Source organism: Virgibacillus oceani (assembly GCF_041521345.1).
Lineage (GTDB): Bacteria > Bacillota > Bacilli > Bacillales > Amphibacillaceae > Virgibacillus_N > Virgibacillus_N oceani_A.
In genome coordinates, this window is record NZ_JBGOHB010000027.1 from 1 (window position 1) to 57,671 (window position 57,671).

Annotated in this window: 54 protein-coding genes (1 of these 54 running past the window's edge); 19 read left to right on the forward strand and 35 right to left on the reverse strand. The window is 41.5% G+C overall.

All coding sequences use genetic code 11. The features are described 5' to 3' along the window. Positions 1 to 454: 454 nt before the first annotated feature. Positions 455 to 1,351, reverse strand: a complete 897-nt coding sequence (locus tag ACDX78_RS17310) for an AEC family transporter (protein WP_486029415.1) — start codon at positions 1,349 to 1,351, stop codon at positions 455 to 457. A gap of 178 nt (positions 1,352 to 1,529) precedes the next feature. Between ACDX78_RS17310 and ACDX78_RS17315 the strand changes: the two genes are divergently transcribed. Next, on the forward strand, positions 1,530 to 2,429 hold the full coding sequence (locus ACDX78_RS17315; protein ID WP_486029416.1) for a nuclease-related domain-containing protein: 900 nt from the start codon (positions 1,530 to 1,532) through the stop codon (positions 2,427 to 2,429). A gap of 812 nt (positions 2,430 to 3,241) precedes the next feature. Here the strand turns inward: ACDX78_RS17315 and ACDX78_RS17320 are convergent. From ACDX78_RS17320 to ACDX78_RS17350, 7 genes are all read right to left on the reverse strand, one after another. After that, positions 3,242 to 4,198 (reverse strand): 5-oxoprolinase subunit C family protein, encoded by a 957-nt coding sequence (locus ACDX78_RS17320; protein WP_486029417.1) that lies wholly within the window; start codon positions 4,196 to 4,198, stop codon positions 3,242 to 3,244. Beyond that, entirely contained in the window at positions 4,195 to 4,962 is a 768-nt protein-coding gene (locus tag ACDX78_RS17325; protein WP_486029418.1) for a LamB/YcsF family protein, read from the reverse strand. The genes ACDX78_RS17320 and ACDX78_RS17325 overlap by 4 nt, the downstream gene beginning before the upstream one ends. Beyond that, positions 4,946 to 5,686 (reverse strand): 5-oxoprolinase subunit PxpB, encoded by a 741-nt coding sequence (gene pxpB, locus ACDX78_RS17330; RefSeq protein WP_486029472.1) that lies wholly within the window; start codon positions 5,684 to 5,686, stop codon positions 4,946 to 4,948. Before pxpB ends, ACDX78_RS17325 begins: the two co-directional genes overlap by 17 nt. Positions 5,687 to 5,801: 115 nt before the next feature. Then, positions 5,802 to 6,353 (reverse strand): signal peptidase I, encoded by a 552-nt coding sequence (gene lepB, locus ACDX78_RS17335; protein WP_486029419.1) that lies wholly within the window; start codon positions 6,351 to 6,353, stop codon positions 5,802 to 5,804. Further along, positions 6,346 to 6,870 (reverse strand): hypothetical protein, encoded by a 525-nt coding sequence (locus tag ACDX78_RS17340; protein ID WP_486029420.1) that lies wholly within the window; start codon positions 6,868 to 6,870, stop codon positions 6,346 to 6,348. The genes lepB and ACDX78_RS17340 overlap by 8 nt, the downstream gene beginning before the upstream one ends. 77 nt (positions 6,871 to 6,947) lie before the next feature. Continuing rightward, the gene (locus tag ACDX78_RS17345) at positions 6,948 to 7,730 is read right to left on the reverse strand and encodes a hypothetical protein (RefSeq protein WP_486029421.1); all 783 of its coding nucleotides are present in this window, start codon (positions 7,728 to 7,730) and stop codon (positions 6,948 to 6,950) included. Between the two features lie 24 nt (positions 7,731 to 7,754). Next, positions 7,755 to 8,165: a hypothetical protein gene (locus ACDX78_RS17350; RefSeq protein WP_486029422.1), complete on the reverse strand. Its 411-nt coding sequence runs from the start codon at positions 8,163 to 8,165 to the stop codon at positions 7,755 to 7,757. A 464-nt stretch (positions 8,166 to 8,629) separates the two neighbouring features. Here ACDX78_RS17350 and ACDX78_RS17355 point away from each other — a divergent pair, with 464 nt between their 5' ends. Beyond that, positions 8,630 to 9,490 carry a CvfB family protein gene (locus ACDX78_RS17355; RefSeq protein WP_486029423.1) on the forward strand — a complete coding sequence of 287 codons (861 nt, stop codon included), beginning with the start codon at positions 8,630 to 8,632 and terminating at the stop codon, positions 9,488 to 9,490. Between the two features lie 135 nt (positions 9,491 to 9,625). Here the strand turns inward: ACDX78_RS17355 and ACDX78_RS17360 are convergent, their stop codons facing one another. Beyond that, positions 9,626 to 9,910 (reverse strand): hypothetical protein, encoded by a 285-nt coding sequence (locus ACDX78_RS17360; RefSeq protein ID WP_486029424.1) that lies wholly within the window; start codon positions 9,908 to 9,910, stop codon positions 9,626 to 9,628. A 185-nt stretch (positions 9,911 to 10,095) separates the two neighbouring features. Here ACDX78_RS17360 and ACDX78_RS17365 point away from each other — a divergent pair, with 185 nt between their 5' ends. The 3 genes from ACDX78_RS17365 (at position 10,096) to ACDX78_RS17375 (ending at position 14,610) form a co-directional block, all read left to right on the forward strand. Beyond that, positions 10,096 to 11,289 (forward strand): dicarboxylate/amino acid:cation symporter, encoded by a 1,194-nt coding sequence (locus ACDX78_RS17365; protein WP_486029425.1) that lies wholly within the window; start codon positions 10,096 to 10,098, stop codon positions 11,287 to 11,289. 574 nt (positions 11,290 to 11,863) lie between these two features. After that, entirely contained in the window at positions 11,864 to 13,255 is a 1,392-nt protein-coding gene (locus tag ACDX78_RS17370) for a TldD/PmbA family protein (RefSeq protein ID WP_486029426.1), read from the forward strand. 2 nt (positions 13,256 to 13,257) lie between these two features. Next, positions 13,258 to 14,610 carry a TldD/PmbA family protein gene (locus tag ACDX78_RS17375; protein ID WP_486029427.1) on the forward strand — a complete coding sequence of 451 codons (1,353 nt, stop codon included), beginning with the start codon at positions 13,258 to 13,260 and terminating at the stop codon, positions 14,608 to 14,610. 212 nt (positions 14,611 to 14,822) lie between these two features. Here ACDX78_RS17375 and ACDX78_RS17380 read toward each other — a convergent pair whose 3' ends face one another. The 4 genes from ACDX78_RS17380 to ACDX78_RS17395 form a co-directional block, all read right to left on the reverse strand. After that, positions 14,823 to 15,050 (reverse strand): DUF2164 domain-containing protein, encoded by a 228-nt coding sequence (locus tag ACDX78_RS17380; RefSeq protein ID WP_486029428.1) that lies wholly within the window; start codon positions 15,048 to 15,050, stop codon positions 14,823 to 14,825. A 126-nt stretch (positions 15,051 to 15,176) separates the two neighbouring features. Then, on the reverse strand, positions 15,177 to 15,419 hold the full coding sequence (locus tag ACDX78_RS17385; protein WP_486029429.1) for a toprim domain-containing protein: 243 nt from the start codon (positions 15,417 to 15,419) through the stop codon (positions 15,177 to 15,179). An 83-nt stretch (positions 15,420 to 15,502) separates the two neighbouring features. Beyond that, positions 15,503 to 15,712, reverse strand: coding sequence for a hypothetical protein (locus tag ACDX78_RS17390; protein WP_486029430.1), 210 nt, complete (start codon positions 15,710 to 15,712; stop codon positions 15,503 to 15,505). Between the two features lie 233 nt (positions 15,713 to 15,945). Further along, positions 15,946 to 16,104: a nucleotidyl transferase AbiEii/AbiGii toxin family protein gene (locus ACDX78_RS17395; RefSeq protein WP_486029431.1), complete on the reverse strand. Its 159-nt coding sequence runs from the start codon at positions 16,102 to 16,104 to the stop codon at positions 15,946 to 15,948. A gap of 415 nt (positions 16,105 to 16,519) precedes the next feature. On the opposite strand from ACDX78_RS17395, the gene ACDX78_RS17400 reads away from it, so the two are divergent. The 3 genes from ACDX78_RS17400 to ACDX78_RS17410 all read left to right on the forward strand — a co-directional run bounded on the left by ACDX78_RS17400 (position 16,520) and on the right by ACDX78_RS17410 (position 19,702). Then, positions 16,520 to 18,217 carry a M3 family oligoendopeptidase gene (locus tag ACDX78_RS17400; protein WP_486029432.1) on the forward strand — a complete coding sequence of 566 codons (1,698 nt, stop codon included), beginning with the start codon at positions 16,520 to 16,522 and terminating at the stop codon, positions 18,215 to 18,217. A 35-nt stretch (positions 18,218 to 18,252) separates the two neighbouring features. Next, entirely contained in the window at positions 18,253 to 18,762 is a 510-nt protein-coding gene (locus ACDX78_RS17405; RefSeq protein WP_486029433.1) for a GNAT family N-acetyltransferase, read from the forward strand. Between the two features lie 154 nt (positions 18,763 to 18,916). Further along, on the forward strand, positions 18,917 to 19,702 hold the full coding sequence (locus ACDX78_RS17410; protein ID WP_486029434.1) for an HAD family hydrolase: 786 nt from the start codon (positions 18,917 to 18,919) through the stop codon (positions 19,700 to 19,702). Positions 19,703 to 20,195: 493 nt separating this feature from the next. Here the strand turns inward: ACDX78_RS17410 and ACDX78_RS17415 are convergent, their stop codons facing one another. The 3 genes from ACDX78_RS17415 to ggt all read right to left on the reverse strand — a co-directional run bounded on the left by ACDX78_RS17415 (position 20,196) and on the right by ggt (position 22,985). Further along, positions 20,196 to 20,723 carry a chromate transporter gene (locus ACDX78_RS17415; RefSeq protein WP_486029473.1) on the reverse strand — a complete coding sequence of 176 codons (528 nt, stop codon included), beginning with the start codon at positions 20,721 to 20,723 and terminating at the stop codon, positions 20,196 to 20,198. Continuing rightward, positions 20,723 to 21,289, reverse strand: coding sequence for a chromate transporter (locus ACDX78_RS17420; RefSeq protein ID WP_486029435.1), 567 nt, complete (start codon positions 21,287 to 21,289; stop codon positions 20,723 to 20,725). The genes ACDX78_RS17415 and ACDX78_RS17420 overlap by 1 nt, the downstream gene beginning before the upstream one ends. 82 nt (positions 21,290 to 21,371) lie before the next feature. Beyond that, a complete protein-coding gene (gene ggt / locus ACDX78_RS17425; RefSeq protein ID WP_486029436.1) occupies positions 21,372 to 22,985 on the reverse strand; it encodes a gamma-glutamyltransferase in 1,614 nt (537 codons plus the stop codon). 165 nt (positions 22,986 to 23,150) lie between these two features. Between ggt and ACDX78_RS17430 the strand changes: the two genes are divergently transcribed. Further along, positions 23,151 to 23,600, forward strand: a complete 450-nt coding sequence (locus ACDX78_RS17430; protein WP_486029437.1) for an Lrp/AsnC family transcriptional regulator — start codon at positions 23,151 to 23,153, stop codon at positions 23,598 to 23,600. 907 nt (positions 23,601 to 24,507) lie between these two features. On the opposite strand, the gene ACDX78_RS17435 is transcribed toward ACDX78_RS17430, so the two are convergent. The 3 genes from ACDX78_RS17435 to ACDX78_RS17445 form a co-directional block, all read right to left on the reverse strand. Further along, positions 24,508 to 25,452, reverse strand: coding sequence for a threonine ammonia-lyase (locus ACDX78_RS17435; RefSeq protein WP_486029438.1), 945 nt, complete (start codon positions 25,450 to 25,452; stop codon positions 24,508 to 24,510). A gap of 70 nt (positions 25,453 to 25,522) precedes the next feature. Then, entirely contained in the window at positions 25,523 to 27,013 is a 1,491-nt protein-coding gene (glpK, locus tag ACDX78_RS17440) for a glycerol kinase GlpK (protein ID WP_486029439.1), read from the reverse strand. 40 nt (positions 27,014 to 27,053) lie between these two features. Continuing rightward, a complete protein-coding gene (locus tag ACDX78_RS17445; protein WP_486029440.1) occupies positions 27,054 to 27,320 on the reverse strand; it encodes a YciI family protein in 267 nt (88 codons plus the stop codon). A gap of 308 nt (positions 27,321 to 27,628) precedes the next feature. On the opposite strand from ACDX78_RS17445, the gene ACDX78_RS17450 reads away from it, so the two are divergent. Then, positions 27,629 to 28,819: a M14 family zinc carboxypeptidase gene (locus ACDX78_RS17450; protein WP_486029441.1), complete on the forward strand. Its 1,191-nt coding sequence runs from the start codon at positions 27,629 to 27,631 to the stop codon at positions 28,817 to 28,819. A gap of 203 nt (positions 28,820 to 29,022) precedes the next feature. Here the strand turns inward: ACDX78_RS17450 and ACDX78_RS17455 are convergent, their stop codons facing one another. The 5 genes from ACDX78_RS17455 to ACDX78_RS17475 form a co-directional block, all read right to left on the reverse strand. Next, complete coding sequence (locus ACDX78_RS17455) at positions 29,023 to 30,936, reverse strand: oligopeptide ABC transporter substrate-binding protein (RefSeq protein WP_486029442.1); 1,914 nt, start codon at positions 30,934 to 30,936, stop codon at positions 29,023 to 29,025. A 153-nt stretch (positions 30,937 to 31,089) separates the two neighbouring features. After that, on the reverse strand, positions 31,090 to 31,998 hold the full coding sequence (locus tag ACDX78_RS17460) for an ABC transporter permease (protein ID WP_486029443.1): 909 nt from the start codon (positions 31,996 to 31,998) through the stop codon (positions 31,090 to 31,092). A gap of 28 nt (positions 31,999 to 32,026) precedes the next feature. After that, positions 32,027 to 32,989 (reverse strand): oligopeptide ABC transporter permease, encoded by a 963-nt coding sequence (gene opp4B / locus ACDX78_RS17465; RefSeq protein ID WP_486029444.1) that lies wholly within the window; start codon positions 32,987 to 32,989, stop codon positions 32,027 to 32,029. Between the two features lie 7 nt (positions 32,990 to 32,996). Then, positions 32,997 to 33,929 (reverse strand): ABC transporter ATP-binding protein, encoded by a 933-nt coding sequence (locus ACDX78_RS17470; protein ID WP_486029445.1) that lies wholly within the window; start codon positions 33,927 to 33,929, stop codon positions 32,997 to 32,999. Continuing rightward, positions 33,916 to 34,929, reverse strand: a complete 1,014-nt coding sequence (locus ACDX78_RS17475) for an ABC transporter ATP-binding protein (protein ID WP_486029446.1) — start codon at positions 34,927 to 34,929, stop codon at positions 33,916 to 33,918. Before ACDX78_RS17475 ends, ACDX78_RS17470 begins: the two co-directional genes overlap by 14 nt. Positions 34,930 to 35,689: 760 nt before the next feature. Here ACDX78_RS17475 and rfbA point away from each other — a divergent pair. From rfbA to ACDX78_RS17510, 7 genes are read left to right on the forward strand one after another with little or no spacing between them, the layout of a single operon-like run. Beyond that, entirely contained in the window at positions 35,690 to 36,616 is a 927-nt protein-coding gene (gene rfbA, locus ACDX78_RS17480) for a glucose-1-phosphate thymidylyltransferase RfbA (protein ID WP_486029447.1), read from the forward strand. After that, positions 36,613 to 37,650: a dTDP-glucose 4,6-dehydratase gene (rfbB, locus tag ACDX78_RS17485; protein WP_486029448.1), complete on the forward strand. Its 1,038-nt coding sequence runs from the start codon at positions 36,613 to 36,615 to the stop codon at positions 37,648 to 37,650. Before rfbA ends, rfbB begins: the two co-directional genes overlap by 4 nt. Further along, complete coding sequence (locus ACDX78_RS17490) at positions 37,626 to 38,573, forward strand: glycosyltransferase family 2 protein (RefSeq protein WP_486029449.1); 948 nt, start codon at positions 37,626 to 37,628, stop codon at positions 38,571 to 38,573. The genes rfbB and ACDX78_RS17490 overlap by 25 nt, the downstream gene beginning before the upstream one ends. Before the next feature lie 40 nt (positions 38,574 to 38,613). Then, a complete protein-coding gene (locus tag ACDX78_RS17495) occupies positions 38,614 to 39,315 on the forward strand; it encodes a GNAT family N-acetyltransferase (protein ID WP_486029450.1) in 702 nt (233 codons plus the stop codon). Then, positions 39,315 to 39,671, forward strand: coding sequence for an EamA family transporter (locus ACDX78_RS17500; protein WP_486029451.1), 357 nt, complete (start codon positions 39,315 to 39,317; stop codon positions 39,669 to 39,671). Before ACDX78_RS17495 ends, ACDX78_RS17500 begins: the two co-directional genes overlap by 1 nt. Then, on the forward strand, positions 39,668 to 40,807 hold the full coding sequence (gene rffA / locus ACDX78_RS17505; RefSeq protein WP_486029452.1) for a dTDP-4-amino-4,6-dideoxygalactose transaminase: 1,140 nt from the start codon (positions 39,668 to 39,670) through the stop codon (positions 40,805 to 40,807). Before ACDX78_RS17500 ends, rffA begins: the two co-directional genes overlap by 4 nt. Then, positions 40,770 to 42,470 (forward strand): DUF6044 family protein, encoded by a 1,701-nt coding sequence (locus ACDX78_RS17510; RefSeq protein WP_486029453.1) that lies wholly within the window; start codon positions 40,770 to 40,772, stop codon positions 42,468 to 42,470. The genes rffA and ACDX78_RS17510 overlap by 38 nt, the downstream gene beginning before the upstream one ends. Positions 42,471 to 42,612: 142 nt before the next feature. Here ACDX78_RS17510 and ACDX78_RS17515 read toward each other — a convergent pair whose 3' ends face one another. After that, positions 42,613 to 42,762, reverse strand: a complete 150-nt coding sequence (locus ACDX78_RS17515) for a hypothetical protein (RefSeq protein WP_486029454.1) — start codon at positions 42,760 to 42,762, stop codon at positions 42,613 to 42,615. 156 nt (positions 42,763 to 42,918) lie between these two features. Here ACDX78_RS17515 and ACDX78_RS17520 point away from each other — a divergent pair, with 156 nt between their 5' ends. Together ACDX78_RS17520 and ACDX78_RS17525 are read left to right on the forward strand one after the other, a co-directional pair. After that, a complete protein-coding gene (locus tag ACDX78_RS17520; protein ID WP_486029455.1) occupies positions 42,919 to 43,377 on the forward strand; it encodes an SRPBCC family protein in 459 nt (152 codons plus the stop codon). Between the two features lie 160 nt (positions 43,378 to 43,537). Beyond that, positions 43,538 to 44,410 (forward strand): YitT family protein, encoded by an 873-nt coding sequence (locus ACDX78_RS17525; protein WP_486029456.1) that lies wholly within the window; start codon positions 43,538 to 43,540, stop codon positions 44,408 to 44,410. Between the two features lie 734 nt (positions 44,411 to 45,144). Here the strand turns inward: ACDX78_RS17525 and ilvA are convergent. The 10 genes from ilvA to alr form a co-directional block, all read right to left on the reverse strand. Then, the gene (ilvA, locus tag ACDX78_RS17530) at positions 45,145 to 46,092 is read right to left on the reverse strand and encodes a threonine ammonia-lyase (RefSeq protein ID WP_486029474.1); all 948 of its coding nucleotides are present in this window, start codon (positions 46,090 to 46,092) and stop codon (positions 45,145 to 45,147) included. Positions 46,093 to 46,152: 60 nt separating this feature from the next. Then, entirely contained in the window at positions 46,153 to 46,740 is a 588-nt protein-coding gene (gene leuD, locus ACDX78_RS17535; RefSeq protein WP_486029457.1) for a 3-isopropylmalate dehydratase small subunit, read from the reverse strand. A 139-nt stretch (positions 46,741 to 46,879) separates the two neighbouring features. Beyond that, a complete protein-coding gene (leuC, locus tag ACDX78_RS17540; protein WP_486029458.1) occupies positions 46,880 to 48,286 on the reverse strand; it encodes a 3-isopropylmalate dehydratase large subunit in 1,407 nt (468 codons plus the stop codon). Positions 48,287 to 48,300: 14 nt separating this feature from the next. Beyond that, positions 48,301 to 49,407 carry a 3-isopropylmalate dehydrogenase gene (leuB, locus tag ACDX78_RS17545; RefSeq protein ID WP_486029459.1) on the reverse strand — a complete coding sequence of 369 codons (1,107 nt, stop codon included), beginning with the start codon at positions 49,405 to 49,407 and terminating at the stop codon, positions 48,301 to 48,303. Positions 49,408 to 49,448: 41 nt separating this feature from the next. Then, positions 49,449 to 50,993: a 2-isopropylmalate synthase gene (locus ACDX78_RS17550; protein ID WP_486029460.1), complete on the reverse strand. Its 1,545-nt coding sequence runs from the start codon at positions 50,991 to 50,993 to the stop codon at positions 49,449 to 49,451. Further along, complete coding sequence (ilvC, locus tag ACDX78_RS17555) at positions 50,980 to 52,026, reverse strand: ketol-acid reductoisomerase (RefSeq protein ID WP_486029461.1); 1,047 nt, start codon at positions 52,024 to 52,026, stop codon at positions 50,980 to 50,982. The genes ACDX78_RS17550 and ilvC overlap by 14 nt, the downstream gene beginning before the upstream one ends. Before the next feature lie 38 nt (positions 52,027 to 52,064). Beyond that, the gene (gene ilvN, locus ACDX78_RS17560) at positions 52,065 to 52,583 is read right to left on the reverse strand and encodes an acetolactate synthase small subunit (protein WP_486029462.1); all 519 of its coding nucleotides are present in this window, start codon (positions 52,581 to 52,583) and stop codon (positions 52,065 to 52,067) included. Further along, a complete protein-coding gene (gene ilvB / locus ACDX78_RS17565; protein ID WP_486029475.1) occupies positions 52,580 to 54,259 on the reverse strand; it encodes a biosynthetic-type acetolactate synthase large subunit in 1,680 nt (559 codons plus the stop codon). Before ilvB ends, ilvN begins: the two co-directional genes overlap by 4 nt. 975 nt (positions 54,260 to 55,234) lie before the next feature. Continuing rightward, positions 55,235 to 56,944: a dihydroxy-acid dehydratase gene (ilvD, locus tag ACDX78_RS17570; RefSeq protein WP_486029463.1), complete on the reverse strand. Its 1,710-nt coding sequence runs from the start codon at positions 56,942 to 56,944 to the stop codon at positions 55,235 to 55,237. Between the two features lie 330 nt (positions 56,945 to 57,274). Then, positions 57,275 to 57,671, reverse strand: the 3' portion of a protein-coding gene (alr, locus tag ACDX78_RS17575) for an alanine racemase (RefSeq protein ID WP_486029476.1). It continues 734 nt past the right edge of the window; only the last 397 of its 1,131 coding nucleotides appear in the window; its start codon lies off the right edge, out of view; the stop codon is at positions 57,275 to 57,277.

Below are 57,671 nucleotides of genomic sequence, written 5' to 3' on the forward strand. Positions count from 1 at the left end.
ACGATTTTTGAATATCTTTTTTGCCTGGTCTGAACATGGGATAACCTCCAACAAGTTATTCTATACCTATTATAACGAATTGTTCAGTCTAGTTGGTGGGATTTTTGACCTTTTTGGGTGAGAACCAGTACTTAGGCTCTTTGGGGATGAGCACTATTCATTTGTGAACTTCGAAGATTATTGTGTGGACTTTGATTTTTTTATTATGAACTTTGGCATTCCTACATTACACAAACTTAAAAAAAGGGCTCTCGGACAATGCCAAGAACCCTTCTATTTTGCCAATTACTCTGCCAGCGCGGTATCTTTTACAGCATGGAAATAATCCAGCCAATTACTACAATAGCACCAATAATAATTAAAATTGTTCGTAGCATTATATTCTCATCCCTTCAATGTAACCGATATTTACTTTACAATTACCCTAAAATAACAGGATGAAAACATACTCAAATCAAGCAACAATATTTAATAAAATCGTTAAACTCACGACACTTACAACCGTAGAAATAAATGTGATACTTGAAACAAGATCGGGCTCTGTGTCAAATTCGATGGCATACATTGTTGTCGTTGCAGCAGTCGGCATAGCGGAAATAATGATTAAAATAACGCCTATAAGCGGATCCACATCCATCAGCCACACAAATAAAAATGCAAATAATGGCGCCACCACCATTTTCAAGGTGACCGCCGAGACAATGACCTGCCAATTTATTTTGATCCCTGTGATTGAAGCAAGTTGCATACCGAGCACGATCATCATCACCGGAATGCCTGCATCTCCTACCATAGCTAAAGTGGAATAAACAGCCTCAGGCACTTCTACGTTCAACGGTTGAAACAGCATCGCCAAAATAGCTGCATATGTTGTCGGCATTTTTAATATATTGATCAATGCACGTTTCATTCCACTTGTACTTCTCGAAGCGTAATAAACACCGAAAAAGTTATTTTGCAGCGATTGGATAACCATAATGAATATCGCATACGGTAGTGCCGCCCCTCCAATGCTGAATAAAACAACAGGAAGCCCATAATTCCCCGAATTCATGAAACCGGTAGACAATATGGATGCACTTTCTGTAGATGGTGACCAGTTTAGCAAACGAGCCAGCATTTTATTCAGAAAAACCATAAGGAAAAACAGGACGAACATATAAATAATGATAATGACATAACTGCTATCAAATTCAGCATCATATAACCCAACAAACACAAGCGACGGCATTAATATGTAAATCGATACAGCAGAAACGGATTTTACATCAAGCAACCGTATTCGCTGCAGGATAAAACCGGAAGCGAATACGGCAATGATTGGTAGAATAACGTTTAAAAACAAACTCATGGTGACATCTCCAATTACCATTAATACTTATTAGTCTATCATATTTCGATCTTTTGATAAAAAATAGAGTAAGGTTAATAGCCATTCATAAGAAGTTCATTTATAATATTTGCATAAATATTGCGATTTCTACGTGAAATATTATAATAGATTCATAGAATAGAAAAGGATGTGGAATATGATTTACAAATCACGGACAGAGCCAGCAGAATTAACAATTTTAAAAGCATTGAAGGGCCGAATGAATTTAAACAGTAAGCATAAGCAGCGCTATTTAAATATCAAGAAAGGCTATGAGGGGGAGTTGTTATTTGATTCTTTTACTGTAAAACTTCAGTGTGAGTGTTTGATATTGAATGACCTTCTTCTGGAAGCAAACAGCACTACCTTCCAAATCGATTCTCTAATTATTACACAAAAAAAGATGTACTTTTATGATGTGAAGAACTTTGAAGGGGATTATTATTACGAATCTGATAAGCTGTATAAGAAACCGGAATTAGAATTTATTAATCCTCTACACCAATTAAGCAGAGGCGAATCATTATTACGACAGTTATTGCTCAGTCACGGATTTAATTTTCCAGTCGATTCTTCTCTTGTTTTCATCAACCAGAGATTCACCTTATACCAAGCTCCCCTTGATAAACCAATCATTCTTCCAACCCAAGTTAAGAACAACTTAAACCACTTGAATATACAGCCATCCAAACTAACTAATAAACACAAAAAACTTGCGGATCAGTTAATTTCTTTACATAAAAATTCTCCGCCCAAACAAATACCTACTTACGATTTTGAACAATTACGAAAAGGAATGTTATGCCCGAAATGCCATTCTCTCTCCGGCACTGCAGGCAAACAAGTAAAAGTTTGTAATAAATGTCAGCATGAAGAACCACTTGACGAAGCTATATTAAGAAGCATAAAGGAATATACAATTTTATTTCCAAATAAAAAGATTACCACCAATACCATTCATCAATGGTGTCAAATAGTTCCAAAAAGAAGAATTAGGAACACCCTATTACGTAATTTTACTAAAGCCGGAAACCATCGGTGGACTTACTTTGAATAAAGATACTATTTTTATAAGTTAATTACTGTGGTATTACAATTTAGCTCGTGAGAACACTTCTCTCTTCCTAATCTCATTACTTTTGATATGGATCCACCGAGAGGAATGCATTCTCGGCTGATTCTCACTAATTTTGTTGCTCGATCTACCGAGAGAGCTACATTCTCGGCTGATTCTCATTACATTTTATGTTGGATCCACCGAGAGGAATGCATTCTCGGTTGATTCTCATTACATTTGATGTTGGATCTATCGAGAGGACTGCATTCTCAGCTGATTCTCACTACTTTTGATGTTGGATCCACCGAGAGGACTGCATTCTCGGCTGATTCTCACTACTTTTGATGTTGAATCCACCGAGAGGGCTCCATTCTCGGCTGATTCTCATTACATTTGATGTTGGATCCACCGAGAGGGCTCCATTCTCGGCTGATTCTCATTACATTTGATGTTGGATCCACCGAGAGGGCTCCATTCTCGGCTGATTCTCATTACATTTGATGTTGGATCCACCGAGAGGAATACATTCTCGGCTGATTCTCATTACATTTGATGTTGGATCCACCGAGAGGAATACATTCTCGGCTGATTCTTATTACTTTTGATGTCGGATCCACCGAGAGGGCTCCATTCTCGGACAATTCTTATTACTTTTGAGATTGGATCTACCGAGAGGACTGCATTCTCGGCTGATTCTCATTACATTTGATGTTGGATCTACCGAGAGGGCTGCATTCACGGACGATTCTCATTACTTTTGCTACCCGGATCTACCGAGTGGGCTGGCTTCTTTACAAAATTCCCTCTAGCAATCACTTGATTCGCCCCGCCCCAAGATTCAACCTCTTCAATAACAGCTCCCTTTGAACATAAAGCTGTTGAGCTTCTTTCACACTGACTTCCACAAATCGCAATTCATTTCCTGCTCGCTGCTGCGCTACGTATGGAAGATCGACTGAAATGACCGAGGCAATTCTCGCATAGCCACCAGTAGTTTGCCTGTCAGCAAGCAAAACAATGGGCTTTCCATCTGCAGGAACTTGAATTGTACCCGGTAATACTGCATCTGAAATAATATCTGCTTTTCCTTCCAGTGCTGGGCCGTCCAGCCGGTAGCCCATACGATCAGATTGTGGGGTGACCTGGTAAGCAGATGTTAAAAAATGCTGGATCGATTCCTCGCTAAAGCCCTGACTATCCGGTCCAAGCACAATACGGATGCGGTTGTGAGCATGATAGTCCATCTCATTTGTCAGCTTAATGCTTCTTCCCGCCAATCGCTTCAGCTCATAAGCAGCTGTACCAGCTTCCACACAGTCTCCTTTTTCCAAATAACGGCCTTTATATCCGCCCATTTCCGTTTTCACATAAGTTGATTTGCTTCCCATCACTTCAGGCGTTTTCACACCTCCGGCAACAGCAACATATGCATACCCGCCATTCTTTGGTTTGCCAAAAGTTAATATTTGTCCTTTTTCAACAACATAAGACTTCCAGTTTGAAATGGATTCTCCGTCCAATTTTGGTGAAAGATTCGCACCGCAGACAGCAATAACTGTGTCCTCAACCATGGAAATTTCCGGTCCTATCAAAGCAATTTCAAGACCGGCTTCTCCCCGCAAGTTTCCAACGAGCAGATTCGCAACCTGCAAGGCAAAATCATCCATCGCACCGGAAACGACGACACCATACTGCTGGTAACCTTTCCTCCCTAAATCCTGTACAGATGTTGCCAGACCCGGTTTGATTATTTTCATAACTTCACTCATTTTTCCCCTACTCTTCTAATGGTAATTTCATTTTTCACCAGTTCTTTAAATAACTTCTCAGCAAAAGTAAGTGCCTGCTGTCCGTCACCGTGAATACAAATCGTGTCTGCCTGAATATCAATATCTGTACCGTCTGTACTTTCCACTTTTCCATCCTTGACCATGCGGATAACACGATATAATGCTTCATCTGCGTCCCGGATTATAGCATTGTCCTGTGTTCTGGCAGTAAGTGTACCATCAGGCTGGTAAGTACGATCAGAAAACACTTCCTCGGCAGTTCGCAAACCGGCTTGTTTTCCCTTTTTTACAAGCTCACTGCCAGCCAAGCCAAATAATACGATGTTTTTATCACTTGCATAGACCGCTTCCGCAATTGCCTGCGCAAGCCCGGCATCTTTACAAGCCATATTATATAAAGCACCGTGTGGTTTGACATGATTCATTTTTCGCTGATGTGTCGAGGCAAAAGTTTGGATCGCACCGATCTGATATAAAATAAGATTATACGCTTCTTCGGGGTCTATTTCCATGGGACGCCGGCCGAAACCGATTAAATCCTGCAGCCCGGGATGGGCACCGATTCCAATATTTTTATTTGAAGCAGTTTTCACTGTATGAGCAATCACGTTATGATCCCCAGCATGATAACCACAAGCAATATTGGCAGATGAGATATAATCCATAATCAAATCATCCTGCCCTATTTTGTAGGCGCCAAAACTCTCTCCCAAATCACTGTTCAGATCAACCTGATACTTCATTGTTCTCCTCCCCTCCCTGTATGAATGTTGTCCGGGGAATATAACTTCCCGCTTTCACTTTTTTCTCTATTTCTATAAATTCCTGTTCTCCTATTGGCATAAAGCGAATATAATTACCTGCCTCCAGTAAAATAGGTGACGCTTTTCTTTCATCATATAACTTTAATGGCGTTTTTCCGATGATTTGCCATCCTCCCGGCGATTCTACCGGATAAATACCTGTCTGCTTTCCGGCAATTCCTACAGAACCTGCCGAAATCTCTGCACGAGGATTGGACTTTCTCTCTAGAGCAATTTTCTCAGACATTCCACCTAAATACGTAAACCCCGGGATAAACCCCATCATATAGATCAAGTAATCTCTTGATGTATGCAAGTCTATCACTTCCCGCTCATCAAGGTTATTCTCTTCTGCAACAAGGGAAAGATCAGGTCCATTCTCTCCCCCATAAAAAACAGGAATCTCCGTTATTTTGGCAGCAGGAAGTACCATCTTTTCCATTTCCGATAGTGACTGTTCGATTTGCACTTCCAATTCTTCATAAAATATAATAAACGGGTTATAAACAAGCGTTACCGCAGTATAGGTTGGAATCCATTCCATCACACCCCGAATTTTTTTCTTTTCCAGCAGGAGACAAAAACAACGTATCTTTTCATTCGTCTCCTTGGAAATATCTTCACCAAACTGGATTCTAAAGCCTGAATCCCCGTAAGCTTCCATCCGAACCAATGCAATCACCCGCCTTTTTCATCATTATAATAGATTGGCAGTGGACTGTCATCGGTATGTTGTATGATGCAACAAAAAAACTGCCGGCATAAAACAGCCTGCAGTACTATTTAATCGATTTCGGCGGGAATATAGAAAAGACGGATTCCCCTTTTATCTGATTTTCTGTAATTGGACCGTGATCGCTGTCTCTACTGTCAAAGCTTGCCCCCGGCTGTCTGTTGTCACCGATGACAAAATAGCTTCCTTCACTGACGGTCACTTCAGGTATATCACTTGGTTTGCCGGCCGTATAATCCTCTTCAAGTGGCGTTCCCTCCACAAAAATAGTTCCCTCTCTGATTTCCACCGTTTCATGCGGCATGCCAATCACCCGTTTGATCACATCTAACCCGTTCTGATCCTGATAAATAATCACATCATACCGTTCCACTTCATAAAACAGACTGCTTGTCAGCAGAATATCCCTATCATCCAGCGTGGGGTTCATCGAATCGCCGGAAACGACCGTAAATTGAATAACGTATCTGAACAATATAAAGATTCCTATTAAGAAAATGATGAAAATAACCCAGCTCATCACACTGGATTTGCTGGATTTTTTTTGTTTTGAATTGTTTTCGGATGCTGTTTCTTTCATAGGTGTAGTCTTACTCATTTGTTTCCCCCTCGTGTTGTTCAGCTTCAGTTACATGATCTGTTTCTCCTTCAGTTTCTTCAGTGTCCGGTTCTTGTTCATTTCCCCCTTCTTGGCCGCCGGTTTCAAGCACTTGATCCATTTCCACTTTCGCATTATTAAAAATCTGTTCCAATTCCTGTAGTTTGGTTTCCTTCATTGCCGATTCGTCTATCTCTATTTCTTCCATCAGTGAATCTGCATACTTTCTGATATCTTCAACCCGGCTGCTTTTTTCCGCTTCCACAAAATCATGCAGCTCTTCTTCTGCCGCTTCAATTGCTAAGCGCAGTTCTTCTTGTAATTTTTTTGTTTGTTTTTGCTGTTCTGTTAAAATGGCTTGTTCTATTTCTTCCACCGATTCCTCTGTTTTCTGATCAAACCACGATGTCAGCATCCCGCCTATATTTTGATCGGCAAAAGCAATTGTAACACTGCTGCCTGCAACCACTATTAAAAAAAGCGTTCCAATTACAATTTTCCGCCATTTTGCCTGCACCGAAATCAGCTCCTAAAATCGGGCTCCCTGTAATTGGAGCAGGGAACCCGCCAGTCCTATCTGTCTTTGTAGTTTAATTATTCATTAATACCGGAAACGACGTCATCTAATGCATTGATTGCATCTTCTTCCAGATCCTCTGCTGCAGCAATTATGATGTTTTGCTGTTCTTCAACAAGCCCGGCTAAAAGTGCTTCTACTTCATCACGTAAATCTTCAATGGCCCAATCAACTTGACTTCTTAAATTATCAATAGTCACAGTTTCATTAGATTCTATAGCAGCAGCCAATTCATCTTGAGCATTTTGAATGGCAGCCTCTAATTCCTGAACTGCATCATCACTGGCAGTGTTTATGTCAGTTGTCATCTCATTCAACGCTGCTTCACCAGTGTCACCTGTAAATGCTGTTAAATCGTTCGTTGCATAGTTAAGCCATTCTCCTGTTACAGTTTCAATTTCAAAAAAACCATCCAGCATTACATTATAATATTGCAGCTGCATACCCGCTAAAATTTCTGCCTTTTCCTCATCAATTGCTTCAATGTGACTCAATTTAGCTGCTACAATCTCATCTAAAGACTCCCCAGTTGCCGTCTCCCTCGTTAAATCAATATCCACACCAGCCTCATCCTTCAATGCCTCATACTCATCAATCAGACCAGGGACTTGATCATCCATATACGCTTCCGTATCCGCTTCAATCGTGTCAACTGACTGACCAAACATGTCATCATACCACGCCCGAAGATTTTCCCCTGCATCGGTATTCGCAAATGCAAAACTTGAACCTGAAACAACCCCTACAACGAGTGTCCCTGCGATAATTTTCCCCTTTAAAGATCCTAATCCAAATTTCATCGTAAATAACTCCCTCCATTTGATTTATTTTTCTGACAATAATTCTTCCAAATATTCCTCGACATCTTGCCCAATTTCAATTTGCAGTTGTTCTGTTTTTTGCTGTTCAAACTCCTGTAGATCTTTTTCCTTTAAAACTTCCTTCGTTTCTTTCAATTGCAAAAGATAATCTTCTTGGTGCTGCTCCACATTTCCTTTTGCCTCAACCAGCTTGTCCAAGTAAAATTCCCTTAATTGGTTTTCACCTGTATCAGCTAGCTGCTGTCTATGCTCGATCATGCCTTGCATTGCTTCCTCCTGTTTTTCCTTCATAATCTGCTCGGCAAATCCTAAATAATTGCTAACCAAATTTCCCCCTTTTTCTGCTTGTACAAAAATTGTGGTTACTAACATGAGTAGCACTGCAACGATCATGGAAATCCCTATTTTTTTCACTACCACCTATCCTTTCGTCTTAAGAATATGCTCCTAGAAAAAATTCGTTCCTGTCTCTCATTACCTACATTATCAAAAAGTTTTAAACAATGAATCGGAATAAATACCCGATTTTAAAAATAGTAAGAAAGTTTTGGTTTCGACAATCTATTATAAAACTCGACAAATTAGAGTAGGCATATCATCATGGAAAACGATAGCATTATGCAAAACTCCCAGAAAATTGCTTTGATTTGTATCCTACTTTTGAATTACCCATTAATTCTTTTTACCTATGTATTTATTGAAGTTCGTTCATTCCGAAACTAAACAAAAAGCTGGATTTTTTTAACTTGGCAGCTTGCAGGTCTTCAGTTATCATTAATAGAGCAGTAATTTGACAAGGAAAATCGTCTATGCGATTATAATCACAATTCGAGAGAGAAACGAAAGTTAGCTTATAAAATAAAAGAAGGTGTTAGAGATTGAATTCATTTTTAGGTACCATCCAAACAATGAAGGTTGACAGTAAAACAAAGACTGGCTATGTGTTAACTAATACCGGTATAGAAGCCGTCCTCCCTCACGAGGAAACTGATACAGAGCTGGATCCGGGTGAACAGGTGAATGTATTTTTATATTCCGATAAACAAGGAAGATGGATAGCAACATTAGCACTCCCTGCTGTACAAAAAGAAAAATACGATTGGGCGGAGGTTAAAGAGGCTGTCCCTAATTTGGGCGTCTTTGTCGATATTGGTACAAATAAGGAAATACTCGTATCCAAGGATGACTTACCATTATTTGAAAGCGTGTGGCCAGCAGCGGGAGATGTGCTTTACGTTACTTTAGGAGAAGACCAAAAAGGACGTCTGTTGGCAATCCCTGCAGATGAAAATGCGCTTATGAATGAATTCGAAGCGGCAAGGGAAAATTTATACCAACAGCCTATTACAGGCAGGGTATATCATACAAGCAAGGAAGGTGCAGCCATTTTCACAGAGGGAAATCACCGAGGCTTTATTCATCATTCGGAACGCAAAGAAGAACCGCGATTGGGCGAGCTTATCAACGGACGGGTTATCGAAGTAAAGGAAGACGGTTCTATCAATGTTTCCCTTCGCCCCCTGAAACAGCACAGTATTGGAAGCGATGCGGAAACCATCTTGGAACACCTTGAAGCAAATAACGGGGTGATACCTCTCAGTGATAAAAGCGATCCAGAAGATATCCGGGCGACGTTCCAGATTAGCAAAGCAGCCTTCAAACGCGCCCTCGGCAGTCTGATGAAAGAAGGTAAAATTGAGCAGATTAACGGGAATACCTATATGAGAGGAAATAAATAGCGACAGTCCCGCAAATAGGTCAGGATAAATGTTTAACTGTTAAAAGAATTATAAAAACCATCTAAGCCATGTACCTTAGAAGCTTCTCGGCATATGGTTTAACGCATAAAAAAAGAACGGATCACCGCTCTTTTTTTATGCCTTCACGTTCGAATAAGAATCGACAAGTGATGTAACTATAAAGCCGATTGCAGCAGCAAACATAGCTGCAATTCCCCATCCGCCAAGGCCTGCACCCATCATTTCTACTTTTCCGACTATCGGGGCAGCACAAACCAATAAAATTCCGATAATTCCCAGGGCAGCTAGTGGATAATAGCCTGTGAACTTCTCTTTACCAGTTGCTTTTAAAGCTGCAAGTCCCAGAGCAACACTAATTACCGTCAAAATAATTCCAATGATAAATACTGACTGTATCATTCCTTCACCTCATACAAAAATATATATTTATAGTCTACAATCGAACACCTATAAAGTCAATTTACATGGCTGCATTCTTCTTTTTTAAAAAATTTGTAATTCACCAACACTTGCTTTAATAAACTAATAATAAATAGAGGAAAGGAGGATCGCCTTATTTTATTTCAAATATAAGGAGGATATACATGAAGAAAAGGTTCCTATGGCAGATCCTGATCGCTTTTGTTCTGGCGATCGCAGTTGGTTTGCTGTTTGGAGAAAATGCAAGTGTTGTGGAACCCCTTGGTGATTTATTCTTACGTCTTATTCAATTTATTATTGTACCGCTTATTTTAGCAACGATTATTGTTGGTGTGACAAGTGCCGGAAACATTAGAAAATTAGGCAGGCTTGGCGGCAAAATGATCACTTATTATTTACTGACAAGCTTTATGGCCATCTCTATCGGCTTACTTGCCGGATTTGTGTTGTCGCCTGGTACAGGGCTTGATGTTATCCCTGATGCCGGGGCAGAAGAACCGGCTGAAACAGTCGGCATTGTTGATACATTACTGAGCATTGTGCCGACAAACCCGGTCGAAGCATTATCCACTGCAAACATTCTGCAAATCATCTTTTTTGCTGTATTTTTAGGAATTGGCATTACGTTAGTTGGCGAGAAAGCAACACCAGTACGGCGCTTCTTTGATGGTCTCTCGGAAATCATGTATAAAATCACCAATCTTGTTATGCTGCTTGTTCCTTTAGGTGTATTTGGGCTACTTGCACCCATCGTGGGACAATATGGGATTGATGTACTGATGCCACTTATCAAACTGATAGCCGCTGTATTTATTGGCTGTATTGTTCATGCTGCTGTAACCTATTCCATTGCGGTAAAAACAATCGGAAAATTAAACCCGCTTACATTCTTTAAAGGAATTTTGCCTGCAGCTACTGTCGCCTTTAGTACCGCAAGCAGCTCGGGCACCCTTCCTGTCACAATGAAAAATACGCAGGAAAATCTAGGTGTTTCCAAACAAACGAGCAGTTTCACCTTGCCGCTAGGAGCAACGATCAATATGGACGGAACCGCGCTTTATCAAGGTGTTGCCGTAATGTTTATCGCGCAATACTACGGCGTGGAGCTGACATTCACTCAAATAATAACGGTTGCCCTTGTTGCTACTTTAGCTTCGATCGGAACAGCGGGTGTTCCTGGAGCCGGTCTTATTATGCTGACAATGGTATTGACAGCAATTAATCTTCCGTTGGCCGGGATTGCTTTAATCGCAAGTGTGGATCGTATCCTTGATATGATGCGAACCGCAGTAAATATTACCGGGGATGCCTCAGCAGCCGTTGTAGTCGAATCCAGCGAACGGAAGCATGAAACATAAAGTGAAACTTCATTAAGTGGGGGTTTAGGTCTACAGGACGTAGGTCATGCAGACGTTGCCACAATGTATTTCGGTGGGACGAGGAACCACTGTACCGTAGTCCCAGGACGTGGCGATTTTAGTCTGCGTTTCCCCTCCCCTCACTGAATGTTAGCACCGCAAGGGTATGACCTAAAGGCCCTTGAACGAATCGGGCCGTTACTGGCTGTTGGATCTCCCACTTAGCATTTTCATGTTTCCTTCATGCTTAAAGTGGGAGTCTTACGACGTACAGGACGTGCTAGTGCCGACAATGCCACAATTCTTTATGATGGGACGAGGAACTACTGTCCCGTAGTCCCAGGACGTGGCGTTTTTGTCGGCCAGCCGGTTACACTGCGATAAATTGAACGAGGGGGGCACAGGGACAGTTACTTTGTTTCATTTGTTTTATATTAGGAAGTCAGGACATAGACGGCTGCCCCCCTTGTCGGTCCCACAAATGATTTTTTAACCAAATCGCATTCCTATATTCCCATTTATCTGGTAAGATAAAATTATTGCACTTTTAAATAAAATTCCAAGGGGGAAAAGTATGTTAAACAAGTCACTTGTTGAAGATGTTTTGTCTGCCGCTTTAGTAACAGGCGGTGATTTTTCCGAAGTGTTTGTGGAAGACAGGTATACAAATAATATGACGTATCAGAGTAATCGGCTGGATAAAAGTATATCAGGACGGGATTTTGGTGTGGGCATCCGTATTTTTAAAGGACTGCAAAGTGCTTATGCTTACACGAACGATTTTTCCAGAGATGGATTGTTGAAAGCGGCAAATACAGCTGCCAAAGCCATTCAAGGCGGCCAATCAGAAAGGAATATCCAGTTACCGGCTGAAAAAAAAATAGTGGAGACAAGCCATCCAGTCGAGATCGAACCAAATAAGGTGGAAAAGGTTCGGAAACTGAATGTCATGCGGAAAGCAAACGAGATTGTCACGAATTACGACCCTTCTATTTCACAGGCAATGATTCGCCTCTTGGATGAGGAACAAAACGTGCTGATCGCCAATTCGGAAGGGGTTTTTGTCGAGGACAAACGAACGAGAACCCGTCTCATTACTGGGGCAGTGGCCAGCAATGGTTCGAATATGCAAACCGGTTTTTATGGTCCTGGAGCACTTCAGGGTTTCGAATATATTGAAGGTTTGGATCTCGACCATTATGCAAAGGAAGCAGCTCGAATTGCAGTGACCATGCTGCATGCTGACCCTGCACCAAGCGGTAAATTTCCGGTGATTATTGATAACGAATTTGGCGGTGTAATTTTCCATGAAGCGTGCGGACACGGCCTGGAGGCTGCAACTGTTGCCAAAAATAACTCGGTCTTTGCTAATAAGGAAGGGGAAAAAGTAGCCTCGGATCTTGTTACTTACATAGATGACGGTACACTGAAGAATGAATGGGGTTCCATCAACATTGATGATGAAGGGGAACAAGGACGAAAAAATGTGCTGATTGAAAACGGTATTTTGAAAGGGTATTTGATTGATAAATTGAACGCCAGAAGAATGAATACTGCATCTACTGGTTCCAGCAGAAGGGAATCCTATAAATTCGCACCAACATCACGCATGACAAATACATTTATTGCACCGGGAGAATCAACCCCTGAAGATATTATTGCCAGCACCGAGCATGGTATTTATGCAAAGTACATGGGTGGCGGTTCCGTCGATCCTGTAACGGCAGATTATAATTTTGCAACCCTTGAAGCCTACTTGGTAAAAGACGGCAAAATTGACAAGCCACTAAGAGGTGCCACCTTAATTGGAAATGGTGCGGAAACGATTCAAAAAGTAGATATGGTCGGCAATAGTCTTGGGCATGGAGCCGGGATGTGCGGAGCTTCAAGCGGAAGTGTTCCGGTCAATGTCGGTCAGCCGATGCTTCGTGTATCTGAAATTACCGTCGGCGGAAGGGAGGCATAATGATGGAGATAAAAACTTTTCGCGATAAACTTTTTACCGAAGCTGAAAATGCAGGTGTTTCTGAGCTTGAGCTTTACTATGAAAAAGAAGATCAGTTTTCCTGTGAAATTTTCAAAGGGGAAATTGATGGATACCAATCATCTACCGTAAGTGGCATATCTGTGCGCGGCCTGTATGAAGGCAGCATGGGCAACGCCTATACGGAAAAGCTGGATGATAAATCTGTAACATTTTTATTGAACAGTATAAAGGAAAACGCCGCTTTAATGGAAAATGAACCTGAAGAAATATATGCAGGCAATGACAGCTATGAAGATATTGAATTTTATTCCGCTGCCCTTGCAGAGGTGACGACAGAAGAAAAAATCGCCTTCATGAAAGAAGTCGAGAAGAATATATATGATTATGACCCGCGTGTGGTTCAGACTGGGGATGCCATATTACAGGACACCACAATTGAAAAAGCAATATACAATAGTAAAGGGCTTTCATTAAAGAACAAGAATAACCTTCTCATGGTCATTTTTTCTGTATCAGTTAAAGAGAATGAAGAGATTAAATCTGATTTTCATATGGAAATAACACAACATTTCCACGCGCTGGATGCAGCCGATTTTGCCAAAAAAGCAGTGGAAAATTCGCTCAGTTATTTAGGCGGAAAATCTTACGAAACAAAAAGTTATCCGGTTATCTTTAAAAATCAGGCAGCTGCTTCATTATTGGATGTATTTACAACTTCCTTTTCAGCAGAATCAGTGCAGCAAGGACAGTCTTTGCTACAAGGAAAACTCGGCGAATCCATCGCTTCCGAACTAGTGACATTAACAGACGACCCGTTCATGAAGGAGAGCATTAAGAGCCGGACTTTCGATTCAGAAGGCGTTGCTACAAGAAAAACAGCTATTGTGGATGCTGGCAAACTGGAGACATTTTTCCATAACTTGAAAACAGCCAAGAAGGATGGTGTTGCTTCTACCGGAAACGGGTATAAACCATCTTACAAAGACACCATTGATATCAGTCCATCCAACCTTTTCATTGAACCAGGGCAAGCTTCTTATGAGCAATTGTATGATGGGCTGGATGAAGGAATCATTATTACGAACCTGGCCGGATTGCATTCGGGTGCAAATGCGATCTCTGGTGACTTTTCCCTTGCAGCAAATGGCTATTATGTAAAAGACGGAAAGGTCGTGGGTCCTACCAAACTGATGACCGTTGCCGGGAACTTTTTTGAATTGCTGAAAGATGTCGAACAAGTAGGAAATGACCTGGAATTCACACCAATGAGTACGAAGGGACATATTGGATCGCCATCATTAAAAGTGAAGAGCTTATCGATTGCTGTAGATTAGTGGGACACCACAAATTTTATTGACTGGGCAATTTGTGCGTTCTACGCCAAAACAAAAGCGCAAGCGCCCGTTTAGCGACGTACGGACTGCGGGTGGCCATGCCAGGTGGATCAGTGTTGCCGCGCAAAGCGGCGGTTTTAGCCGCCCTTTGTGCCTTTCTTCTCTCAAGCATATGATATAGAAACCAGGTGTCATAGAAGTGACACCTAATTTCATTTTTCAATTCCAAACAGATCATCCAGTTTTTCGCTCATAAATGTGTAGCTGTCCGCTACGCCAAAGTTATAAAATACGGGCGCAATCTCTTCCGTAATGAAATCCAGCAGTATCATGGAAGCCAAATTCCCGATTTCCTCACCACGCTCTTTTTGAAAAAATCCCTGAATCTTTTTCACCATTTCATCCTTCTGCTCTTTTGACAGTTCGAATTTTTGATTCATGCAATTCTCCTTTAACCATTGATAATTTAAGTATAGCATTCAGCTCATAATAAACTATGTTAGTCAGCATGTCATATTGTTGGATAGGTTTGTTCAAAGGGATTAACCCATAATTGCTGTTTCGGTTTATTCAATATTGTTTTTCCCACACAATATGAGAATACTGTAAGCAGTATTCTTACCTTCTGAATCTGGGTCTGTTGCGATAATAATGGAATCCGCATTAAACTGTTTGCTTGTCTTTTTATTGACTTGATATTTCATTTTTATAGGCAGAACAGGCAAGTTATGCATTGACCACTTTTTGTACTTTGAATCATACGCTTCTGGCTCTTCCAGTCCAACTAAATAATCAATCCCCCATGTCATAACAACATAAAAAAGACCTGGGATTAACCTGGCCTTTGATAATGACTCTTTTAGCGCTCAAGATCATCATCAAAATATTTATTTTATTCTTGACGATCAGAATCAATATTATCATCTTCTAACCCTAAATCATCATATGTTTCTAACACATCTTTGTCAATCAACGAATCCCCCTGAGTTGTTAGAAGATAGTCCATATATTCAATGCCTTTGTGCTCCAGCGAATCAACTAGAAGTGTTAAAGACTGATCACTAAGGTGTTCCTTATAATTTTTGTAGATAAAAAATGACACATTATACACATCTCTTATCTTTGAGCGGGAATTCATTGCAGCTAATTTTTGAGAAAACAAAGATTCAATAGTATAAACTTGAACACCACCTATAACATTAACATCTTCATCACCAATGATATTTTTCTTTCGATATCAAATTTCAATTTTCATCTTATGATTATCATTTCTATAATCTAACATAGCTCTCTTTACAGTATTTGAATTCTTGGTAATATTGAGATCATCGTCATTCATGGCAGAAAGTTCTCCAAAACACTTAAAGCATTCTTTTTTGAACGAGCATCTAAAACAACATCTTTCGAAAAACGATCCAGTCCATAACCAACGAGTAGTCCTGTTCCACCTTTTAATACAAATTGATCAGAATCTTTATTAATGTATTGAAGCAAATCTTCTATTACTTCTAAATGTGTTGCTTGATCATCATGTCCCCCATCGTTGCTATCACAAAGGAAAATCGCTTTTTTACAGAGCTACACTCCAATTCTGTACGAGGTTGAATTTAACTCTCATTGTGAACTCTAGTGAGCATGCAGTATCGCTGAAATAGGTTCAGATGTATCAAGCTTTTCGCGATGTGTCATTTATCATATAATCCAGAACGTCTAACGGATACATCATTAATCTTTTTTCGCAAAACATGTACTTGACAACGCCTTTTTCAGGGTTCTCGCTGATTAGTTTTTCGCAAGGCTTGTTTTCAAGGACTTTCAATCAGTTATAATTATATTTTATCTTGCAACATTACAACCGCTGTGGGTTAATAGAGATATCACACTTTTACATGAATGAAGGAGGGTTCTCATGCAAAAATTTGAGGATTATACATATGAACGTCCGAAAATGAAAAGGGTAAAAGCTGAATTTGAGGAGCTTCTGCAGAAATTTGCACAAGCAAAATCTGTTGATGAAGCGACAAATGCCATCGACGCCATTAACAAACTTCGGAACCGGCTGTCCACCATGTCCATGCTTGTACTAATCCGTTCTTCCATTGATACTAACGATGAATATTACGAAAAAGAACAGGATTTTTTCGATGAAGTGGAGCCGGTAATACAGGAAATCAGCACGGAATTTTACAAGGAATTGGTAAAAACACCATTCCGGGATAAATTGGAAGAAAAATGGGGGAAGCAGTTATTTCAAATAGCGGATTTTGAAATCAAGTCCTTTTCCCCGGAAATTATTCCATTGCTGCAAAAAGAAAATAAGCTTTCGTCACAATACGCCAGACTTGTTGCATCTGCTGAAGTAGAATTTCAGGGGGAGACATATACATTGGCACAACTGTATCCATTTACAGAACACAGTAATCGCAACATCCGTAAAGAAGCAATCAATGCATATACCGGGTTTTTCGAGGAAAATCAAACAGAATTTGATACTATCTATGATGACCTTGTAAAGGTGCGTCATGAAATAGCTGTCACAATCGGGTACAAAAATTTTGTTGAACTCGGATATTTACGAATGCTGCGAATTGATTATAATGCGGAGATGGTAGAGGCATACCGCCAACAGGTTCGTGACTTCATCGTTCCACTTGTAACAAAATTATATAAAAAGCAGGAAAAACGCATTAACGTGGACCAGTTGAAATTTCATGATGAATCCTTTTTATTTGCTAGTGGAAATGCAACACCAAAAGGATCACCGGAATGGATCATTGAAAACGGAAAGAAAATGTATGAAGAATTATCAGAAGAAACCAGGGAATTTTTCCAGTTTATGCTCGACCGCCATTTGATGGACCTGGAAGCAAAGAAGGGGAAAGAAGCAGGCGGATATTGTGCATATATTGAAGATTATCAATCCCCCTATATTTTTGCCAATTTTAACGGGACATCAGCAGATATTGATGTGCTTACACATGAAGCAGGACATGCATTTCAGGCATATTCCAGCAGGAAATTCGAACTTCCGGAATATACGGATCCGACTCATGAGGCGGCTGAGATCCATTCGATGAGCATGGAATTTTTCACCTGGCCATGGATGGAGCTTTTCTTTAAAGAGGATACATTGAAGTATAAATATACACATTTAACAGAAGCGCTGAAATTCCTCCCGTATGGCGCAGCAGTGGATGAATTTCAGCATCTCGTTTATGAAAATCCGGATTGGACGCCAGAGGAACGAAATGAGGCTTGGAATAAGCTTGAGGAAACGTATCTCCCCCACCGAGAGTTTGATGATAATGCCTATTTAGAGTCAGGCCGTTTTTGGCAGCGTCAGGGACACATTTACGAGGATCCTTTTTATTATATTGATTATACATTAGCGCAAGTTTGTGCCTTTCAATTTTGGAAACGGGCTCAGGAAGAGCGGGAGTCTGCCTGGAAGGATTACCTCCATTTATGCATGCTCGGGGGATCAAAATCCTTTCTTGAATTAGTGAAAGAGGCCGGTCTGAATTCCCCTTTTGATGACGGAACGGTGAAATCAGTAGTTGATGCCATTGAAAAATGGCTTGATGATGTGGATGATACGAAGCTTTAAATTTTTAAATTAAAATTGAATTGGCGGTATTTACGATGGATATTGAAATTGAGAAATTAAAAGCCACGGATTTTGAAGATTTATTTGAGTTTGAACTGGAGAACCGAGCTTATTTTGAAGAATTGGTATGGGGCCGCGGTGATGATTACTATCACTTTGAGACCTTTATAAACAAGAACAAAGCCCTGCTGGATGAACAATCTCAAGATTTATCCCATTTTTATTTAATGAAGAATAAAGATGGTTTCATTGTTGGAAGAATAAACTTAATAGATATTGATAAAACACTGGGTTTAGGCCATATTGGTTATAGAGTGGGAAAATCATATACTGGAAAAGGAATTGCTAAAAAAGCATTACAGCTGTTATTAAAAACGGTGAGCAAGCAAGGTATTACACAAATTTTAGCGAAGACTTTGACTAACAACATAGCCTCACAAAAAATCCTGGAGAAAAGTGGATTTAAACATGTATCAACAAGTGACGAAGAATTCGAATTAAATGGACAGCGTTTAAAGTTTGTATATTATAAGTGGACAATTTAAACAAAATAGGTGGTTCTGAGATAATTAAAGGCTGCAAAAGATAACCTTCCCCTACCGGATCAGGTGCGAAGGTTTTTCAATGTGGAACAGGAAGGTGGAACAAAACCTCAATTATGATAAAATCACTATATAATACTATAAAAAGGAGATCACCATGGATTACAAGATACTATTTCTCGACATAGATGGAACTATTTTAAAACCAGACCACACTTATACCGAATCAACAAAAGAAGCTATTTTACAATTGAAGGAACAAAATATTGAAGTATTTTTGGCGACTGGTCGGCCCCTGCATGAAGTAGAGGAACTGGCAGCCGAACTGCAGATTGAATCCTTTATCGGCTATAACGGTGCCTACGCAGTTTACCAGAATGAAACCATTGTAGATGAACCGATGGATACTTCTGCCATGAAGGAATTTTTGAATATAGCTGAAGAGAACGGACACGAACTGGTTTGTTATACAAATCAAAGAAATTATTTCACTTCATTGACAGATCCGGGTGTGAGAAAGTTTATCCGGGCATTTAATCTGATCAAAAATGATACATTAACAGACAGTGTCATTGATTCTATTCTTGGAGCTACTGTTATGAATTTGAATGAATCCGAAGAGGCATTGTATGAATTTAAATCGGATGTGCACCTCTCCCCTGTAAATGTTTACGGGATGCATAACAACTTCGATATCATCCGTAAAAATGTAAATAAGGGGATCGCTGTCGGACATATTCTGAAGCAGTTAGGCATCGGAAAAGACCAGGCAATCGCATTTGGCGACGGCATGAACGATAAAGAAATGCTTGGCGCGGTCGGAGAAGGTTTTGCCATGGAAAATGCACACCCTGCCCTTTTTCGTTATGCAAAACATAGAACAAGTTCGGTAGATGAATCCGGTATTTTTCATGGATTGCATCAGCTGGGATTGGTGAAATAACGGTTTGAAACGTGTGGTTTAGTCAATCCAGGTTGTCATTCGGGCGTTAAGTAGTTTCTATGTTACCCTGTGAAACGCTTTGGTGGGCTGAGGGCGTTTAGAGCTGTTCTATCTGACGTTTGAACCGATTTTGTTGAGCTGTAGGATGTTTAGAACCGTTCTATCTGACGTTTGAACCGATTTTGTTGAGCTGTAAGGTGCTTAGAACAGTTCTATCTGACGTTTGAACCGATTTTGATGGGCTGCAGGGTGTTTAGAACCGTTCTATCTGACGTTTGAACCGATTTTGATGGGCTGAGGGCGTTTAGAACCGTTCTATCTGACGTTTGAACCGGTTTTGTTGAGCTGCAGGGTGTTTAGAACCGTTCTATCTGACGTTTGAACCAGTTTTGATGAACAGCACCTTAGAGAGATTGATATCCAACTAAAGAATACAAAAAGCCTGTAACACCATGCTTAGTGCTACAGGCTTCATAAATATCCAGACCATAGTTTACAGAAAAAAACCACCATAAACCAAGGCTCCGGCAATAATATACGCAGGGTGCACTTTTGCCCGCTCAATCAGTAAATAACTGACCGCAGTCAACAGCACAGTCTGCCATATGCCAATTCCATCATAGGATTCAAAAAAAAATCGCCATGCCATTAAGCCGAGCAAAATAGCAATAATCGGCCGGACATATAATGTCAGTCTTTTTACCTTTGGAGAGTCTTTAAATTTTAACAATACACTTAACAAAGCAATCATTAAAATAAGTGAAGGAGCCACAATGGCAAACACGCCTATTGCTGCACCCATTACACCGCCCACTTCATAACCAATATAGCCTGCCATTTTCGTTGCGATCGGTCCCGGCATGGCATTTCCGAGTGCCAAAACCTCACTGAATTCCTGTACGGTCATCCACTCAAATCGAATCACTACCTCATTTTCGATAAGCGGGATTGAAGCTGGTCCACCACCGTAACCTAGGATTCCAGGAATGAAAAAGGCTTGAAAAATTTCCCAATACTTCATCATGAAGCATCACCTTCTTTTTCAGGTGATTTTTTATCTTTTTTTATAAATGCAAGAATAATGAATGCAGCAATCAAAATACCGGGGTGAACGCCTAATAACTGCAGCAGCACGAATATAACAGCACAGAGAATGATCGTTGTAATCCATCCCATACCTTTTCCGGCTTTTTCAAAAAACTGCCAGGTTAAAACTGCCATCATCATGCCCACTACAGGCAGGACACCTGCCGTCATACCTTGTACCCAATCAAATTCACGAAGGTTGGATAATGTCGCAAGTAAAATAATCATTAAAATAATCGTCGGCAATATGGAAGCCAAAAGTGCATTCAGCATTCCCAGCATACCCGAAACCCGGTAACCGATATAGCCTGCCATTTTTGTGGCAATTGGTCCCGGCAGTGCGTTGCCAAGCGCTAATATATCTCCAAACTCTTCATCGTCCATCCATTTGTATTTATCGACGACTTCTTTATGAACGAGCGGTATGGAACTTGGCCCTCCACCATAACCGAGCATGCCAACTCGAAAAAAAGCAAGAAAAATATACCATTGTTTTTTCATATGTCACAAACCTTTTTGTATTTATAAAATGGATTTCGCTCCACTCATTTAAAGCGAGTGGAGCGACGTCTTCTAATGGTTGCTACCAAGCTGCAACTGTTCCATCCGTTCTTGATTCCGTTCCTCCAACAAGAACCCCGCTTTCCGGGTCTTTCCAAATGATCTGGCCGCGCCCAAATTCATTTGGTTCAAGGGAAATATTAATATTATGCCCTTTTTCAGAAAGTCCCTGTGCCAAATGGTGCGGAAAACGATTTTCCACATCTACTAGTTTATCTTTCTTCCATTGCCACCTTGGTGCATCCAAAGCTGCTTGCGGGTTCAAACCAAAATCTACTGTATTCATGACGACCTGCACATGCCCCTGAGGCTGCATAAAACCTCCCATGACGCCAAATGGCCCCACTGGCTGATCACCTTTTGTCATAAAGCCCGGGATGATCGTATGGTACGTTCTTTTACCGCCAGCCAATGCATTTACATGCTCTGGGTCCATAGAAAAATTATGGCCGCGATTTTGCAGAGCAATTCCTGTTCCTGGTACGACTAATCCTGAACCAAAGCCCATATAGTTACTTTGGATAAAGGACACCATATTACCCTCATTATCCGCTGCAGCCAGATAAACTGTACCACTTAAACTTGGTTCACCAGCCTTAGGGGTCATTGCTGTATCGGTAATTTGCTTCCTTCGATATTCCCCATAATTATCATCAAGGATTTCATCAATCGTACAGCGCATATGTGTATCTTCTGTTACATGCCTTTCCCCATCTGCAAAAGCAAGCTTCATCGCTTCTATTTGTTTATGATATGTTTCAGTTGATTCTTTTTCCGGAAAATCAAATCCTTTTAAAATATTCAACGCCTGCAGAGCAACGATTCCCTGTCCGTTCGGAGGTATTTCCCATACATCATATCCGCGATAATTTTCGCTGATTGGGTCAACCCAGTCTGCACGATATGCTGCTAAATCCTCTTTTCGCAAAAATCCGCCATGCTCTTTGGAAAACGCATCAATCCTATCAGCCAAATTACCTTCGTAAAAGGATTTCGCCTTTGTTTCGGCAATTTCGCGCAATGTATTTGCATGCGCTTGAGAAGACCAGACTTCCCCAGGTTTTGGCGCTCTTCCTTTGGGTGCAAAGGTGTTAAACCAGTTTTCAAACTCGGAATCAGTCAGTTTTTCTTTAAAATTCTTGTAAGCTTTATGCCAAAACTTACCCAGTGTCGGTGAAACGGGAAAGCCTTCTTCAGCATAAGTGATTGCTGGCTGTAAAACTTCTGTTAAAGGCAGCTTGCCAAATTGCTCTGAAAGCTCTGCCCACGCTCCAGGTGCTCCAGGTACGGTAACTGGAACCCAGCCATGCGTCGGGATTTCGTCGTACCCTTTTTCTTTTAGTGCTTCGATGGAAATATTATTAGGCGATCTGCCACTTGCATTTAATCCATGCAGTTTTCCTTTTGTCCATACGAGGGCAAATGCATCCCCGCCAATGCCATTTGACGTAGGTTCTACCACGGTAAGGCAAGCAGCTGTTGCAATTGCCGCATCAATGGCATTTCCGCCTTTTTTGAGTATCTCAAGCCCTGCCTGTGATGCCAGCGGCTGAGAAGTTGCCACCATCCCATTTTTTGCATATGTAGCATGTCTTGTATTAGAATAGGGGTAGGATTGATTATTTAGAAAGTTCATTGGACACTCTCCTTACATATATTTCTGAATTATTTCATATGGTACAAAATAATCAGCCTTTTGTCAACACAATAATAAAGCAATAAATAATTTAACTTACATTTTTATGATGTTAACAATATTTTTCTTACTAAATGAATTTTAAAATGGATGGGAGATAATAGAATGAAATTTGATGATATCGATAAAAAACTGCTTGAAGAACTAGCCGAAGATGGCAGATTGTCCTATGTGGAGCTTGCAGAAAAAGTAGGATTATCACGGGTTGCCGTGAAAGACCGGATTAAAAGTTTAAAAGATAGAGGCATCATCGAAAAATTCAGTGTGGTAATTAATTCGGAAAAAATCGGCAAGAAAGTATCCGCATTTTTTGAAGTCGATGTGGAGCCAATGAAATTACAGGAAGTTGCCCAGAACCTGGCTGATAATCCAAATGTGGCCAGCATTTATCAAATGACAGGGCCAAGCACGCTTCATACCCACGTGCTAGTCGAGGATTTCACCAAACTTGAAGCCTTTATTAATGATGAACTTTATTCTGTAGAAGGGATTACAAGGGTGGAAAGTTCTGTTATTTTGAAGCGCTTTAAGAGTAGGACAGGGTATAAGTTGTAAGGAATATTTCCGAAAATACATCTCTGCGCTATAAAGGGTTAACAGTGGTGGAAGCGTTTAAAATGGATGGAATTAGATCACGCATTTGTAAACTGCTTATGCTATAAATAAAAGAACAATAGACTGGCTTCGCATGAGGGTTTGGCAGCACTGTCGCTCGTCCGTTTAGTCTTCGTTGGGAGACTTCCCGGGGAGCGGGTGTTTGCTTAGTGCGCTAACGCTTATGATTTCCTTCGGGATGTTAATGGCGTTTATCGTTTCTGATAAAGTGAAACTTCATTCAGTGGGGGTTAGGGCCAACAGGACTTAGATGATGCAGACATTGTCACAATGTTTTTCGGTGGGGCGAGGAACCACTGTACCGTAGCCCCAGAACGTGGCGATTTTAGTCTGCGCCCCCTTCACCTACTGAATGTTAGTTGAACCAATCGGGCCGTTACTGGCTGTTGGATCTCCCACTTAGCATTTTCTTGGTTCCTTCATGCTTGAAGTGGGAGTCTTACGACGCACAGGACGTGCTAGTGCCGACAATGCCACAATTCTTTATGATGGGACGAGGAACTACTGTCCCGTAGTCCCAGGACGTGGCGCTTTTGTCGGCCAGCCAGTTACACTGCGATAAAAACCATAAGGAATAATCCCTCATGTACTTTAGCAGGTTAGTGAGGGATTATTTTGCCACGCTGCCTTTCCCCTCTTGCCGGGGTTCAGCCTATTCCGAGCGCGCCATGTTACAGCATGGGCGGTCTTTATTATTATATGTCTTGATGATCTTTCTATGTTTATTATACTACTAATATAAAATTTGTACACGCTATAATTTTTATTGCAGTTTCTATGCTTTAATACGATGCAATGTCCTTCCACTAATTCACATTCATTGCCGGTACATTCCTTATTACGCCAGCTACATTAGCTCCCCTAACTTCCTCACATCCACATTCCCGCCAGACAACACACACACTACATTTTTATCCTTTACACCCAGCTTATCAAACATAGCTGCAGCCACAGCTACCGCACTCGATGGTTCTATCAGCTGCTTCATTCTTTCCAAAACAAAAAATAATGCTTGATGAATTTCACTCTCACTGACCGTAACAATGTTATCCACATATTTTTGTACAATGGGAAAAGTCATGGTGCCTGGTTCACTCGTACGCAGTCCATCGGCAATGGTCTTCGTTTCCGGGATGCTTACTATCTCCCCTTCTTCAAGTGACAATAATGTATCATTTGCACTTTCCGGCTCCACGCCGATTACAGTCACAGAAGGGTTTGTTTCCTTGATGGCTGTTAAAATCCCTGAAATAAGTCCCCCACCGCCAATCGGCACAACTACAACTTCGACTTCATCTAATTGCTGCAAAATTTCCAGCCCTACTGTTCCTTGACCGGCAATGATGAATGGATCATCGTATGGTGGTATATATATGCCGTTATTTTCTTTCGCCAAGACTTGAGCCCGTGGCAATCTGTCTGCCGAAGTGGTGCCGCATTTCTCGATTTTCCCCTTGTATGTCTGTATAGCATTCACCTTGCTAACCGTCGCATCTTGCGGGATCACAATGGTTGCATCAATACCCAGTACATTTGCAATATAGGAAACGGCCTGGCCGTGATTGCCGGAGGAAGCTGCTGTAACAAAAGAAGCTCCCTCCTTCACCACTTGCTTAACCTTATTCGTCGCTCCGCGAATTTTAAAAGCACCGGTCCGCTGCAGATGTTCTGCTTTAAAAAACATACGATTTCCTGTGATTTTTGAAAGCTGTGTGGAAGAAAATAATGGTGTTTCATTGATTATATCGGCAATATCTTCCCGTGCATGGTGGATGTTCTGCACTGTTAACATAGTATGTACCCCCTTATATTAGTTCTCCAAGTACGTAAGTTTTTTCTCATACGAATATCTTACACAGCACCTATTTAAACATCCGAGTCGCTTCCACCGCTTTTTTCCAGCCGGCATACAGTGCTTCCTGTTCTTCTTCATCCATAGCTGCTTGAAATGTGCGCTCATTTTTCCATTGGCTCGAGATCTCTTCTTTGTCCTCCCAGAATCCTACAGCTAAACCGGCTAAATAAGCTGAGCCCAGTGCAGTCGTTTCCTGAATGGCAGAACGTTCCACCGGTACACCGATCATGTCGCTTTGAAATTGCATGAGAAAATCATTTTTGACTGTTCTCCCATCTACGCGCAAAGTTTTTAAATCAATACCCGAGTCAGCAATCATCGCGTTCAGCACATCTTTCGTCTGGTAGGCAAGCGACTCCAGTGTTGCCCGAATAAAATGATCCTTCGTCGTCCCCCGGGTCAAGCCGAATACGGCCCCTCTTGCATCACTATCCCAATATGGTGTACCCAGCCCAACAAATGACGGCACCATATAAACACCATCTGTAGAGTCTACGTTGGTGGCAAAATATTCGCTTTGCGGTGCATTATCGATCATTTTCATGCCATCTCTCAGCCATTGAACAGCGGAACCCGCAACAAAAATACTTCCTTCCAGCGCATATTCCACTTTTCCGTCAATGCCCCAGGCGAGCGTTGTGAGTAATCCATTCTCTGAAGCGACTCCTTCTTCTCCTGTATTCATCAGCATAAAGCATCCGGTACCATACGTATTTTTTGCCATTCCTTTTTCAAAACAGGCCTGTCCGAATAATGCAGCCTGTTGATCCCCTGCAATCCCGGCAATGGGTACTTCTGCACCGAAGAAATGATACCCAACCGTTTCCCCGTACACTTCAGAAGAGGGCCGGACCTCCGGTAGCATAGACTTTGGCACTTGTAAAATATCCAGCAGCTCTTCATCCCATAGGAGATCATAAATATTAAACATTAATGTTCTGGAGGCATTCGAATAATCCGTAATATGTGCTTTTCCGCCGGTCAATTTATAGACAAGCCATGTATCAATGGTTCCAAATAATAATTCGCCGTTATCTGCCTTTTCCCTTGCGCCATCCACATGGTCAAGAATCCACTTCACCTTTGTTCCTGAAAAATATGGATCCAACAGCAGTCCGGTCTTCTCTTTAAATAAATCCTCATAACCCGCTTCAATCAGTTCTTTGCAAATGGGGTCCGTTTGCCGGGACTGCCATACAATGGCTTTATATATTGGTTTGTCGGTATTCTTATCCCACACGACAGTCGTTTCCCGCTGGTTGGTAATCCCGATTCCTGCCACCTGATTCGGAGAAATATCCGCTTTTCTCAGCACATCGGCAATACAGCTTAATACCGATGTCCAAATTTCATTCGCATCATGCTCCACCCAGCCGGGCTTTTGGAAAAATTGTTCAAACTCCCGCTGCGCTGTTTCCACTATTTCTCCATCATGATTAAAAAGAATGGCCCTGGAACTTGTTGTTCCCTGGTCTATGGATAAAATATATTTGCTCATCGAATTCTCCTCCTGACCTTTTCCTTCTATAATGATAGGTTTATTCTTCCACCGTCATTTCCCATTCGTGGATTTCATACTTTCTTGCTTCACGAATAATATAGGGATCTTCTTTCACTAATTGTTCTACTTCTTCCAGCTGCTCTCCTTTGTAAATAACCAATCCACCTGCTCCATCAGTAAACCGGCCTTTTGCAAAAATCTTTCCTTCCTCAGCCTTTTGGTTTAAATACGCCAGGTGATCCGCCCTCCATCTTTTACTTTTTTCCTCATCAAGCATTGGCAATAACACGGCAAAATATTTCATTCCCTGTCCCTCGTTTCAGTCAATTTGCCTTTATTATACCATCCCGCAAGATCATGTTCATTTAATAGTCCTCTTTTTCTTGTTTATAAAAAAAATTCGTTCAAAAGCAACAGTTTACTTAATAGGTCATTGGCATTATTCATACGGGTATAAAGTATCTTATTTAAATCGAAAGACAATTTGGATAATAGGTATAAATATCGAAAATTGTAGGTATTTGTATTTATTTCAATCTTTTAAGAAAGGGATTTGTTTAGTTGAGTCGAATATTGTAGAAGACAGAAAAAATTCAAATTGGAGGTTTTATCATGAAAAAAAGAAGTAAGCTGGCATTAGTTAGCAGTGCAGTTTTATTATCAGCTGGAATAATGATGCCGGGAAATGTATCAACAACAGAAGCAGCATCGGCAAACATTGTTAACATGCCTCCGGTAGCAGGCTTTATCGATCATGAAGAGCTCACAAGAGAACTAAACCAGCTTGAAAGAACAAGCCAAGGAAATGTGGATGTGGAAGTTGCCGGGTATTCCAATCAAGGGCTTGAAATCTATAAGGCAACAGTAGGTACAGGAGATAAAGTAGTACTTATCCAAAGCGAGATCCATGGAAATGAAAAAGTAGGGACACAGGCATTAATGAAAATGCTTAAACAAATTGGCGGTAATAATTCTCCGCAAATGAGACAGCTTAGAGAAGAATTAACCATCGTTGCTATGCCTATGATGAATCCGGATGCATCAGAATTAAACAGAAGAGGAAATGCCATGACTTGGGATGAAGTGGTAGGAAGCTTTCCTAATCTGGAAAATGCAACACCAACATGGAATTATTACACATACGTAAACCAATATTGGGATTACGAATCGAATCCTGGGTTTGATGTAAACCGTGATTTTAACCCTGATTTAGATTATACACCGCAGCCGGAAGATTTTCCAGGTAGCTCAGCAGAGCCGGGCTGGTTCATTACACCTGAGTCACAAACAGCGCGAGATGTTTATAAAGATTTACAGGATGAATTTGGTGCAGTGGATGTATTTGTAGATTTGCACCATCAAGGAGAATATTACGTTGGGGGAACGGGTGAACCAGTAACTCTGTCACTCTCCGGTCTTTTCGTACCTAATCCAAATACAGAAGAAGGAGAAAAATACAGCGACTATGCTGAACTGTATGACGAAGAATTCTCCAAGCAGTTAAATGTGGCAGCATATGATGCATTACAGCAAATGGGTAACTCGCCATTTGGAAATATTTCATTATACCAACAAAATTTAGATTTACCTGGTACAGCGCTTGGAACGTTTGCTTTAAATGGGAGCGGCACAGTTCTCTTTGAAGTTACCGGGCAGACACAGAGCTTTGGACAGAAGAAGATGGGTCAATTAAGAAGAGCAGTTGAAATTGGCCTTTTCGGTATCCTGGACAGTGTTGCAACCGACGAAGTTTATGAGCTGGATGCGGAGGACTATGATGATATACCGGAAACAGTCAGATAAAACAATACTTTAATTACTGTAGACTTTTCGCTCAGAGTCTCATAATTTAATAGTTTCTAAGATTGTATAAGGAATACGTACTTTTAAAGTGCCGTATTCCTTTTTTATGAAGTTCGAGCAATTTTTTCCTTGAATGACTTTCCGAAATGTTTAAGCAGCAAAAAAAGACCCGCCAATCGGCGAGTCTTTTTTTATTTACTATATTAATCTGCTGCTGGCGCTTCTTCCTCTGTCACAGCGATATCCCAACGGTACATTCCTGTTCCATCACCAATATAGTAATTGTGAACACGGTTATTAACAGGCACTAAATCTGCACGGTATACAGTAGGGAATACTGGTACTTCTTCTACCATAAACTCTTGCCATTCATTATAAACATCCTGACGATACTCTACATCAAAGGCGTCTTCGGATACACCATCTTCCAACAGGGCATCGTTTTCGTCACTGGAATAACGGGAAAAGTTGTAGATAGCTTGCCTTCCATATAGACCTGTAGGATCAACATCGATACCTACAGTCCAGGCACCCTGATAAATATCAACTTCAGGATCGTCGTCCCCGCTTTCCCCTACACGATCGTAAAATTGGTTAAACTCAAGCAGACGTCCATCAATAAGCTGAACTTCTAAACCAACATCTGCCCAGGATTGAATGTAGTATTGAGCTAATGGTTCCGCAGTGTCCCCGCCGGACATGGAAGCGAAATTAATAACAAGCTCTTCCCCATCCGGATCTTCACGCATGCCATCACCATCTACATCTTCATATCCTGCTTCATCCAAAAGTCTGTTTGCTTCATCAGGGTCAAACGTTCTTCCAGGATTTGTTTCATCGTGGAATTCCGGATGAGATGGTGGAATCAATGTGGTCGCATTCCAGCGAAGCCCATGATAGAAACGCTCACCGACTGCGTCATTATCCACGGCATGCCACATTGCCTGTCGCAGGGCTGGATCAGCCATTTTCATATCAGGGTCTGTAGCAACTTCAGCGTTATCCGCATCCCATGTCCCCAGTTTAAATCCGATATAAGTGTAAGCCCGGTCAATAATACCTAAATACTCCACATTGGACATGTCAGCATTATCCGGGAATTGGTCAACCGGGAAGGAATTTACGGTATCCACCCCGCCAGTTTCCAATTCATTTACAACAACACTTGGATCAATTACTTTTACAACTACTTCATCTAGGTTTGGCTCGCCTCTCCAATAGTCTTCGTTTTTACTCATCGTTACAGACTCACCAGGCACAATGCTTTCTACTATAAATGGCCCAAAGCCCATTGGTTCTTCACGTACTTCAGCTGAAGAAGACATATCAGCAACTTCCATATCTTCAAATACGTGCTTAGCCAACGGATATGTCCAAATACTTCCTGTCAATAGAGAAGGCGTAGATTGGATATACGTAATTTCCAATGTTTTATCATCAATTACTTCAATACCTGCAATAGACTCTGCTTCTTCTATAGATAAATCAATCGTCTCTCCTTCGTCATCCTGAAATTGAGCTCTGTATTCTTCCATACCTTCAATATTTGTAAAATCAGCACCGTAACGCGGCCCATCATAATCCGGGTGCCCAATAACTTCATGAGCGAACAGCCAGTCTTCTGCTGTTACCGGCTCTCCGTCATGCCAGTTTACATCCTCACCAATGGTAAATGTAAATACATTGCCATCATCATTTACTTCATACGTAGCTGCCCCATCATTTGTGTACACATAGTTTTCATCCCAGGTTAATAACCCTTCATCAAACCAGTTTAAGATCTCTGAATCATAAGTTCCTGAATACCAATTCCAGTTCAATGTACCTTCAAATGGCGTATCGGTCACAAGACCAAAGTTCAAAGTACCACCATCCATGGCTTCCCCTTCATTGTTTTTGATTTGATCAAAGTCTTCTATCGAATAAAGTCCATCATCTTCGGCAGCATCATCGCCGTCGTCATCCTCTGTTGCATCATCATCTGTTTCTTCTGAGTCCGCACCATCATCAGTATCAGTACCTGCGTCCTCATCATCCCCTCCGTTACATGCAGCTAGTGCAAGCAACAATACGAGCAGCAGTGCAAATAGCGCTTTCGTCCATTTTGACTTTCCCATTAATTAAACCTCCCTTTTTTATTCTTTCCTTTTTACAACCTCACGTATTGCACAAGGCTGATTATTTATACTCAACATTAATATTGCTATAGCATATTAATGCAGGTATTAAAGTATTATAACAATCCCTTCCTGCCTCACCCCCTTAAATTTTCAACCTCGGCGTTGTCTCGCGTCGGCTGCACGCTTTAATGCCTGCCCGACATTATTTACCGCAAGCATCAATAAAAGAATTAACACGGCAGCCGGCACCCAAATCCACCATCTGTATTCCAGCGTTTGCGGATTCGTCGCATAACTGATTAATGTTCCAAGACTCGGCGTACTTTCCGGAAAACCAAATCCAAGGAAGGAAAGTCCTGACTCAATTCCGATATTCGCTGCCAGTTGCAATGTCATCGTTACAATAATAATCGATGTTAAGTTTGGCAGCACCTGGCTAAACATAATTTTCAGATTGGAAGAACCCAATGTCTTGGAAGCCTGAACATAATCAAGTTCTCTTTCTGCGAGTGCTTTAGAACGTATAAGCCTTGCTACCCCCATCCACAAAAATGCTGCCATAATCAGGGAGAAGGCCATAATACTGTAATCGGGAATAATCGTAACGAATACAATAACAATCATTAATGTTGGCAATACCATAAAGAAGTCAACGACACGCATTAACGCATTATCAACGTGGCCTCCAAAGTAGCCAGAAAGCAGTCCGATTAAAATTCCCACAAAACCAGCCATTAATGTAACAAGAATTCCGATAGCCAAAGAGTTGCGTGTTCCAATAATCAGCTGGCCAAATACATCACGTCCGCCATAATCCGTTCCCAGTATAAAGTCTTCCCCGGGCGGTTCATGAATGGCGAATAAATCAACTGTGACAATCTCATCCTTATCGAGAATAATTGAAATACCAAATACAAAAACACTAATGAGTACTAAAAAGATAAGTGATATTAAAGCAATCTTGTCTCTGACTAATTCCCGCCACAAGATTTTTACCCCGGAAGGACTGCTGGTGGCATCCTGTGATTGAAGATCCGCATTTACCTTGGTTGTTTCCATTTCATTTCACCTCAGCGTCTTTCAAAGTCTATTTAATCCGTATACGGGGGTCAACCAGGCTTAGTATGATATCAGAAATTAATGCTCCTAATATCGCTGCAATGCCGAATATTAAAACAACAGCAGTTACTGTACTAAAGTCTCGTTGCAGTATTGATTCAAGAAAAAGCTGTCCCATACCCGGATAACTATATATATTTTCAACGAATATAGATCCCCCAATTAAACCGGTAATTTCATAACCAAAAAAAGCAGCAATCGGGACTAATGAGTTTCTGAAAATATGGCGGTTGTACACTCTTGATTCGGAAGCACCCTTTGCTCTGGCTGTAATAATAAAATCCTTTTGTTTCGTATCGATAATTTCACTACGCAAATATTGAACAGTAGAGACGGTTGTAATAACTGCCATGGAAAATGCAGGCAATAACAAATGCTGCACTTTACTGACAAAATAATCCCATGTCCCCGGTTCCATTCCCGGTGCAACACTGCCCCCGGTTGGGAACCAGCCTAATTGGAAGCCAAATACCCATAGCATAACCAGTGCCGTAATAAATAGCGGGGCGGCAAACCCAACGTATGTATATCCTGTTATTAATCGATCTCCCCATGTATCATTCCAGCGTCCGCTGATGATTCCAAGTGGAAGTGCAAGAGCATATGTAAATATTAATGCAGCAACAGATAACCAGAATGTATTCACCAAGCGTTGCCAGACTAAATCACTGACATCCATTTTATATCTGAAAGACTGCCCAAGATCACCTTGAACAAGTCCGGTTACCCAATCCGCATATTTTATATGCCAGGGATCATTTAAACCCATTCTTTCCCTTTGCTCTTCAATCGCTGCAGGGTCAATGTTCGGATCAATCAGACCGGTCAGCGCATCACCGGGCATCATTTCAGCCATTAGAAATACCAATATACTTAAAACAAGTATTTGAGGAAATGTTATAAAAATTCTTCTCACAATAAACTTCCACATATCACAATCAACCTTTCTCCGGTAAAGCTACTTTATGTGTATCCGATATATGCTGCAGTTTATAGGCTAATCCTTCGTGATCAAAGTATTCATTATAGGATTTTTCATATTCTTCTTTTACTTCCTGCCTGAACTGCTGTTGTTCCTGACGCCTTCTTGGATCTATATCAGGAATAGCCGCTACCAATCGCTTTGTATAAATATGTTGTGGGCTGTTAAAAATTTTATCTCTTGTCCCTTCTTCCACATAGCGGCCCTTATACATAATACCTATATCATCACACATATGCTTAATAATACCGAGATCATGGCTGATAAATAAATATGTAAGATTGAGATCTTTTTGAATATCTTTCATAAAATTAAGTACTTGCGCCTGAACAGATACATCAAGCGCTGACACAGGCTCATCTGCAATAATTAACTTCGGTTTCAGAGCAAGTGCTCTGGCGACACCAATACGCTGACGTTGCCCGCCTGAAAATTCATGCGGATACTTTAAAATGCTTTCCGGACTCAGACCTACCTGTTCCATCAGTTCCTGTACACGTTTTTTCAGTTCTAGCTTAGTTAACTTTTCATAATTACGTATCGGCTCTGCCACGATATCAATCACACGTTTTTTTGGATTCAAAGAAGAATATGGATCCTGAAAAATCATTTGAATATCCCGACGGAGTTCCTTTGATTTTCTTTGGCTTATCGCCAGATCTTTTCCTTCAAACGTGATGTCGCCTGAAGTTACTTTATTTAATCCAATAATAGCTCTGCCTGTTGTTGTTTTTCCTGAGCCTGATTCACCTACAAGCCCGTAAGTTTTTCCTTCTTCAATGGATAAAGATACACCATCAACTGCTTTCACATGGCCAACAGTCCGCTGGATGACTCCGCCTTTAATTGGAAAATGTACTTTTAAATCTTTTACATCAAGAAGCGCCATCAGATTGTTCCTCCTTGCTTTCATCCGGGAAGTAAAATTGACTGTGACATGTACAGCGAACGAAATGACCCGGTGTTACTTCATGCAGCTCTGGATTCTCTTCGTGGGCCGAACCATCAATCCATGGAATTCTTGATGCAAATCGGCAGCCTTCCCGCGGCAGATATTGCAATGATGGTACAATACCCTGAATAACATGAAGCTTTTCCTGCGCTTCGTCTGTATTCGGTACGGAATTCAGCAGGGACCTCGTGTACGGGTGCAGCGGATTTTCAAACAGGGAATGTACATCCGTAATTTCCACAATTTGCCCTGCATACATTACCGCTACCCGGTCTGCCATTTCCGCTATGACACCCAAATCATGGGTAATCAGAATAACCCCGGCACCCATATCTTCTTTCAATTCCCTGATCAAATCGAGAATTTGTGCCTGAATCGTAACATCGAGTGCCGTTGTCGGCTCATCAGCGATTAACAGTTCCGGCTGATTGGCAATGGCTATCGCAATGACAACACGCTGCCGCATGCCCCCTGACAATTCATGGGGGTACTGGTCATAAATATAATCCGGACGGGGGATCCCAACTTGATTCAATAAATCTATCACTCTTGCTCGGCGTTTATCTTTTGAAAGATTGTTATGAAGCAATAATGTTTCTTCTATTTGTCCGCCAATCGTCATTAACGGATTTAAGGCCGACAGGGGATCCTGAAAAATCATGGCCATGTCATCCCCGCGCAGGCGATTTAGTTTACCAGGAGAAAGCTTTGGAATGTTTTGATCTTTAAAATGAATATCTCCTTTAATTTTGGCACGATTATGCAATCCCATGACAGAAAAAGCAAGTGCACTTTTTCCCGACCCGGACTCACCCACGATTCCGAGCACTTCATTTTTACTAACCGATAATGTTACATCATCCACCGCTGCATAATAAGTATCGCCGATTCTAAATGATGTTTTCAGATTCTGTATCTTTACCAGTTCTTCACTCAATGTAATCCCCCTAGAACACAATGTAATATAATATTTACTAATATAAATTATTCTGCCAAGTTTTAAATTATTTGCGTTAAAAAAACTAACGCGTCTCTTATAAGTATTCTGATAATTAATTGAAACTTATCAAAAAATGAAAGCGGTTCAAATAAATCATTATTAAAAGTAATTACTTATTACGTTTCTTGTTTTAAATTTCATTTCTTCTGACAATTACGAATAAATTATGTTGCTCCATGTCAAAAAATAAACTGTATGACGTTATTTATTAAAAGAAAATAAAAATTTAACAGAATTGTAATATATACATGTAATTATAAGGTGTACTACGGTAAAAAAGCAATATCTTTTTCATTATTTTTACCCTTATCTGTTACTATTTTCCTTGTACTCCTTATAAAACTAGGTTTACAAGGCTTTAAATTGTGGAACGAGAATAAGTTATTTAGTTCTCAAAAAAATAATTAAAGATAATATACATTACCCCAGCCAATTAATCAAGTGCATAATCCCTACTATCTGACTATGAATTTATGTATCTATTGCCCCATCCAACCTATTCTCCTGAAATATCCTGCTATCGCTATTTCCAAATCCCCACCTTTTGTAAAAACCGAAATAAACTTGAAATAAAAATGTAAGATTATCGCTTCATAAAAAGGGAAATAGTCTACTAAGCTTAACTGTGGAGGTGCCTGTCACTTCCCGGATTTTGTCGAATTTGCTTGTTTACTTATACTTGAGGGGTGATCTTTAAATGAAAGGTATCATATTGGCAGGTGGCAGTGGAACAAGGCTTTCTCCAAGCACAGACATGATTAATAAACATTTACTTACGGTTTATGACAAGCCAATGATTTATTACCCGCTTTCTGTTCTGATGCTTGGCGGTATAAGAGAAATAATGATTATCAGCACGCCTGAAGATAAACCAAGATTTGAAGTGCTGCTCGGAGATGGGTCTTCCCTTGGAATCTCTCTCATATATAAGGAGCAGATGGATCCTAATGGCATTCCGGAGGCTTTGGCACTTGCAGAAAATTTTATCGGAGATGATGATGTTACACTCATTTTAGGAGATAATATTTTCTATGGTCAAGGTTTTACGACAATTCTCAGAAATGCCATTAAAAAACACAACCATGCTACAGTATTCGGCTACCGAGTAAAAGATCCAAGACGTTTTGGCGTTGTAGCGTTTGATGAAAACCAAAAAGTGGGGTCCATTGAAGAAAAGCCAAAATACCCAAAATCCGATTTTGCAGTGACGGGTCTGTATATTTATGATAATAAAGCTGCGCAGCTGGCAAAAAATCTAGAACCCTCCGATCGTGGAGAAATGGAAATTACAGATTTGAATAAGGAATATTTAAAGCGTGGCGAGCTCGATGTGGAACTTCTTGGGAGAGGGTTTGCCTGGATGGATGCCGGGACACATGAATCCCTATTCGAAGCTTCCGAATTTGTGAAAATTACGCAGCAGAGACAAGGCTTTAAATTAGCATGCCTGGAGGAAATTTCCTATTATCTAGGCTATATATCCCAGCATGAACTTTATAGAAAAGGTAAATCCATGGAAAAAAATGATTATGGTCAGTATTTACTGGAAATAGCTAAAAGAAAACATACTCAGCAATATTGGGATAACAATGATCAAAATCCAATGTTAGGAATGGTTGAATGAAGAAACAAAAATCAACACTGCTTATCACAGGCGGAGCCGGATTCATCGGCTCAAACTTCGTGCACTACATGCTAAAAAAGTATCCAGGTTACCAGATTATTAATATTGATAAATTAACTTATGCCGGTTCAAAGAAAAATCTGCGGGAAGCAGAACGGTATCCAAACTACCTTTTTGTGCAGGCTGATATTACGGATAGCTCGCTCGTAGATGCTCTTTTTAATGAATACAATATTACAGGGGTAATTCATTTTGCAGCCGAGTCACATGTGGACAGATCCATTGAGAATGCAACGGTTTTTACTGAAACCAACCTTGTCGGGACGATGACACTGCTTCAAGCAGCCAAAAATGCCTGGGAAAGACAGGATGTTTTGCAAAAAGCACGCTTTCATCATATTTCAACGGACGAGGTGTATGGATCCTTAGGTAAGGAAGGCATGTTTCATGAAGAAACACCATATGATCCGCGGAATCCGTACAGTGCTTCCAAAGCAGGATCCAATTTGCTAGTAAACAGCTTTGGTCATACTTATGGGATGAATACCGTCATTACGAGCAGCTCCAATAATTACGGGCCGCGGCAGCATGAGGAAAAGCTTATTCCTGCTATTATTTCCAATGCATTAAATGCAAATCCCATTCCAATTTACGGGGATGGGAAAAATGTTCGCGATTGGCTGTATGTCGAGGATCACTGCCAGGCTTTAGACCTTGTTTTTCATCAGGCGGAACCGATGGAAAAATACAACATTGGTGGTGGCAACGAAAAAACAAATATAGAGATAGCGACGCGCATTTGCAATATATTAGACGAGCAACAAGCAGATTTAAGACAGGAAAAGGGGTTAACAAGTTTTACAGATTTAATCACATATACGGAAGACAGGTTAGGACATGACAGAAGATATGCCGTTGATGATTCCAAACTCAGGGACAATTTAGGCTGGAAACCGAATGAAAGTTTAGCTGCAGGGCTTCACAAAACTGTGGACTGGTATGTGAATCAATGGACACCACAGTTAACCCGTTGATTTCCATTGTCGTCCCCGTCTACGGCTGCGAAACTTGCTTGAAAGAACTTTGCAGCCGTCTGGACGAAACCCTGAAATCCATTCCAGCCGATTATGAAATTATATTAGTAAATGATGCCAGTCCGGACGACGCATGGACGACAATCAAAGCATTACATGAAAATAACACATACATTAAAGGAATTGACTTAGCCAGAAATTATGGGCAGCATCATGCAATTACCGCTGGGCTTGATGCTGCAAATGGTGACTGGGTCGTTGTGATGGACTGCGACCTGCAAGATCAGCCGGAAGAAATACCAAAACTTTATGAGAAGGCGCTTGAAGGCTATGAAGTAGTTTTTGGCAAACGTGCCCAGCGGCAGGATAACTGGTTGAAGAAAAAAGCATCCCAGCTTTTTTACCGCATCTATGATTACTTTACCGGTGCTTCTACCGATCATACCGTAGCCAATTTCAGCATTATTTCCAGGAAGGTAGTACGCGGTTTCAGACGAATAAATGAGCAAAATCGTTTTTATCCATTATTTATTCAATGGATGGGATATAAAACAGCTTCTGTTGAGATCAATCACAGTGAACGCAAACAAGGGAAATCCTCTTACAACATCAAGAAACTTGTTTCTCTGGGGACAGACGCGATTATTTCGCAGTCAAACAAACCGCTCCGCCTGTCCATTCAATTTGGATTTCTTATTGCTTCCATATCTTTCATTTATGGATTATATTTATTCGCCCGCTATTTCTTCCTTGATGAAACGGTGCAAGGCTGGACCAGTGTCATGGTGTCCATCTATTTTATCGGCGGCCTGGTCTTCTTTAATTTTGGTGTACTAGGCCTATATATCGGAAAGATTTTTAATGAAGTAAAAGGACGCCCATTATACTTAATCAGGGAAACAACGGAAGATGACGAAAAATAAGTAACTGGATAAAATATTTTATAAAAGCGAGGGAAGAAAAATGCAATTAATCGATGGTTATCTACGTCCCACGCCATGGGATAAACGAAATTTTCATATTGACACCTACGAATTATCAGAAGCAACGGAAACAGCGTTAGCGTTAACAAATGAAACGGAAGGGCATTTCACATTAAAAGTAGACCCTTCCACAAATACACATCAGCTGAACAGATATGGTTTTTATTATGTGGATACGTTGATAGAGCCGGCCTGCAAGAGGGAAAATCTTAAAGTGTTTGATAAGGAAGGAATTCACTTGTCCACGGATTTTGACAAGGATGATGTACTCGCAATTGCCGGGGAAGCCTTTAAAGGCGGGCGTTTTCACCGGGATTTTAATATTCCGGATTTCATGGCGGACCAGAGGTACATGAACTGGGTAAATGATTTGATAATGAAGGATATAATTGTAGGGCTGTACTTTCAGGGTGAGCTTGCCGGCTTTTACGGGCACGTGAATAATAAAGTCCTCCTGCTTGCCATTAAAAAAGAATTTCGGAATAAAAGTTTGGCAAAACCGTTTACAAGTCATGCGGCTTTAGATCAATTTGAAAAAGGGGAACACAACATGCTGACAACCTCTATTTCGCCGTCCAACCTGACATCTTTAAATTTATTTTTATCCCTGGGTTTCCGTCCTCAAGGCGCAGTGGATGTTTACCATAAATTGAACGGATCCTTGCCGGTTGGAGTATCGTGATGGGCTATTTTTATATATTTGGAACGATTATTTTTACAGTGTACGGTCAATTAATCTTAAAATGGAAAATTGATCAATATGGTAATCTGCCAGAACCGTTCTGGGATCGGATTACCTTTCTTTTGCAGCTACTGTTAAATCCCTGGATTCTTTCCGGTTTTTTTGCAGCATTTCTGGCTGCATTAAGCTGGATGGCGGCAATGACTAAGTTCGACATCAGCTACGCGTATCCATTTATGAGTCTGTCCTTTGTCCTTGTTTTTATTTTATCTGCATTTTTATTTGGCGAACCTGTATCATTCCAAAAAGTTATTGGATTTTCATTTATTGTGCTGGGAATTATTGTAATGAGGTGATTGGCTTGATACCATTTTATAAACCATGTGTGACCGGAAAGGAATCTGTTGCAATGCAGCAAGCTTTGGCAAATGGCAAGCTGTCCGGCAATGGGTCGTTTGGAAATAAATGTACAAACTGGCTGGAGGAGCGGTTGGGATGTGAAAAAGCTATCCTTACGCCATCTTGTACAGATGCACTTGAGATGACAGCTTTATTAATGGAGATTAGAGACGGCGATGAAGTGATCATGCCTTCTTATACATTTGTTTCCTCAGCGAATGCATATGCATTATGGGGTGCTTCCATCCGCTTTATTGATGTCGATCCGTTAACGATGAATATGGATGCTGACCTTATTGAAGCAGCCGTTACCGAACGGACTAAAGCGATTGTAGCGGTGCATTATGCGGGTGTTTCCTGTGATACGGATAAAATTATGGACATTGCAGAGCGGCATCATCTTTTTGTTATTGAAGATGCTGCCCAGGCGTTAATGAGTACATATAAGGATAAGCCGCTGGGCACTATCGGACATTTTGGGACGTTCAGTTTTCATGATACGAAAAATTATACTTGCGGAGAAGGCGGTGCGTTATTAATTAATGATCCTGCCCAAATGGAACGAGCAGAAATTTTACAGGAAAAAGGCACGGACCGCTCCAAATTTGTGCGTGGGCAGGTGGATAAATATACATGGCAGGATATTGGTTCTTCCTATTTATTAAGTGAAATCAATGCGGCTTTTCTGTCTGTGCAGTTCGAGCAAGCTAATGTTATTCTGGAGGACAGAATGAAAACCTGGGAGATATACCGACAAGGACTTAAGAGCTTGTCTGAACAAGGGCGGATCGAAATCCCCTATGTGCCTGCGAATGCTGCCCATAATGCACATATGTTTTTTGTGAAAGCAAAAGACGAAGAAACGCGTAACAGGCTCATGGATTTTTTAGCGGATAAGCAAATTCAAACTACTTCCCATTATGTGCCGCTGCATAATTCGGTTGCTGGCAGAAAATATGGCAAGTTTATTGGTGAGGACAAATATACTACGGCAGACGGAACCAGAATACTTCGCCTGCCATTGTATTATGAAATGGGAGAAGAGGATGCGCGATATGTCATCGATCAGATCCAGACTTTTTACAAAGCATAATATTATCATCGGTGTTGCGGTGTTTATTATTATTTTATATCTTATGCCCTATTTTGTATTGGGAGAGAACACCCACATCCGCGAACATGACAATCTGGATTCCAATATCGTCTGGTATAAACTGCTTGCTGAAAGTGGTGAAATCTTTACATTAAACGATACGAGGCTGCCAAATGTAATCAACGGTCTGCCAAGAAGTGCGCTTGCTTCCGGACTGGATGCCATGGTCTGGCTGTATGTGCTTTTTGAGCCGATGACTGCATATACGATTGGTCAGACAATCATGCGGTTTGCCGCGTTTATCGGGATGTATTTTTTGCTGAAGCGACATGTTATACGCGATGAAAAATACCATATTATTGTAGTGGGAGCTGCCCTGGCATTTGCCATACTTCCTTTTTGGCCGTCGGGAATGCTGTCCATAGCCGGGCTTCCACTTGCGCTGCATATCTTTTTGACGATTAAAAAACGCGGGAAGGATACCCCGTGGTATTACTGGCTAACGCTTTTACTGATTCCCTTTTTGTCGAATTTTATTTTAACGTTTGTTTTCTTTTTGGCGATCATGGGAATGGTGTGGCTTGTTGACTGGATTCGCACGAAGCAGTCGGATTGGGTGTTTTTTAGTGCGATTGCTTCAATGACGGCCATTTATGTCGCGAAAAATTACCTGCTTATTTCCTCCATGTTTTTTGATGACGGATTTGTTTCCCACCGGGAGGAGTTGAGTCTGGGTCATAATTCATTTGAACGGAGCATCGAGCTGTCATTTGAAAATTTTTTATTTGATCACACCCATGACTTATCAGAACATTTCTTGGTAATTGTCCCTGTAATCGGGATTGCTTTTATTATAGCAGCTGTCCGCAAATTAAATGTGAAGCTGCTGCTGGCACTGTTTATATTTAATTTTGCCATATCAGTCTGGTATGCCTTTTGGTACTGGGAAGGCTGGCGGGTTGTAAAAGATAATTTTGAAGTGGCCAATACATTTAATTTTGCGCGAATTCATTTTTTTGATCCTGCGATCTGGTATGTCTCATTTGCACTGGCTTTAGTCATTTTGTGGCAGTCTTTCCGGTATGGGAAATTAATCGTTATATCGCTAATCGTTGTGCAATGCGGCATCCTGTTCAGTCTGAATGAAGAGTCAAAGTACAGTGCGGTTGGAAGAGCTACTTTTCAGGAATTTTATTCGGAAACATTGTTTGATGAGGTGCAGGAATATATCGGCATGGATCCCTCGGAATATAGGGTTGTCAGTATAGGCATGCACCCAACCATCGCGCAATATAATGGGTTTTACACACTGGATACGTACAATAACAGTTTTCCCCTTGAATATAAACATGATTTCCGTGAAGTGATCGAAGGAGAACTGGAGAAAGATCCGGAGCTGGAGAATTACTTCGACACATGGGGCGGCAGGCTTTATATGTATGTAGCAGATCATGGGGAAAATTATATGTTTACAAAAGACCGCGAAGAAGAAGGAACGATTGAAGAGTTGGATATTAATACGGAAGCGTTGAAGGAGCTTGGCGGTGATTATATACTCTCTGCTGTTCCAATTGAGAACAGTGAAAAGCTTGATCTGAAGCTGGAAGAGACGTTTGAGCATAAAGAATCTCCTTGGAAAATTTGGTTGTATAGAGTACAGTAGCGTGAAGGAATTGAACGGCTCGACTCTCTAACCGAATGGAACCTATGGAAATCAACGGGAATGACCGTTTTTCAGTACGCAGCATGAAATCTAATAGAAAACCTCTTACTTTCTTCTATTATAAGATGAAGTAAGTGGTTTTTTACGTTTTGGATGTCATTAAATTATTTTGAAACATGTTCGGTAAAATCAGCCAGCAATCTCGCCCCAAGTCCTTTGCAGATTTTACGTAATAGCCATTTTCTTCTTGGGTAAGATTATTCCCTTCATATATTATCGTCGCTTCATTCATCCATTATCTCTGCTTCATTCTATTTATTCGACACACGAAGTAATAAACCCTTCAATGAAAATATTTTATCAGATGAAGGTATTCTACAACATTGCCATGCATATAATGAAAAATGTGCAAAATGCTATCTTTTACATATAAGGAGGTATGTGCGAAATGCCAAGCGGACTTCATCAGCTCGAATTAGAAATTCCCATTCACCATGCTTGGGGATTTGTAAAGGATATGAACAACTGGGCTCCCCTGGTGCCTGGTTATACCGGGCACGAACAGCTAAACGACAGACAGTCAACCTGGACCTTTACAGGGGATGCAGGGATCGTCCAAAAAACGATTCATTTACGAGTAGATATTCAGGAGTGGAACGAACCTACAAAAGTTACATTTACATTAAAAGGGATCAATGAAAATTTTTCAGGCAACGGTTATTTTCAGGCAAATTCAATTAGTGACACATCCATCAAAATGACAGGGTATATGCAAATTTCCGCTAAAGGGATCACGGGACCAATGATCAATCCCCTCTTAAAGACGCTCATTCCCAAAACAATTAAAAGGTTCACTGAAACGGTTGCAGACAGCATGATGAAAATGGAGACGGTAGGAGCTGGTTAATCGTGATGGCTTTTCACCTCATCGATGAGGTGAAAAGCTTTTTTGTTTTTTTATCAATACATTAAAAATCTATCCTATTTACTCTACTATGACCAAGTGGTAGAATATAACAGGCAACTAATCACGCAGGCTTTACTTGCCTGGAAAGGATCCTGCTCCTATGACTAAAATCATCGATAAACTTCATAAACCGACAGTCGAATATTTACAGATTATCATTGGCGCAACCCTTGTCGCCCTGTCCTATAATTTATTTCTATTACCATCTAAGCTTGCTGCAGGTGGTATCTCGGGGATAAGTACAATTTTATTCGAACTGTATGCACTTAGCCCTGCCTTCACACAATTTTTGATTAATATTCCTATTTTTGTTATAGGCTGGCTTGCTATGGGCTCAGACTTTAGCTGGAAAACACTGGCTGGCACTTTTTGGGTGCCTTTTGTTATATGGCTTACTGCTGGTGTTCCGTATACAGTAACAAACCCGCTGCTCGGTGCCATTTACGGCGGGATAATTTTAGGAGCCGGTCTCGGTATTGTTTATAAAGGAAATGGCTCAACTGGGGGAACTGCAGCCATTGCTCAGATTGTAAAGAAATCCACCGGGCTGTCCAGCGGATATTCCCAGCTTTTTGTAGACGGTGTGGTTGTCATTTCTTCTATTATTGTGTTTAATTTGGAAATTACATTATTTGCTTTAATGTGTATTTATATAACTAGTAAAACCATAGATGTCGTACAGTTACGCACCTCTGCTACGAAACTTATCATGATTATTACTGAGAATGAAGTGAAAATTCAGCAAATCATCAGTAATGAAATAGACCGGGGACTTACCAAAGTTCGTTCCGTCGGCGGCTATTCAAACGAGGACAAAACAATGATCCTTTGTGTGACCGAGCATCAGGAGGCTGTTCAATTGAGAAAGATCTTGCAAAAAGAAGAACCTGATACATTTGTTATTTTTATTAATGCATCTGAGATTTTGGGTCGCGGTTTTTCGTTAGACAAGTATTATGGGCAGAAACTGTAGCTTGTGTATGTCTGTATTTATTGCTAGGATAGCAGTTGTTTTTAGTGAGCTTCTATCTAAATGAATATTTTTCCCCAGTAGCCGACACACTGAAGAAGTGTTAGAGCTGGGCTATGTGACGTTTGCATCGTGTTTGACGTGCTGGAGGTTTGATAGAGATCGCCTATCTGACGGTTGCATCGGGTTTGGCGGGCTGGAGGGATGATAGAGCAGGGCTATCTGACATTTGCATCGTGTTTGGCCCGCTGTAGGGCTGATAGAGATCGCCTATCTGACGGTTGCACCGGGTTTGCCATACAGGAGGGCCGATAGAGCAGGGCTATCTGACATTTGCATCGTGTTTGGCCCGCTGTAGGGCTGATAGAGATCGCCTATCTGACGGTTGCATCGGGTTTGGCGGGCTGGAGGGATGATAGAGCAGGGCTATCTGACATTTGCATCGGGTTTGGCCCGCTGTAGGGCTGATAGAGATAGCCTATCTGACGGTTGCATCGGGTTTGCCATACAGGAGGGCCGATAGACCTCACGTATGTCACCACTAGCACGAAATTAGCGAGTTACAAGATGTATAGAGGTCGTGCTATGTCATCTTTCTAAACACGGCTGCAGACTTAACATGTTTAGAATAAATTTTATATGACCAAACTGCCCGTGCCGAACAAATTTGCTAATATTAAAATTTAAAAAAAGAATCCACCTCCTCATATAAGATGAATTCTTTTCCTTATGTTAACCTAAGCCGAATGATGAAAGCTTTTAGCCAGATTCTGGATTTTAGCCATCATGCTGATATCCAAGTTGCCACCGCTGACAACAACCCCGCAATGCCTTGATTTAATCTTATTTTTATAGGCGAATAATGCAGCAATGGATGCTGCTCCTGCACCTTCGATTAATGTTTTGTTTCTCTCCAGCATGTAAAGAATAGCTGATGCGATTTCAGCATCGGTTACGGTTACAATATCATCCACATATTCCTGGATTACCGGCAATGTGTGCTGACCGGGTTTTTTCACGGCAATACCTTCTGCAATGGTATTTACGGATGTAATAGTTTTCATCCGATTCTTATGGTAACTTTCATACATTGCCGGGGCACCTTGAGCCTGCACACCGATCACCTTTATATTCCGGTTCACATGTTTTGCCCCTACAGCGATTCCGCTTATGAGCCCGCCTCCGCCAATAGGGACAATGATGGTATCCATACGGTCTTCCTGGCGCAGCATCTCCATGGCAATAGTGCCTTGCCCAGCCATGATATCATAATCATCAAACGGGTGGATATACACGGCACCAGTCTGTAATTGTTTCTTCAAAGATGCTTCATATGCTTCCTGAAATGTCTCTCCTGTTAAAACAACATGTGCTCCATAATTTCGCGTTGCATCTACCTTTGCAGCTGGCGTCTTTTCAGCCATGAAAATAGTGGCTTTCACTCCCAATTTGGCTGCTGCATAGGCAACACCCTGGGCATGATTTCCTGCAGAAGCAGTAATCACGCCTCTTTTTAATTGCTTTTTCGGCAACTGCATTAACTTAAAAGTGGCGCCCCGAAATTTAAATGCGCCGGTTTTCTGCTGGTTTTCCATCTTAAAATAAACGTTCTTGCCGATTAATCGATTCGTTGTTTCTGAAGTAAGTAATGATGTGCGATGAACAATCGGTTTTAAGCGGCCCATTGCCGTATGCACTTTTTCACCTGTTAAGCAATCCCCAAAAGGTTCACTCTCCTCTTCATCTTATAAGTTAATTTCGTTTTCGTAAGCCTCGATTCTAGCTTCATGATGCAAGGTTAAAGAAATATCATCCCAGCCATTCAACAGCTTTTGTTTATGAAATTCCGGGATTTCAAAAGACACTTCATGGCCATTTTCATCTGTAATTGTCTGTTTCTTTAAATCAATCTGAAGTTCCAATGCTGCATTCTCAGCTCGCCTCATCCACTGCTTCATCTGCTTTTCATTCATCTGCACGAGAAGAAGTCCATTTTTCATAGCATTATTGTGAAAAATATCAGCAAAACTTGGTGCTATAATAACCTTGAAACCATAATCCAGGATTGCCCATGGAGCATGCTCTCGTGAAGAACCGCAGCCGAAATTTTCCCCGCCTAAAAGAATAGTGGCATCTTTATATTTCTCCTCGTTCAAACTGAATGTATCTCTTAACTTTCCATCATCATCAAAGCGCCAGTGGTAAAAAAGAAACTGCCCAAAACCCGTACGTTCAATTCTCTTTAAAAACTGTTTTGGTATAATTTGATCTGTATCCACATTACTCCGATCCAGCGGATACACACTTCCTTTATGACTTTCAATTGCTTCCATAATAAGGTACCTCCTTACCACACTTGTTTGGCTGGCAGATGTCCATCATCTGCCTATAAATAGGGGGCGCAACCCGCTTTACAATGCAAGTTGCTATCCATACTAAGCCCGTCGATTAACTGTATAAATACTGCAATTTTCAGCTGACCGCTCCAACAAATTTGCGAACATCAACAAAATGACCTTCTATCGCTGCAGCTGCCGCCATTTCCGGACTGACCAGGTGTGTTCTGGATCCATTTCCTTGGCGTCCTTCAAAATTCCGGTTGGAAGTGGAGGCACAGCGGCCACCAGGCGGCACAACGTCGTCATTCATGGCGAGGCACATGCTGCATCCAGCCTCTCTCCATTCAAAGCCGGCTTCCTTAAATACCGTATCAAGGCCTTCTTTTTCTGCCTGTAATTTGATGCTGAATGATCCTGGTACCACAATTGCCCTTACATTACCATTTACCTTTTTCCCTTTCACTATGGCAGCAGCCTTCTGCAAGTCACTTAATCTGGAATTCGTACAGGATCCAATGAATACGTGATCAATTTCAATGGAACTAATCGGTTGGTTTTCTTCCAGTCCCATATATTCCAGGGCACGTTTTACATCTTCCCGACTTTCTGCTTCATCCAGAGAAGGAGTTGCAGCACTTACCGGAACACACATGCCGGGATTTGTTCCCCAGGAAACCTGCGGCTCGATTTCCGCTGCATGAATCGTTACCGTCTTATCATACTCGGCTCCTTCATCAGTCGCCAAATCAAGCCAGGCATCTGCCGCTTCATTAAAAGCGTCTCCCGCTGCCACATATTCCTTTCCTTTTAAAAATTCCACTGTAGTCTTATCCGGGCTAATCAATCCGGCTCTTGCTCCTGCTTCGATCGACATATTACAGACGGTCATGCGTTCCTCCATGGATAAATTGCGAATTGCATCCCCCGTATATTCAATGACATGCCCTGTACCGAAACGGACACCGAATTTAGCAATGATCGCTAAAATTAAATCCTTTGCAGTCACTCCAGGCCCCAGCTCTCCTTCGACTTTCACATTCAATGTTTTGGGACGCTCCTGCCAAATGGATTGTGTGGCAAGTACATGCTCCACTTCACTCGTACCGATACCAAAAGCAAGTGCACCAAAGGCGCCGTGGGTGGATGTATGACTGTCCCCGCACACAATGGTTTTCCCGGGCTGAGTTAAACCAAGCTGCGGACCGATCACATGTACGATTCCCTGATCGGGATGATACATATCAGCAAGCGGTATTCCATATTCTTCACAGTTTTCTTTTAATGTTTCCATCTGTTTTTTGGCAATTTCATCTTTAATAACATCCCGATTTTTCGTAGGCACATTATGGTCGACCGTGGCATAGGTCAGATCTGGCCGGCGTACTTTACGATTATTCAATCGCAGTCCCTCAAAAGCCTGAGGGGAGGTTACTTCATGAACCAAGTGCAGATCAATATATAATAAATCAGGCCTTCCTTCTTCTTTGTGAACCACATGTTTATTCCATATTTTTTCGACAATCGTTTCAGGCTTCCCCATGTCAAATCCCCCCATTACGCATACATACTGCAAATACTATCTGAAACGCTTTTGGTTGTCAGATTATCCAGAATCACATTTGTCATTTCATTCGTACCGATCGTTTTTCCACCTTTTACTTGCAGATCAGCTGTATGGAAGCCTTGTTCCACAGTCTGACGTACTGCTTCTTCTATTTCAAAGGCTTCTTCCTCCATGCCAAATGAATATTTCAGCATCATGGCAGTGGACAAAATCATTCCCAGCGGATTGGCAATACCTTTGCCTGCAATATCCGGTGCGGAACCATGCACCGGTTCATACATACCGAAACCATCAGAGCGAACACTGGCTGATGGCAGCATTCCTATCGATCCGGTTAAAACGGATGCTTCATCGCTTAAAATATCACCAAATAAATTTTCTGTAACCATTACGTCAAAGCTGGCCGGGTTGGTAATTAGCTTCATGGCCGCTGCATCCACTAAGAGATGCTCCACTTCCACATCCGGATAATCCCTTGCCTTTTCATTGACAACTTCTCTCCACATTCTGCTGGACTCAAGCACATTTGCTTTATCAACAGAAGTAAGATGCTTTCTTCTCATTTGTGCACTTTCAAATGCTTTATCCACGATCTGTTCCATTTCTTCCCGGGAGTACGCCAGTGTGTCGACCACATCTTTGCCGTTATTTCTCCGTTCACTTGGCTTCCCGAAATACAAGCCGCCGGTGAGTTCCCGGATGATCATAATATCACTGTCTTTGACAATCTCTTCTTTTAAAGGGGAAGCGTGTAATAACGGAAGAAAGCTTTTAACCGGACGCAAATTTGCAAATAAACCAAGCTCTTTTCGTATACCGAGCAATCCTTTTTCCGGACGTAAATGACTGGGATAATCATCCCATTTCGGCCCGCCAACTGCCCCCAGCAAAATCGCATCTGCATCCTGGCATGCATTTAACGTTTCATCAGGGAGCGGAGTGCCAGACTTATCAAGGGCTTCCCCTCCAATTTCATGCGCATGAAAAACAAAACGATGCCCATACTCATTTGCAATCGTATTTAACACTATTTTCGCTGACTCCATGACTTCTTTTCCTACACCGTCACCAGGAAGTAAAATAATCTGCTTAATCATCACGCTTCCTCCTTTTTTCTTGCTGTTACCTTCTTGACAAACTATGAACGGACAACTTCTTTTTTACGGTTCGCATGCTGTACAATATGCCGATTTACAGCATTGATAAATGCATTTGCTGAAGCCTCGACCACATCCTGTGCCGAGCCTCGGCCATTTTCCATTTCACCATTGACCATCAGCTGTACATGAGATTCTGCCAGAGCATCCCTCCCACCGCCAACGGATGAGATTTGATAGTCTATCAGTTTTACTTCTTCAGCAATGAGTGCATCCAATGTTTTATACAGTGCTTCTACACTTCCCTGACCGGTACATGCTGTCTGAATGATGTCTCCTTCAGGGGTTTTCATGGACACGGTTGCTGTTGGAATGTTCGCTGTTCCGTATTGCACTTGGAACATTTGCATTTCATATTTTCTCGCAGCGGCTGTATCTGTTTGAATATCTGTCAGCAGGGTGAAAATATCATCGTCCGTTACTTCCTTTTTGCCATCTGTAAGCTGTTTAAATGCGTCAAATGCTTCCTTCAGCTTTTCGTCTGAAAGCGCATAGCCAAACTCTTCCACTTTATCTTTAAACGCGTGACGGCCGGAATGCTTTCCTAAAAATAATGTGTTCGACTTCACACCGACCATTTCTGGTGTAATAATTTCATAGGTTTCCGTATTTTTTAATACACCGTCCTGGTGAATTCCTGATTCATGGGCGAAAGCATTACGGCCAACTACTGCTTTATTTCCCGGTACGGACATGCCTGTGAATTTTGCCACCATGTCACTTGTACGTTTTATTTCATTTAATTTGAGATTCGTATGATAAGGATAAAAATCAGAGCGTATTTTGAGTGCCAATGCTACTTCTTCCAGAGAAGCATTTCCTGCGCGCTCTCCGATGCCGTTGATGGTGCCTTCCACCTGGGTAACCCCGTTTTCTACAGCTGCGATAGAATTGGCAACCGCCATGCCAAGGTCATCATGGCAATGACAGGAAAGCTGGACTTTATCAATGTTTGACACATTTTCTCTCATATACTTGAACATGTCGCCGTATTCTTTTGGTGTCGTATAGCCTACGGTGTCCGGCAAGTTTATAACAGTGGCCCCTGCGTCAATTACCTGTTCAATAATTTGCGCAAGGAATTTCCAGTCCGATCTTGAAGCATCTTCTGCAGACCATTCCACCTCGGAAAATTTCTGTTTCGCGTAGCTCACCATGGAAACAGCTGTGTCAATGACCTGTTCAGGCGTTTTTTTCAACTTGTAAGTCATATGAATTGGCGATGTTGCCAGGAATAGATGCAGACTTGGCGATGCTGCACCTTTTAATGCTTCCCATGCGATATCCACATCAGATTTCGTTGTTCTGGCCAGCCCAATGACGGAAGTGTCTTTAATCGTATCTGCAATAGCTTTTACCGCTTGGAAATCTCCTTTGGAGGAAGCAGGGAATCCTGCTTCCATCCGGTCTATTCCGAGACGCTCCAGCTGTTTGGCAATTTCCAGTTTTTCAATCTGATTCAGGTTAACGCCAGGCGACTGTTCTCCGTCCCTTAGTGTTGTATCAAAAATCTTAATTTGTGACATGAACTTTCACATCCTTTTGCTTTGTTTGTTGACTTTTCTGTAATGGCTGTTTTACAAAAGGCATTAATTCACGTAACTCCCTTCCGACAGTTTCGATTTGGTGTTTGTTTTCTCTCGCATTGATTGCATTAAATTGCGGGCGATTTGCCTGGTTTTCCAAAATCCAACCTTGGGCAAATTTACCTGACTGCACATCTTCAAGAATTTCTTTCATTCGCGCTTTTGTTTCATCATTGATTACTTCTGGTCCGGATACAAAGTCGCCCCACTGGGCTGTATCGGAGATGGAATAACGCATATTTTCCAAGCCGCCTTCATAAAGAAGGTCCACGATCAATTTCATTTCATGCAGGCACTCAAAGTATGCCACTTCCGGCTGATACCCTGCTTCTGTCAATGTTTCAAACCCTGCTTTAATTAGGTTTGTCACACCGCCGCAAAGCACGGCCTGCTCCCCAAACAAATCAGTTTCGGTTTCTTCCTGAAAACTTGTTTCCAGTACGCCCGCTCTTGCAGCACCGATGCCTTGAGAATAAGCAAGTGCGACTTTCACTGCTTCTCCGGTCACATCTTGGTAAACACCGTATAACGCTGGAACCCCTTCTCCATCTTCATATGTCCTTCGCACCAAGTGTCCTGGTCCCTTTGGAGCTACGAGGAACACATCCACGTCTGACGGTGGTACAATCTGGCTGAAATGGATGTTAAATCCATGAGCAAATGCCACTGCATTTCCTTCATCAAGATTTTCTTTAATGCTTTCGTTATACACTGCAGTCTGCTGTTCATCCGGCAGCAGGACCATAACGATATCAGCCTGTTTTGTTGCTTCTGCTACGGAAAAAACGGAAAATCCGTCTGCTTCTGCTTTCTTTTGCGAGTTTCCTTGGCGCAATCCAACAATCACATCATAACCGCTGTCACGCAGGTTTTGTGCATGGGCGTGACCCTGTGAGCCATAACCAATCACGGCGATTTTTTTGTTTTTCAATACCTCTGTTTGAATGTCTTTTTCATACAATACTTTTGACATTTTCCATTCCTCCCAATTTTTAAAATATATTTTTTCATTTAGATTAAATGTGAATTTATTTCAGCTACTCTTTCCGGCTGTTGTCCTCTTAAGAAAGCTGTAATACCAGTTTTTGTCAATTCCTTGATCCCATATGGTTTAAGCAGGGAAATGAGTGCTTCCACTTTATCCGGCTTGCCTGTCACCTGGATGGTTAAACTGTCTTTGCTGACGTCGATGACCGAAGCTCGAAACGGTGCAATGATCCCTTGAATTTCCGCCCGCAGCCCGCCGCTTCCGCCTACTTTGATCAAAGCCAGCTCCCTGGCGACGATCGCTTTATCGGTAATATCGGTTACCTTTAACACATCAATTTGTTTATTGAGCTGCTTTGTTAGTTGTTCAAGCTTATGCTCATCATGTACATCCACAACAAAGGTCATTTTCGAAACACCGGGAGTTTCCGATGTCCCAACGGAAATACTGTCAATATTGAATTGTCGCTTATACAGCATGCCGGTAATCCGGTTTAATACTCCGCTTCTGTCTTGCACAGTTGCGATGATGATCCGTTTCATTTCGTCACCCCTATCATTTCATTGAGCCCTTTTCCGGGGGCGATCATCGGGTAAACCTTTTCTCCCTGTGCAATGCGGCAATCCACAACAACTGGACCATTATACGAAAATATATCTTCCAGCATGCCTGGTACTTCCGATTCATCCTCGACCTTGATCCCGCGGATTCCATAGCTCTCTGCCAGTTTCACAAAATCAGGGTTCGTGTGCAGGATCGATTCGGAATATCGTTTATCATAAAACGTTTCCTGCCATTGCCTCACCATTCCAAGTGCCTGATTATTAACGATCATCACTTTTACTGGAAGATTCCTTTCATAAATAACCGATAATTCCTGTAGGGTCATTTGAAATCCGCCATCCCCAACAACTGCAATAACCAAATCATCCGGTAAACCTAATTGAGCACCAATTGCTGCAGGAAAGCCAAATCCCATCGTCCCGAGCCCGCCTGAAGTTACCCAGCGGTTAGGTTTATCAAAAGCATAATACTGGGCCGCCCACATTTGATGCTGACCTACATCTGTAGTTACAATCGCTTCACCATCTGAGGTCTTGTAAATTCGTTCAAGCAGCCATTGCGGTGACAAGTATTGCTGTGGTTTTTCGTACCAAAACGGAAACTCATGTTTGTTTTGCTTCAGCTCATTTTTCCATTTTTCCTGTTCAGGTGCCTCTATTTTCATTTTCAGTAATGATTGCAATGTCTCTTTGGCATCTGCCACAACCGGAATTTCCGTTGTGACATTTTTCCCGATTTCTGCCGGATCGATATCAATATGGGCAACTTTTGCTTCAGGGGCAAAGGACTGCAAATTCCCTGTCAGCCGGTCATCAAACCTTGCGCCGATATTGATTAATAAGTCGCATTCATACAACGCTGTATTTGCCGCATAACTCCCGTGCATTCCTGCCATACCAAGCGATAATGGATGCGTACCCGGAAAGCTGCCTAATCCAAGCAGTGTGTTTGCCACCGGAAGATCATATTTCACGGCAAATTCCTTCAGCTCCTCGGAGGCATTCGCAAATAACACACCTGCACCTGCTAAGATAACAGGTTTTTTCGAGCGGCCAATCGCCTGGGAAAGCTTCGTTATCTGCAATGGATTCGGGTGTTTATTTGGCTGATATCCCGGTAAATAAAAATCTTTTTTTACATGAATTTCCGCTATTTCTGCAGATATGTTTTTTGGAATATCAATCACCACCGGTCCTGGTCTTCCTGTAGTAGCAATATGAAAAGCTTCTTTCACTATGCTTGGCAGATCCTCTGTATGATGAATTTGGTAATTGTATTTCGTTACAGGAGTTGTAACTCCCATTACATCCGCTTCCTGAAAAGCATCGGTGCCGATAACACTATCGGCCACTTGACCTGTAAATACAACGAGCGGGAGGGAATCCATCATGGCATCTGTCAAGCCGGTAATTAAATTTGTTGCACCAGGACCGGATGTGGCAAGCACAACGCCTGCTTTACCGGTAACACGTGCGTATCCTTCCGCTGCATGAATGGAGCCTTGTTCATGACGGGCGAGTACATGTTCAAATGTCGCATCGCTTCGGTATAATGCATCGTAAATGGGTAAGACCGCCCCTCCCGGATAACCAAAAATGGTATCCACACCTTCATCCATCAAAGACTCAATAAGCAGATCAGCACCCGTTATCATTTTTGTCTTACGTTCCAATTCTTGCTTAGCTTCAGCTTCTACCTTCACTACTACATGCCTCCTTAATGCTAATAAATATTATTTTTAAAGAATAAAAAAGGACCCTCTTCTCCCTATCTGCGCACATGTTTACAGAATTGTTGGGGAGAAAAGAGTCCACTTTTCACGGTACCACCCAGGTTTACAGCATCCTCGCGAATACTGTCTTACCAAGCTAAAGTATCAGCCTGAATGGATAACAGGTACACACTTGCGCACCTGGCTGAGTCTAATTGGTATTGTCGTGACCAGAGCTACTTGCTGCTTACAGTAAGTAGGGTTACCTCTTTCGCTCTATCAGACAAATAATGCCGTTCGATCTCAGCACTCAGGGATGATGTCGAAAACAATATGCACTTCCGGGCTTCCAGCAACCCCGGATCTCTGTAAGTTGCATCTTTATTGTTTCTTTTTTCCCGTCATCGAGTTAATTTTATAGATTCGTTGTTTTTAAATACATTGCTGTTTTGTGAATATTTGATATTGCCGATAATCATATAATGTTTTTTTAAAGACGTCAACAGGTATTTTTTATTTTTTTGACACTTTAGATAAATCAATAAAATTGTATGCGTTTTCATTATTGATAAATGAACCTTTCACTTTTATGTTACAATTAGATTACAATTTAATTTTTATCGATATATCGCATGATTTTTTCATAGTTACTTTACAGTTTATTACTTTATAATATCTTTGATTGGACTGATTCACCAGGAAAATACCTACAAGTATATTTGTTTACTCTTTCCCGTTTATTTTTTTATTTCAGGCAATAATTTTCATCTGATATATTACGTCGGTGAAAATAGTTCATACATCGTAATAGCATGGTTTTCGGGAAATATAAACCCAATATATTATTTCAATTTGCTAAATGAAAAAAGACTCCAGCATGGCTGAAGTCTTTTCCAACTTTTAATCTTTATTTTCACGTTATTTACTCAAATAATCGGTAACTGCTCCCTTGGAAGAACAGGAAACGTTATGGGCATATTTGCCAAGTACCCCTTTTTTATACAGCGGTGGCGCTGTCCATGCTTGTTTCCGTTTTTCCAGTTCATCTTCACTGATTTCAAAAGATATCTCTTTTTTATCCGAATCTACCGTAACCATATCGCCCTCATTCACATAAGCAATTGGTCCGCCGGATTGTGCTTCAGGAGCAATGTGACCCACAACAAGACCGTGGGTGCCCCCTGAAAATCTGCCGTCAGTCAGGAGGGCCACTTTTTCTCCGAGCCCTTTTCCGACGAGAATGGAAGAGACAGAAAGCATTTCCGGCATGCCTGGTCCGCCTTTAGGGCCGACATAGCGGATAATGAGCACATCCCCTTCGTTTATTTGATTATCCATGACAGCTGACGTGGCTTCTTTTTCCGTATCAAATACTCTGGCAGGTCCGGTATGCCTGCTCACTTTAACGCCGGAAACCTTGGCAACCGCGCCACTCGGTGCCAGATTTCCTTTTAGCACTATCAATGGTCCGTCCTCACGCTTCGGATTGTCAAATGGCATAATAACGTCCTGTCCTTTTATTAAGGATGGTGCTTCCGATAGGTTCTCGGCAATTGTTTTTCCGGTAACCGTCAAGCAGTCCCCGTGAAGATAACCTGCATCATAAAGCAGCTTCATGACGGCTTGCACTCCCCCAACCCGATGCAAATCCTGCATTACATATTTTCCGCTTGGCTTTAGATCGGCCAGGTGTGGTGTTTTTGCCTGAATTTCATTAAAATCATCAATGGTCAAATCTACTTCCAGTGCATGTGCGATAGATAGAAGGTGGAGAATAGCGTTAGTAGAACCACCGAGTGCCATCACAACTGTAATCGCATTTTCGAAAGCTTCTTTTGTCATGATGTCTTTCGGATAAATTCCTTTTTCCAACAGGTGGTAAACAGCTTCTCCCGCGTCAGCACAATCCGCCGTCTTTTCTTTAGATTCAGCCGGGTTTGAAGAGCTTCCAGGTAAACTCATTCCCATTGCCTCTACAGCAGATGCCATCGTATTTGCTGTATACATGCCACCACACGAACCTGCGCCAGGACATGCAGCGCATTCAATGGCGTTAAGCTCTTTGCCATCAATCATTCCGTTATTATGCTTCCCTACGCCCTCAAACACTGATACAAGATCAATATCTTTTCCGCGGTAAGAACCAGGAGCAATCGTTCCGCCATACACGAACACTGAAGGTACTTCGGAATTAGCAATGGCAATCATGCAGCCGGGAATATTTTTATCACACCCTCCAATCGCCACAAGACCATCCAGATTTTCAGCTCCAACTACTGTTTCAATCGAGTCGGCAATGACATCTCGGCTCGGCAGGGAGTAACGCATTCCCTGAGTGCCCATTGAAATACCATCGGAGACAGTAATCGTATTGAATACCAGGGGCACTCCGCCTGCCTGCTCGGCACCTTTCTTGGACTGAATTGCCAGGTCATCAATATGTACATTGCATGGCGTTACTTCACTCCATGTACTGGCAACACCAATCATCGGTTTCGTAAAATCCTCATCCTTCAACCCGACCGCACGAAGCATAGCACGGTTGGGCGCACGCAACGTCTCCGATAGATCATAAACATGGCTTTTCACACGCAAATCTTTTTCTTTCACATCTGTATCCTTACTCATTACAAATCCCCACCTTTCTTTAACGAATTATTATATGCCTGTTTGTAAAATAATTCAATGAATTTTTTAATTTGATTTGAAAATGTGATAGTTATAGTTAGATTGAAGTCATCATTGGAAGGGTTTACAAAAAATTATTAGGTAAGGTAGGTAACTTAGACTAAAATGGCATGCGGACGCACCAGAGAGTGCATCTCTGGTACTTTATTTTGTTGGTTATAGGATTCTTACATACCTGAGGAAGCGATTGTAATCTGCATTGAACGTAAAGTATCCCCACGGAGAGTTTCACGTTTCCACAACCCCGCATACAACTTTTTCAACCCTGGATCAAACATACACTCGCTTGATCCGCTCCAGCAAACTAGCAAGCACTTCATCCACGATAGTATTTGCCCAGCCGGCGACTTCCCGGGCATGAAGTTCGTCTCCCTTCTGCCTGCCTATAATAATCACCTCATCGCCTTCCTGTACATTAGGAATATGCGTGACATTGACCATCGTCTGATCCAATGAAATGGTCCCAATGATATTGGCTCTCGATCCGCCTATCAGCATTTCCCCATTATTGGAAAATGTACGCTGGTAACCATCTCCATGGCCGATCGCAGTGACTGCTATTTTTTCAAGAGAAGACGTTACATAACTGCCACCATAGCCAACTGGGGTATTTGCAGGCAATTCCCTGAGTAGAAGCACCTGTGTTTTTAAAGTCATTACCGGCTTC

Bases quoted from the DNA above. Each gene is read 5' to 3' on its own strand.
- ACDX78_RS17510 (WP_486029453.1), top strand. From the start codon at position 40,770: ATGTCATCGATCAGATCCAGACTTTTTACAAAGCATAATATTATCATC.
- rfbA (WP_486029447.1), top strand. From the start codon at position 35,690: ATGAAAGGTATCATATTGGCAGGTGGCAGTGGAACAAGGCTTTCTCCA.
- ACDX78_RS17495 (WP_486029450.1), top strand. From the start codon at position 38,614: ATGCAATTAATCGATGGTTATCTACGTCCCACGCCATGGGATAAACGA.
- glpK (WP_486029439.1), bottom strand. From the start codon at position 27,013: ATGAGCAAATATATTTTATCCATAGACCAGGGAACAACAAGTTCCAGG.
- ACDX78_RS17360 (WP_486029424.1), bottom strand. From the start codon at position 9,910: ATGATACAGTCAGTATTTATCATTGGAATTATTTTGACGGTAATTAGT.
- ACDX78_RS17430 (WP_486029437.1), top strand. From the start codon at position 23,151: ATGAAATTTGATGATATCGATAAAAAACTGCTTGAAGAACTAGCCGAA.
- ACDX78_RS17325 (WP_486029418.1), bottom strand. From the start codon at position 4,962: ATGAAGTATCAGGTTGATCTGAACAGTGATTTGGGAGAGAGTTTTGGC.
- ACDX78_RS17410 (WP_486029434.1), top strand. From the start codon at position 18,917: ATGGATTACAAGATACTATTTCTCGACATAGATGGAACTATTTTAAAA.
- ACDX78_RS17525 (WP_486029456.1), top strand. From the start codon at position 43,538: ATGACTAAAATCATCGATAAACTTCATAAACCGACAGTCGAATATTTA.
- ilvD (WP_486029463.1), bottom strand. From the start codon at position 56,944: ATGAGTAAGGATACAGATGTGAAAGAAAAAGATTTGCGTGTGAAAAGC.
- ACDX78_RS17455 (WP_486029442.1), bottom strand. From the start codon at position 30,936: ATGGGAAAGTCAAAATGGACGAAAGCGCTATTTGCACTGCTGCTCGTA.
- ilvC (WP_486029461.1), bottom strand. From the start codon at position 52,026: ATGTCAAAAGTATTGTATGAAAAAGACATTCAAACAGAGGTATTGAAA.
- ACDX78_RS17370 (WP_486029426.1), top strand. From the start codon at position 11,864: ATGTTAAACAAGTCACTTGTTGAAGATGTTTTGTCTGCCGCTTTAGTA.
- ACDX78_RS17345 (WP_486029421.1), bottom strand. From the start codon at position 7,730: ATGAAATTTGGATTAGGATCTTTAAAGGGGAAAATTATCGCAGGGACA.
- ACDX78_RS17470 (WP_486029445.1), bottom strand. From the start codon at position 33,929: ATGGCGCTTCTTGATGTAAAAGATTTAAAAGTACATTTTCCAATTAAA.
- ACDX78_RS17490 (WP_486029449.1), top strand. From the start codon at position 37,626: ATGGACACCACAGTTAACCCGTTGATTTCCATTGTCGTCCCCGTCTAC.
- lepB (WP_486029419.1), bottom strand. From the start codon at position 6,353: ATGAGTAAGACTACACCTATGAAAGAAACAGCATCCGAAAACAATTCA.
- ACDX78_RS17365 (WP_486029425.1), top strand. From the start codon at position 10,096: ATGAAGAAAAGGTTCCTATGGCAGATCCTGATCGCTTTTGTTCTGGCG.
- ACDX78_RS17400 (WP_486029432.1), top strand. From the start codon at position 16,520: ATGCAAAAATTTGAGGATTATACATATGAACGTCCGAAAATGAAAAGG.
- ilvA (WP_486029474.1), bottom strand. From the start codon at position 46,092: ATGGGCCGCTTAAAACCGATTGTTCATCGCACATCATTACTTACTTCA.
- ACDX78_RS17385 (WP_486029429.1), bottom strand. From the start codon at position 15,419: ATGACATGGGGGATTGATTATTTAGTTGGACTGGAAGAGCCAGAAGCG.
- ACDX78_RS17375 (WP_486029427.1), top strand. From the start codon at position 13,258: ATGGAGATAAAAACTTTTCGCGATAAACTTTTTACCGAAGCTGAAAAT.
- ACDX78_RS17405 (WP_486029433.1), top strand. From the start codon at position 18,253: ATGGATATTGAAATTGAGAAATTAAAAGCCACGGATTTTGAAGATTTA.
- ilvB (WP_486029475.1), bottom strand. From the start codon at position 54,259: ATGATAACGGGTGCTGATCTGCTTATTGAGTCTTTGATGGATGAAGGT.
- ggt (WP_486029436.1), bottom strand. From the start codon at position 22,985: ATGAACTTTCTAAATAATCAATCCTACCCCTATTCTAATACAAGACAT.
- rfbB (WP_486029448.1), top strand. From the start codon at position 36,613: ATGAAGAAACAAAAATCAACACTGCTTATCACAGGCGGAGCCGGATTC.
- ACDX78_RS17520 (WP_486029455.1), top strand. From the start codon at position 42,919: ATGCCAAGCGGACTTCATCAGCTCGAATTAGAAATTCCCATTCACCAT.
- ilvN (WP_486029462.1), bottom strand. From the start codon at position 52,583: ATGAAACGGATCATCATCGCAACTGTGCAAGACAGAAGCGGAGTATTA.
- ACDX78_RS17460 (WP_486029443.1), bottom strand. From the start codon at position 31,998: ATGGAAACAACCAAGGTAAATGCGGATCTTCAATCACAGGATGCCACC.
- ACDX78_RS17420 (WP_486029435.1), bottom strand. From the start codon at position 21,289: ATGAAAAAACAATGGTATATTTTTCTTGCTTTTTTTCGAGTTGGCATG.
- opp4B (WP_486029444.1), bottom strand. From the start codon at position 32,989: ATGTGGAAGTTTATTGTGAGAAGAATTTTTATAACATTTCCTCAAATA.
- ACDX78_RS17415 (WP_486029473.1), bottom strand. From the start codon at position 20,723: ATGAAGTATTGGGAAATTTTTCAAGCCTTTTTCATTCCTGGAATCCTA.
- ACDX78_RS17310 (WP_486029415.1), bottom strand. From the start codon at position 1,351: ATGAGTTTGTTTTTAAACGTTATTCTACCAATCATTGCCGTATTCGCT.
- ACDX78_RS17445 (WP_486029440.1), bottom strand. From the start codon at position 27,320: ATGAAATATTTTGCCGTGTTATTGCCAATGCTTGATGAGGAAAAAAGT.
- ACDX78_RS17550 (WP_486029460.1), bottom strand. From the start codon at position 50,993: ATGTCACAAATTAAGATTTTTGATACAACACTAAGGGACGGAGAACAG.
- pxpB (WP_486029472.1), bottom strand. From the start codon at position 5,686: ATGGAAGCTTACGGGGATTCAGGCTTTAGAATCCAGTTTGGTGAAGAT.
- leuB (WP_486029459.1), bottom strand. From the start codon at position 49,407: ATGATTAAGCAGATTATTTTACTTCCTGGTGACGGTGTAGGAAAAGAA.
- ACDX78_RS17320 (WP_486029417.1), bottom strand. From the start codon at position 4,198: ATGAGTGAAGTTATGAAAATAATCAAACCGGGTCTGGCAACATCTGTA.
- ACDX78_RS17515 (WP_486029454.1), bottom strand. From the start codon at position 42,762: ATGAATGAAGCGACGATAATATATGAAGGGAATAATCTTACCCAAGAA.
- ACDX78_RS17500 (WP_486029451.1), top strand. From the start codon at position 39,315: ATGGGCTATTTTTATATATTTGGAACGATTATTTTTACAGTGTACGGT.
- ACDX78_RS17435 (WP_486029438.1), bottom strand. From the start codon at position 25,452: ATGTTAACAGTGCAGAACATCCACCATGCACGGGAAGATATTGCCGAT.
- leuC (WP_486029458.1), bottom strand. From the start codon at position 48,286: ATGGGGAAGCCTGAAACGATTGTCGAAAAAATATGGAATAAACATGTG.
- ACDX78_RS17315 (WP_486029416.1), top strand. From the start codon at position 1,530: ATGATTTACAAATCACGGACAGAGCCAGCAGAATTAACAATTTTAAAA.
- leuD (WP_486029457.1), bottom strand. From the start codon at position 46,740: ATGGAAGCAATTGAAAGTCATAAAGGAAGTGTGTATCCGCTGGATCGG.
- ACDX78_RS17450 (WP_486029441.1), top strand. From the start codon at position 27,629: ATGAAAAAAAGAAGTAAGCTGGCATTAGTTAGCAGTGCAGTTTTATTA.
- ACDX78_RS17380 (WP_486029428.1), bottom strand. From the start codon at position 15,050: ATGAATCAAAAATTCGAACTGTCAAAAGAGCAGAAGGATGAAATGGTG.